The organism is Mycobacterium sp. (assembly GCF_019247635.1).
GTDB lineage: Bacteria > Actinomycetota > Actinomycetes > Mycobacteriales > Mycobacteriaceae > Mycobacterium.
The window spans coordinates 1-57671 of the sequence record NZ_JAFBAR010000108.1 but is presented as its reverse complement, the minus strand read 5'-3'; the positions used below and the strand labels follow the sequence as shown (position 1 = coordinate 57671).

General features: G+C 67.6%; 53 protein-coding genes, 2 tRNA genes and 3 pseudogenes (1 of these 58 running past the window's edge). 40 read left to right on the top strand and 18 right to left on the bottom strand.

All coding sequences use genetic code 11. From position 1 onward, the window contains the following. A protein-coding gene (locus tag JO236_RS18665) for an iron-siderophore ABC transporter substrate-binding protein (protein ID WP_416362286.1) crosses the window boundary here: on the bottom strand, positions 1–51 show its start. Its footprint begins 999 nt before the window's first position; 51 of the gene's 1050 nt are visible here — the first part of the coding sequence; the start codon lies at positions 49–51; its stop codon lies beyond the left edge, outside the window. A gap of 210 nt (positions 52–261) precedes the next feature. Here JO236_RS18665 and ctaD point away from each other — a divergent pair, with 210 nt between their 5' ends. The 8 genes and pseudogenes from ctaD to JO236_RS18625 all read left to right on the top strand — a co-directional run bounded on the left by ctaD (position 262) and on the right by JO236_RS18625 (position 8738). After that, positions 262–2007 carry a cytochrome c oxidase subunit I gene (gene ctaD, locus JO236_RS18660; RefSeq protein WP_293333750.1) on the top strand — a complete coding sequence of 582 codons (1746 nt, stop codon included), beginning with the start codon at positions 262–264 and terminating at the stop codon, positions 2005–2007. A gap of 6 nt (positions 2008–2013) precedes the next feature. Continuing rightward, positions 2014–3249 (top strand): phosphoserine phosphatase SerB, encoded by a 1236-nt coding sequence (serB, locus tag JO236_RS18655; protein WP_293333747.1) that lies wholly within the window; start codon positions 2014–2016, stop codon positions 3247–3249. Between the two features lie 99 nt (positions 3250–3348). Beyond that, positions 3349–4203, top strand: coding sequence for an ABC transporter ATP-binding protein (locus tag JO236_RS18650; protein WP_293333744.1), 855 nt, complete (start codon positions 3349–3351; stop codon positions 4201–4203). Next, positions 4200–5030, top strand: a complete 831-nt coding sequence (locus tag JO236_RS18645; protein ID WP_293333740.1) for an NUDIX hydrolase — start codon at positions 4200–4202, stop codon at positions 5028–5030. The genes JO236_RS18650 and JO236_RS18645 overlap by 4 nt, the downstream gene beginning before the upstream one ends. 7 nt (positions 5031–5037) lie before the next feature. Continuing rightward, a pseudogene (locus JO236_RS18640) lies at positions 5038–5700 on the top strand (enoyl-CoA hydratase); the annotation flags it as partial. A 78-nt stretch (positions 5701–5778) separates the two neighbouring features. Further along, positions 5779–6792 carry a class I SAM-dependent methyltransferase gene (locus JO236_RS18635; protein WP_293333737.1) on the top strand — a complete coding sequence of 338 codons (1014 nt, stop codon included), beginning with the start codon at positions 5779–5781 and terminating at the stop codon, positions 6790–6792. Beyond that, complete coding sequence (locus JO236_RS18630) at positions 6750–7976, top strand: THUMP-like domain-containing protein (protein WP_293333809.1); 1227 nt, start codon at positions 6750–6752, stop codon at positions 7974–7976. Before JO236_RS18635 ends, JO236_RS18630 begins: the two co-directional genes overlap by 43 nt. Before the next feature lie 63 nt (positions 7977–8039). After that, positions 8040–8738: an esterase gene (locus tag JO236_RS18625; protein ID WP_293333734.1), complete on the top strand. Its 699-nt coding sequence runs from the start codon at positions 8040–8042 to the stop codon at positions 8736–8738. On the opposite strand, the gene JO236_RS18620 is transcribed toward JO236_RS18625, so the two are convergent. Together JO236_RS18620 and JO236_RS18615 are read right to left on the bottom strand one after the other, a co-directional pair. Further along, on the bottom strand, positions 8735–9220 hold the full coding sequence (locus JO236_RS18620) for a DUF6264 family protein (protein WP_323802177.1): 486 nt from the start codon (positions 9218–9220) through the stop codon (positions 8735–8737). The genes JO236_RS18625 and JO236_RS18620 overlap by 4 nt on opposite strands. Continuing rightward, a complete protein-coding gene (locus tag JO236_RS18615; RefSeq protein ID WP_293333728.1) occupies positions 9178–10464 on the bottom strand; it encodes a PQQ-binding-like beta-propeller repeat protein in 1287 nt (428 codons plus the stop codon). The genes JO236_RS18620 and JO236_RS18615 overlap by 43 nt, the downstream gene beginning before the upstream one ends. A 255-nt stretch (positions 10465–10719) precedes the next feature. On the opposite strand from JO236_RS18615, the gene JO236_RS18610 reads away from it, so the two are divergent. Beyond that, entirely contained in the window at positions 10720–11457 is a 738-nt protein-coding gene (locus tag JO236_RS18610; protein ID WP_293333725.1) for an acyltransferase, read from the top strand. A 27-nt stretch (positions 11458–11484) separates the two neighbouring features. Here JO236_RS18610 and JO236_RS18605 read toward each other — a convergent pair whose 3' ends face one another. Then, entirely contained in the window at positions 11485–12816 is a 1332-nt protein-coding gene (locus tag JO236_RS18605; RefSeq protein ID WP_293333722.1) for a cryptochrome/photolyase family protein, read from the bottom strand. Between the two features lie 2 nt (positions 12817–12818). Then, complete coding sequence (locus JO236_RS18600; protein WP_293333719.1) at positions 12819–13298, bottom strand: TspO/MBR family protein; 480 nt, start codon at positions 13296–13298, stop codon at positions 12819–12821. Positions 13299–13403: 105 nt separating this feature from the next. Here JO236_RS18600 and JO236_RS18595 point away from each other — a divergent pair, with 105 nt between their 5' ends. Continuing rightward, the gene (locus tag JO236_RS18595; protein WP_293333716.1) at positions 13404–13898 is read left to right on the top strand and encodes a MarR family winged helix-turn-helix transcriptional regulator; all 495 of its coding nucleotides are present in this window, start codon (positions 13404–13406) and stop codon (positions 13896–13898) included. Between the two features lie 253 nt (positions 13899–14151). After that, on the top strand, positions 14152–14868 hold the full coding sequence (locus JO236_RS18590; RefSeq protein WP_293333714.1) for a hypothetical protein: 717 nt from the start codon (positions 14152–14154) through the stop codon (positions 14866–14868). Here the strand turns inward: JO236_RS18590 and JO236_RS18585 are convergent. The 4 genes from JO236_RS18585 to JO236_RS18570 form a co-directional block, all read right to left on the bottom strand. Then, positions 14865–16220 carry a TIGR01777 family oxidoreductase gene (locus JO236_RS18585; protein WP_293333712.1) on the bottom strand — a complete coding sequence of 452 codons (1356 nt, stop codon included), beginning with the start codon at positions 16218–16220 and terminating at the stop codon, positions 14865–14867. The genes JO236_RS18590 and JO236_RS18585 overlap by 4 nt on opposite strands. A gap of 133 nt (positions 16221–16353) precedes the next feature. Next, positions 16354–17592: a glycosyltransferase family 4 protein gene (locus JO236_RS18580; RefSeq protein ID WP_293333806.1), complete on the bottom strand. Its 1239-nt coding sequence runs from the start codon at positions 17590–17592 to the stop codon at positions 16354–16356. Between the two features lie 97 nt (positions 17593–17689). Then, complete coding sequence (locus JO236_RS18575; RefSeq protein ID WP_293333709.1) at positions 17690–19270, bottom strand: glycoside hydrolase family 57 protein; 1581 nt, start codon at positions 19268–19270, stop codon at positions 17690–17692. Next, on the bottom strand, positions 19267–20088 hold the full coding sequence (locus JO236_RS18570; RefSeq protein WP_293333707.1) for a class I SAM-dependent methyltransferase: 822 nt from the start codon (positions 20086–20088) through the stop codon (positions 19267–19269). The genes JO236_RS18575 and JO236_RS18570 overlap by 4 nt, the downstream gene beginning before the upstream one ends. A 207-nt stretch (positions 20089–20295) precedes the next feature. Between JO236_RS18570 and JO236_RS18565 the strand changes: the two genes are divergently transcribed. The 6 genes from JO236_RS18565 (at position 20296) to mnmA (ending at position 26534) form a co-directional block, all read left to right on the top strand. Beyond that, entirely contained in the window at positions 20296–21087 is a 792-nt protein-coding gene (locus JO236_RS18565) for an electron transfer flavoprotein subunit beta/FixA family protein (protein ID WP_293333705.1), read from the top strand. A gap of 20 nt (positions 21088–21107) precedes the next feature. Continuing rightward, the gene (locus JO236_RS18560) at positions 21108–22064 is read left to right on the top strand and encodes an electron transfer flavoprotein subunit alpha/FixB family protein (protein WP_293333702.1); all 957 of its coding nucleotides are present in this window, start codon (positions 21108–21110) and stop codon (positions 22062–22064) included. A 139-nt stretch (positions 22065–22203) separates the two neighbouring features. Further along, the gene (locus JO236_RS18555; protein WP_293333699.1) at positions 22204–23094 is read left to right on the top strand and encodes a GNAT family N-acetyltransferase; all 891 of its coding nucleotides are present in this window, start codon (positions 22204–22206) and stop codon (positions 23092–23094) included. After that, entirely contained in the window at positions 23091–23972 is an 882-nt protein-coding gene (locus JO236_RS18550; RefSeq protein WP_293333696.1) for a lysophospholipid acyltransferase family protein, read from the top strand. Before JO236_RS18555 ends, JO236_RS18550 begins: the two co-directional genes overlap by 4 nt. A gap of 310 nt (positions 23973–24282) precedes the next feature. Then, positions 24283–25461: a cysteine desulfurase family protein gene (locus JO236_RS18545; RefSeq protein ID WP_293333693.1), complete on the top strand. Its 1179-nt coding sequence runs from the start codon at positions 24283–24285 to the stop codon at positions 25459–25461. Continuing rightward, positions 25458–26534: a tRNA 2-thiouridine(34) synthase MnmA gene (mnmA, locus tag JO236_RS18540; RefSeq protein WP_293333690.1), complete on the top strand. Its 1077-nt coding sequence runs from the start codon at positions 25458–25460 to the stop codon at positions 26532–26534. The genes JO236_RS18545 and mnmA overlap by 4 nt, the downstream gene beginning before the upstream one ends. Here mnmA and JO236_RS18535 read toward each other — a convergent pair. Continuing rightward, complete coding sequence (locus JO236_RS18535) at positions 26531–27178, bottom strand: sensor domain-containing protein (protein WP_293333687.1); 648 nt, start codon at positions 27176–27178, stop codon at positions 26531–26533. The genes mnmA and JO236_RS18535 overlap by 4 nt on opposite strands. A 72-nt stretch (positions 27179–27250) precedes the next feature. Here JO236_RS18535 and JO236_RS18530 point away from each other — a divergent pair, with 72 nt between their 5' ends. After that, on the top strand, positions 27251–28276 hold the full coding sequence (locus tag JO236_RS18530) for a methionine synthase (protein ID WP_293333684.1): 1026 nt from the start codon (positions 27251–27253) through the stop codon (positions 28274–28276). Between the two features lie 42 nt (positions 28277–28318). Here the strand turns inward: JO236_RS18530 and JO236_RS18525 are convergent, their stop codons facing one another. After that, entirely contained in the window at positions 28319–28747 is a 429-nt protein-coding gene (locus JO236_RS18525) for a type II toxin-antitoxin system VapC family toxin (RefSeq protein ID WP_293333681.1), read from the bottom strand. Next, entirely contained in the window at positions 28734–28982 is a 249-nt protein-coding gene (locus JO236_RS18520) for a type II toxin-antitoxin system VapB family antitoxin (protein ID WP_293333679.1), read from the bottom strand. The genes JO236_RS18525 and JO236_RS18520 overlap by 14 nt, the downstream gene beginning before the upstream one ends. An 85-nt stretch (positions 28983–29067) precedes the next feature. Between JO236_RS18520 and ligA the strand changes: the two genes are divergently transcribed. The 5 genes from ligA (at position 29068) to JO236_RS18495 (ending at position 36108) form a co-directional block, all read left to right on the top strand. Continuing rightward, positions 29068–31140, top strand: a complete 2073-nt coding sequence (gene ligA, locus JO236_RS18515; RefSeq protein ID WP_293333677.1) for an NAD-dependent DNA ligase LigA — start codon at positions 29068–29070, stop codon at positions 31138–31140. Positions 31141–31151: 11 nt separating this feature from the next. Further along, on the top strand, positions 31152–31760 hold the full coding sequence (locus tag JO236_RS18510; protein WP_293333803.1) for a TetR/AcrR family transcriptional regulator: 609 nt from the start codon (positions 31152–31154) through the stop codon (positions 31758–31760). A 123-nt stretch (positions 31761–31883) separates the two neighbouring features. After that, positions 31884–32330, top strand: a complete 447-nt coding sequence (locus tag JO236_RS18505; protein ID WP_293333675.1) for an MmpS family transport accessory protein — start codon at positions 31884–31886, stop codon at positions 32328–32330. Continuing rightward, positions 32327–35230, top strand: coding sequence for an RND family transporter (locus JO236_RS18500; RefSeq protein ID WP_293333673.1), 2904 nt, complete (start codon positions 32327–32329; stop codon positions 35228–35230). Before JO236_RS18505 ends, JO236_RS18500 begins: the two co-directional genes overlap by 4 nt. A gap of 128 nt (positions 35231–35358) precedes the next feature. After that, a complete protein-coding gene (locus JO236_RS18495) occupies positions 35359–36108 on the top strand; it encodes a hypothetical protein (RefSeq protein WP_293333670.1) in 750 nt (249 codons plus the stop codon). 51 nt (positions 36109–36159) lie between these two features. Here JO236_RS18495 and JO236_RS18490 read toward each other — a convergent pair whose 3' ends face one another. Next, positions 36160–36819: an amino acid-binding protein gene (locus tag JO236_RS18490; RefSeq protein WP_293333667.1), complete on the bottom strand. Its 660-nt coding sequence runs from the start codon at positions 36817–36819 to the stop codon at positions 36160–36162. A 111-nt stretch (positions 36820–36930) separates the two neighbouring features. Between JO236_RS18490 and gatC the strand changes: the two genes are divergently transcribed. The 6 genes and pseudogenes from gatC (at position 36931) to JO236_RS18460 (ending at position 42510) form a co-directional block, all read left to right on the top strand. Next, a complete protein-coding gene (gene gatC / locus JO236_RS18485) occupies positions 36931–37230 on the top strand; it encodes an Asp-tRNA(Asn)/Glu-tRNA(Gln) amidotransferase subunit GatC (RefSeq protein WP_293333664.1) in 300 nt (99 codons plus the stop codon). Further along, positions 37227–38708 (top strand): Asp-tRNA(Asn)/Glu-tRNA(Gln) amidotransferase subunit GatA, encoded by a 1482-nt coding sequence (gene gatA / locus JO236_RS18480; protein ID WP_293333661.1) that lies wholly within the window; start codon positions 37227–37229, stop codon positions 38706–38708. The genes gatC and gatA overlap by 4 nt, the downstream gene beginning before the upstream one ends. Positions 38709–38819: 111 nt before the next feature. Continuing rightward, on the top strand, positions 38820–39851 hold the full coding sequence (locus JO236_RS18475) for an ATP-dependent 6-phosphofructokinase (protein WP_293333658.1): 1032 nt from the start codon (positions 38820–38822) through the stop codon (positions 39849–39851). Between the two features lie 57 nt (positions 39852–39908). After that, positions 39909–41414, top strand: a complete 1506-nt coding sequence (gatB, locus tag JO236_RS18470; RefSeq protein ID WP_293333655.1) for an Asp-tRNA(Asn)/Glu-tRNA(Gln) amidotransferase subunit GatB — start codon at positions 39909–39911, stop codon at positions 41412–41414. Between the two features lie 54 nt (positions 41415–41468). Continuing rightward, the gene (locus JO236_RS18465; protein WP_293333800.1) at positions 41469–41909 is read left to right on the top strand and encodes a flavin reductase family protein; all 441 of its coding nucleotides are present in this window, start codon (positions 41469–41471) and stop codon (positions 41907–41909) included. A 74-nt stretch (positions 41910–41983) separates the two neighbouring features. Then, positions 41984–42510, top strand: a pseudogene (locus JO236_RS18460) (flavin reductase family protein). 136 nt (positions 42511–42646) lie between these two features. Here the strand turns inward: JO236_RS18460 and JO236_RS18455 are convergent. After that, positions 42647–43768, bottom strand: coding sequence for a PQQ-dependent sugar dehydrogenase (locus JO236_RS18455; RefSeq protein WP_293333653.1), 1122 nt, complete (start codon positions 43766–43768; stop codon positions 42647–42649). A gap of 446 nt (positions 43769–44214) precedes the next feature. Here JO236_RS18455 and JO236_RS18450 point away from each other — a divergent pair, with 446 nt between their 5' ends. Beyond that, positions 44215–45069, top strand: a complete 855-nt coding sequence (locus JO236_RS18450) for a DoxX family protein (RefSeq protein WP_293333651.1) — start codon at positions 44215–44217, stop codon at positions 45067–45069. Positions 45070–45162: 93 nt separating this feature from the next. Here JO236_RS18450 and JO236_RS18445 read toward each other — a convergent pair whose 3' ends face one another. Beyond that, complete coding sequence (locus tag JO236_RS18445) at positions 45163–45501, bottom strand: PH domain-containing protein (protein WP_293333797.1); 339 nt, start codon at positions 45499–45501, stop codon at positions 45163–45165. A gap of 386 nt (positions 45502–45887) precedes the next feature. Between JO236_RS18445 and JO236_RS18440 the strand changes: the two genes are divergently transcribed. From JO236_RS18440 to ilvC, 3 genes are read left to right on the top strand one after another with little or no spacing between them, the layout of a single operon-like run. Then, on the top strand, positions 45888–47756 hold the full coding sequence (locus JO236_RS18440) for an acetolactate synthase large subunit (protein ID WP_293333648.1): 1869 nt from the start codon (positions 45888–45890) through the stop codon (positions 47754–47756). Next, positions 47756–48259, top strand: a complete 504-nt coding sequence (gene ilvN, locus JO236_RS18435; protein ID WP_293333645.1) for an acetolactate synthase small subunit — start codon at positions 47756–47758, stop codon at positions 48257–48259. Before JO236_RS18440 ends, ilvN begins: the two co-directional genes overlap by 1 nt. A gap of 51 nt (positions 48260–48310) precedes the next feature. Then, entirely contained in the window at positions 48311–49312 is a 1002-nt protein-coding gene (gene ilvC / locus JO236_RS18430) for a ketol-acid reductoisomerase (RefSeq protein WP_293333794.1), read from the top strand. A 49-nt stretch (positions 49313–49361) separates the two neighbouring features. On the opposite strand, the gene wrbA is transcribed toward ilvC, so the two are convergent. Together wrbA and JO236_RS18420 are read right to left on the bottom strand one after the other, a co-directional pair. Then, on the bottom strand, positions 49362–49976 hold the full coding sequence (gene wrbA, locus JO236_RS18425) for an NAD(P)H:quinone oxidoreductase (protein WP_293333791.1): 615 nt from the start codon (positions 49974–49976) through the stop codon (positions 49362–49364). Positions 49977–49994: 18 nt separating this feature from the next. Then, positions 49995–50173: pseudogene (locus JO236_RS18420) on the bottom strand (dehydrogenase); the annotation flags it as partial. Between the two features lie 30 nt (positions 50174–50203). Here JO236_RS18420 and serA point away from each other — a divergent pair. Together serA and JO236_RS18410 are read left to right on the top strand one after the other, a co-directional pair. Next, positions 50204–51790, top strand: coding sequence for a phosphoglycerate dehydrogenase (gene serA, locus JO236_RS18415; RefSeq protein ID WP_293333642.1), 1587 nt, complete (start codon positions 50204–50206; stop codon positions 51788–51790). Next, a complete protein-coding gene (locus JO236_RS18410) occupies positions 51787–52797 on the top strand; it encodes a 3-isopropylmalate dehydrogenase (protein WP_293333639.1) in 1011 nt (336 codons plus the stop codon). The genes serA and JO236_RS18410 overlap by 4 nt, the downstream gene beginning before the upstream one ends. 130 nt (positions 52798–52927) lie before the next feature. On the opposite strand, the gene JO236_RS18405 is transcribed toward JO236_RS18410, so the two are convergent. Continuing rightward, positions 52928–54130 carry an MFS transporter gene (locus JO236_RS18405; protein WP_293333636.1) on the bottom strand — a complete coding sequence of 401 codons (1203 nt, stop codon included), beginning with the start codon at positions 54128–54130 and terminating at the stop codon, positions 52928–52930. A 239-nt stretch (positions 54131–54369) separates the two neighbouring features. Between JO236_RS18405 and JO236_RS18400 the strand changes: the two genes are divergently transcribed. The 5 genes from JO236_RS18400 to JO236_RS18380 form a co-directional block, all read left to right on the top strand. Continuing rightward, positions 54370–55167, top strand: a complete 798-nt coding sequence (locus tag JO236_RS18400) for a fumarylacetoacetate hydrolase family protein (protein WP_293333633.1) — start codon at positions 54370–54372, stop codon at positions 55165–55167. Continuing rightward, positions 55164–56618, top strand: coding sequence for a glutamate--tRNA ligase (gltX, locus tag JO236_RS18395; RefSeq protein ID WP_293333631.1), 1455 nt, complete (start codon positions 55164–55166; stop codon positions 56616–56618). The genes JO236_RS18400 and gltX overlap by 4 nt, the downstream gene beginning before the upstream one ends. A 104-nt stretch (positions 56619–56722) precedes the next feature. Then, positions 56723–56794: transfer RNA gene (locus JO236_RS18390), tRNA-Gln, on the top strand. A gap of 72 nt (positions 56795–56866) precedes the next feature. After that, positions 56867–56939 (top strand) — tRNA-Glu (locus JO236_RS18385). Between the two features lie 307 nt (positions 56940–57246). Continuing rightward, the coding region (locus tag JO236_RS18380) for a PE family protein (RefSeq protein WP_293333628.1) at positions 57247–57671 on the top strand (425 nt) is incomplete at its 3' end.

Here is a 57671-nt window from a genome sequence, read left to right as displayed (position 1 = left end):
CTTGGACGGTTCCGATCCGCAAGCGCTGCAGGCGATCGCGAGTGCGGCCATTATCGATGCCGGGGCAACCCATCTGCGCACCCCGCCGTTCAGCACGCGTTCGACGTTAACATTTGGCCAGCTCGCAGAGGCTAACCCGACTTCGGCGCGGCAGTTACGACAGTTTGTAGGACCAGGCCCACCGCGAGCGTGATCGGCGGCTAAGATTCTGAAGAAGTCGGGTTTTTTGGGCCTGTCCGGGACGGATGTTTGGAGGAGCTGTTGACAGCCGAAGCGCCCCCGTTGGGAGAACTCGAGGCCTTCCGTCCCTACCCGGCCCGCACGGGCCCTAAAGGGAACCTTGTCTACAAGCTGATCACCACCACCGATCACAAGCTGATCGGCATCATGTACTGCGTCGCCTGCTTCATCTTCTTCTTTATCGGCGGGCTGCTCGCGCTGTTGATGCGCACCGAGTTGGCCGCCCCGGGTCTGCAGTTCCTGTCGAACGAGCAGTTCAACCAGCTGTTCACCATGCACGGCACGGTCATGCTGTTGTTCTACGCGACCCCGATCGTGTTCGGCTTCGCCAACCTGGTGCTGCCGCTGCAGATCGGCGCGCCTGACGTCGCCTTCCCACGGCTGAATGCGTTCTCGTTCTGGTTGTTTCTGTTCGGCGCCACGATCAGTATGGCCGGCTTCATCACGCCGGGCGGGGCCGCGGACTTCGGCTGGACGGCCTACACCCCGCTGACCGACGCCATCCACTCGCCGGGGCCCGGCGGCGACTTCTGGATCATGGGACTGGCCGTCGCGGGTCTGGGCACCATTCTGGGTGGGGTCAACATGATCACCACCGTGGTGTGCATGCGCGCACCCGGGATGACGATGTTTCGGATGCCGATCTTCACCTGGAACATCCTGGTGACGTCCATCCTGGTGCTGATCGCGTTCCCGCTGCTGACCGCCGCGCTGTTCGGTCTGGCCGCCGACCGCCACCTGGGGGCCCACGTCTACGACTCGGCCAACGGCGGAGTTCTGTTGTGGCAGCACCTGTTCTGGTTCTTCGGCCACCCCGAGGTGTACATCATCGCGTTGCCGTTCTTCGGCATCGTGTCGGAAATCTTCCCGGTGTTCTCGCGCAAGCCGATCTTCGGTTACACCACGCTGGTCTACGCGACGCTGTCGATCGCCGCGTTGTCGGTCGCGGTCTGGGCGCACCACATGTTCGCCACCGGAGCCGTTCTGCTGCCGTTCTTTTCGTTCATGACCTACTTGATCGCGGTACCGACCGGAATCAAGTTCTTCAACTGGATCGGCACGATGTGGAAGGGCCAGTTGACGTTTGAGACGCCGATGTTGTTCTCGATCGGCTTCATGGTCACGTTCCTACTGGGCGGTCTGACCGGCGTGCTGCTGGCCAGCCCGCCACTGGACTTCCACGTCACCGACAGCTACTTCGTGGTCGCGCACTTCCACTATGTGCTGTTCGGCACCATCGTGTTCTCCACCTTTGCCGGCATCTACTTCTGGTTCCCGAAGATGACCGGCCGGCTGCTGGACGAGCGGCTGGGCAAGCTGCATTTCTGGCTGACGTTCATCGGTTTTCACACCACGTTCCTGGTCCAGCACTGGCTGGGCGACCAGGGCATGCCGCGCCGCTACGCCGACTACCTGCCCACCGACGGCTTCCAGACCCTCAACGTCGTCTCCACGATCGGCGCTTTCATCCTGGGCGCGTCGATGTTCCCGTTCGTCTGGAACGTCTTCAAGAGCTGGCGCTTCGGCGAAGTGGTGACCGTCGACGACCCGTGGGGTTACGGCAACTCGCTGGAGTGGGCGACCAGTTGTCCGCCGCCACGGCACAACTTCACCGAACTGCCCCGCATCCGTTCGGAGCGTCCGGCGTTCGAGCTGCACTACCCGCACATGGTGGAGCGGATGCGCGCCGAATCTCACGTGGGCCGCGCGCACGGTGAAGAGGGCCACGACGTCACCAGGGTCGACGACGTAAACGTTCGTAGCTAGTCCCAGGTGAACACATCGCCGAAAGTGACGGTGTTGATCACCGTCACCGGCGTGGATCAGCCAGGCGTGACCTCGGCGCTGTTCGAGGTGCTCGCGCGCCACGGCGTCGAACTGCTCAACGTCGAACAGGTGGTGATCCGCCGCCGGCTGACGCTTGGGGTACTCGTGTCCGGGCCGCCGGAGGTCGCCGACGGCGCCGCATTGCGCGGCGACGTCGAGGCCGCCATTCGAGGTCTTGGTCTGGACGTGACGATCGTGCGCAGCGACGACGTGCCGATCATCCGGGAACCGTCCACCCACACGATCGTGGTGCTGGGTCGGCCGATCACCGCCGAGGCGTTCAGCGCGGTGGCCCGGGAGCTGGCCGCCCTGGGCGTCAACATCGACTTCATCCGCGGCGTCTCCGATTACCCGGTCACCGGCTTGGAGTTGCGGGTCTCGGCGCCGCCGGGCGTCGGGCGCCAGTTGAAGACCGCCCTGACCCAGGTTTCCACTGACGAGAGCGTCGACGTGGCCGTCGAGGACTACGGGCTGGCCTGGCGCACCAAGCGGCTCATCGTGTTCGACGTTGACTCGACGCTGGTGCAGGGCGAGGTGATCGAGATGCTGGCGGCCCGGGCCGGAGCCCAGGGCAAGGTCGCCGCGATCACCGAGGCCGCGATGCGCGGCGAGCTGGATTTCGCGGAGTCGCTGGAGCAGCGGGTGGCCACCCTGGCGGGTCTGCCCGCCAGCGTGATCGACGAGGTCGCCGATCAGCTGGAGCTGATGCCCGGTGCGCGAACCACGCTGCGGACGTTGCGGCGCTTGGGTTTTCGGTGCGGCGTGGTCTCGGGCGGCTTCCGCAAGATCATCGATCCGCTCGCGCACGAGCTGATGCTGGACTTCGTCGCCGCCAACGAGCTGGAAATCGTTCACGGAGTTCTCACCGGCCGCGTCGTCGGCCCGATCATCGACCGGCCCGGCAAGGCCAAGGCGCTGCGGGACTTCGCGCAGGAGGCCGGCGTGCCGATGGCGCAGACCGTGGCGGTCGGCGACGGCGCGAACGACATCGACATGCTGGCCGCCGCCGGACTGGGCATCGCGTTCAACGCCAAGCCGGCGTTGCGCGCGGTCGCCGACGCGTCGTTGAGCCATCCGTACCTGGATACCGTCCTGTTCCTGCTGGGTGTGACGCGAGGCGAGATCGAGGCCGCCGACGCCGTCGACGGCGTGGTGCGCCGCGTCGAGATTCCCCCCGAGTGAGTGGTCGCCCAGTGTGGCGAGCAGTCGCAAAAGCACCCGTTTCGCCCTGAAATTGGGGGCTTTTGCGTCTGCTCGCGGGCGGTACGGCACGATGGTCGAGTGCCCGAAACCGGCCTCGAAACCCACAGCCCCGCGGCCGATCCCGATCTACTGATCGACTTTCGAAATGTCGCGTTGCGCCGGCAGGGGCACACGTTGGTCGGGCCGCTCGACTGGGCCGTCGAGCTCGACGAACGGTGGGTGGTCATCGGCCCGAACGGGGCCGGGAAGACGTCCCTGCTGCGTATCGCCGCCGCCGCCGAGCACCCGTCGTCGGGCGTCGCCTATGTGCTCGGCGAGCGGCTGGGCCGGGTCGACGTCTCGGAGCTGCGGGCGCGGATCGGACTCAGTTCGTCGGTTCTGGCGCAGCGGATACCCACCGACGAAGTGGTGCGCGACCTCGTCGTCTCGGCCGGCTACGGGGTGCTAGGCCGATGGCGGGAACGCTACGAGGACGTGGACTATCGCCGCGCCGTCGACATGCTGGAAAGCCTGGGTGCCGAACACCTGGCCGATCGCACCTACGGGACGCTGTCCGAAGGTGAGCGCAAGCGGGTGCTGATCGCCCGTGCTCTGATGACCGACCCGGAACTGCTGCTGCTCGACGAACCCGCCGCCGGCCTGGACCTGGGCGGTCGCGAGGAGTTGGTGGCGCGCCTCGCGGACCTGGCCGCCGACCCCGAGGCGCCCGCCCTGGTCCTGGTCACACACCACGTCGAGGAGGTTCCGCCCGGCTTCACCCATTGCCTGCTGTTGTCGGAGGCTCAGGTGGTGGCCTCGGGCTTACTGCCCGATGTGCTGACCGCCGACAACCTGTCCGCCGCGTTCGGCCAGCGGATCGCGCTGGGCGTCGTCGACGGGCGCTACTTTGCGCGGCGGGTCCGCACCCGCGCCGCCCACCGGAGGCAGTTATGAGTTCGGCTGATGAGCCCTTGACACCGCGTCCGGCGGCGACCGTAATGCTGGTTCGCGATGCGCCCGGCGGGCTGAAGGTCTTCCTGATGCGACGGCACTCGAAGATGGAGTTCGCCCCCGGCGTGATCGTCTTTCCCGGAGGCGGCGTGGACGACCGCGACCGCAACGCAGACTTGGGCGAGCTGGGGGCGTGGGCCGGACCGCCGCCGGACTGGTGGGCGCAGCGATTCGGCACCCAACCCGGCCTGGCCGAGGCGCTGGTGTGCGCCGCTGCCCGCGAGACGTTTGAGGAATCCGGGGTGTTGTTCGCGGGGCCGGCCGACGATCCCGACGGCATCGTCCGCGACGCTTCGGTCTACGGCGATGCCCGCCGCGCCCTGGACGACCGGACGCTGTCCTTCGCCGACTTCCTGCGCCGGGAGAACCTGGTGCTGCGATCCGACCTGCTGCGGCCGTGGGCCAATTGGGTCACCCCGGAGGCCGAACGCACCCGCCGCTACGACACCTATTTCTTTGTGGCGGCGCTGCCGGAAGGTCAGCGCGCCGACGGCGACAACACCGAATCCGACCTGGCCGGCTGGACGTTGCCGCAGGACGCCATCCAGGACTTCGAAGCCGGTCGCAACATCCTGCTGCCGCCGACCTGGACGCAGCTGGATTCGCTGGGCGGGCGCACGGTTGCCGATGTGTTGGCCGTCGACCGTCAAATCGTGCCCGTGCAACCCATCCTGGAGATGCGGGGCGATAACTGGGTGTTCGAGTTCTTCGACTCCGACCGCTACCACCAGGCGCGCAAGGCGGGCGGAGCCATGACGTGGCCCCTATGAGCATCCCGTGAGCGAGTTCGTGACCGTCGTGGTCAGCGACGGCTCGCAGGACGCGGGACTGGCGATGCTGCTGCTGTCGCGGCCGCCGACCAACACGCTGACCCGACAGGTCTATCGCGAGATCGCGACGGCGGCCGCCGAGCTGGCCCGGCGCCACGACGTCGCGGCGGTGATCCTGTTCGGTGGCCACGAGATCTTCTCCGCGGGCGACGACACGGCCGAGCTGTCGACGCTGAACTCGGCCGAGGCACAGACCGCGGCTGGGGTGCGGCGCGAGGCCGTCGACGCCGTCGCGGCCATTCCGAAGCCGACCGTGGCCGCCATCACCGGCTACGCGCTGGGCGGCGGCCTCACCCTGGCCCTGGCCGCCGATTGGCGGGTCAGCGGCGACAACGTGAAGTTCGGCGCGACCGAGATCCTGGCCGGCCGGGTTCCCGCCGTCGACGGAATGGCTCGGCTAGCACGCACGGCGGGCGCCAGCAAGGCCAAGGAGCTGGTGTTCAGCGGGCGTTTCGTCGGCGCCGAGGAGGCCCTGGCGCTGGGGTTGATCGACGACATGGTGGCACCCGACGACGTGTATGACGCCGCGGCGGCGTGGGCGCGCCGATTCCTGGACAGTCCGCCGCATGCGCTGGCCGCCGCCAAGGCCGGCATCAATTCCGCCTTCAAAGCCGTGGACTAAGGCGTTTGCTAGGGCTTTTCTACAGCGCTTTTTAAGGCGTCGTCGCCGGCGATTAGGCTGCCCTGCATGACGAGGAGTACTGAGATCCCCGCTGATGCCACGCAGAAGAAGGATGTCGCCGCGGACGCCGCGCCCAACCCGCATGCCACCGCCGAACAGGTGGAGGCCGCCAGGCATGACAGCAAGCTCGCCCAGGTGCTCTATCACGATTGGGAAGCCGAGAACTACGACGAGAAGTGGTCGATCTCCTATGACCAGCGTTGCGTCGACTACGCGCGGGGCCGCTTCGACGCGATCGTGCCCGACGGGGTCATCCGCGAACTGCCGTATGGCCGCGCGTTAGAACTCGGCTGCGGCACCGGATTCTTCCTGCTCAACCTGATCCAGGCCGGAGTCGCCCGAAGCGGATCGGTGACCGACCTGTCGCCCGGTATGGTCAAGGTCGCGATCCGCAACGGGCGGGCGCTGGGGTTGGACATCGACGGCCGCGTCGCCGACGCGGAAGGCATCCCGTACGACGACGATACCTTCGACCTGGTCGTCGGGCATGCCGTGCTGCACCACATCCCCGACGTCGAGCTCTCGCTGCGTGAGGTGCTCCGGGTGCTCAAGCCCGGCGGCCGGTTCGTGTTCGCCGGCGAGCCCACCACGGTCGGCAACGTCTATGCCAGGGAGCTGTCCACCCTGACCTGGCGCGTGGCCACCAACGTCACCAGGTTGCCCGGCCTGGCCGGCTGGCGACGCCCGCAGGCCGAGCTCGACGAATCCTCACGCGCGGCCGCGCTGGAGGCCGTTGTCGACCTGCACACCTTCACCCCGGACGACCTGGAACGGATGGCCAGCAGCGCCGGCGCCGAACAGGTCCGCACGGCCAGCGAGGAGTTCACGGCCGCCATGTTCGGCTGGCCGGTCCGCACGTTCGAGGCCTCGGTGCCGCACGGCCGGCTGGGCTGGGGCTGGGCGAGATTCGCGTTCACCGGCTGGAAAGCGCTGAGCTGGGTGGACGCCAATGTGTGGCGATACCTGGCGCCGAAGGGTTGGTTCTACAACGTGATGGTCACCGGGGTCAAACCCTCCTGAGCTTCACCACCGATGACGTCAGCTACCTGCGCTCGGAGTCCGGCGCCGCGGCGCTTAGCCAGGTCGCGAAACTCGCGCTGACCGACGCCACCCAGATCGCCGACATTGCCGCGGTGCGTGCCCAATTCGGCGACCGGACGCCCGCCCTGGTGGGGACGACGCTGCTGCGCCGGCGCGCCGTGGGCAAGCTCGGGGAATTGGGGGACGTCTCGCGCTGGCTGTTCACCGACGAGGCGCTGCAGCAGGCCACCGCGGCGCCCGTCGCCCTGCATCGGGCCGAGCGGCTGGTGGGGTTGTTCGTGCACGACGCGACGTGTTCCATCGGCACCGAGACGGCCGCGCTGCGACGATCGGGTATCCGCGTCGTCGGCAGCGATATCGACCCGGTGCGGCTGGCGATGGCGCGCAACAACCTCGGCGCTGGCGCTGACCTGTGCCGCGCCGACGCACTGCGCCCGGTGACCCGCGGCACCGTCGTCGTCGTCGACCCGGCGCGCCGCAGCGGGGGGCGTCGACGCTTCAACCCGGCCGACTACCGGCCGGGCCTGGGTGAATTGCTAGCCACCTACCGCGGTCGGGGCCTGGTCGTAAAGTGCTCTCCCGGAATAGATTTCGACTATCTGGGCCGCGTCGGCTTCCGTGGCGAAATCGAAGTGACGTCGTCTCGCGGCTCGGTGCGGGAAGCGTGTCTGTGGTCGGCGGGGCTGGCCGAGCCGGGTGTGCGCCGCCGTGCAAGCGTGCTCGACAGCGCCGAACAGGTCACCGACCGCGAGCCGGACGACTGTCCGGTGCGGCCAGCGGGGCGATGGATCGTCGACCCCGACGGCGCGGTGGTCCGGGCCGGGCTGGTGCGCCACTACGCCGCTCGCCATGGGCTTTGGCAGCTCGACCCCGACATCGCATACCTCTCCGGCGACCGACTGCCGCCATCGGTACGCGGCTTCGAAATCCTCGAGGAGTTGGCATTCGATGAGCGCCTGCTACGGCACGCGCTGGCGGCGCTGGACTGCGGGACGCTCGAGGTCTTGGTTCGCGGTGTCCCGGTCGACCCCGACGCCCTGCGGCGGCGGCTGCGCCTGCGCGGCGGGCGGGCCCTCTCGGTGGTGATCACTCGCATCGGCTCCAGGGCCACCGGCCGTACGACGGCCTTCGTCTGCAGTTCGTCCCATGTAACGCCCGAGTAGGCTGGCGGCGATTACTTCTCAGGCGCCCCCGCCTCTTTTGGTCTGCGAGGACGATTCGAAACGATGCGTTGTCTCACTATCGGCACTGTGGCCGTGGCGCTGGCTGCTGGGGTCCTGGGGGGCTGGCCGCCTGCCAGCTCCAACGCGGCGCCGCCCACGTGCACGAGCCTGGGGGGCGCCGAGTCGGCTCAGATGTGCCATCTGCACGGGTCGGGCTCCACCTACACGCTCGACATGACGTTTCCCACCGACTATCCCGACGAACAGGCGCTGACCGACTACATCACGCAAAACCGCGACGGCTTCGTCACCGTCGCGCAGGGATCCCCCCGGCGCGACCAGCCCTACCAGATGGAAGCCACCACCGACCAGCACAGCGCCGGCCAGGCGCCGCACAACACCCGCAGCGTGGTGCTCAAGTTCTTCCAGGACCTCGGCGGATCACACCCGTCCACCTGGTACAAGGCCTTCAACTATAACCTGGGGACCAAGCAGCCGATCACCTTCGACAACTTGTTCGCCCCGGACGTCTCGCCGCTGGACAGCATCTTTCCCATCGTGCAGCGCGAGCTGACACACCAGACGGCGCTGGGCGCCGCGATCCTGCCGTCCACCGGATTGGACCCGACGCACTACCAGAACTTCGCCATCACCGACGACCAGCTGATCTTCTACTTCGCGCCGGGCGAGCTGATTCCGGCTGTCGCCGGCGCCACTCAGGTCCAGGTGCCGCGCAGCGCCATCCCGCCGTTGGCCCTCTAGACGGGGCCGGCCCACGACTCCATCACCGCGGCGCCGATGCCCAGCGCCACCTGCGCCGCGCAGCCGAGCAACGGGACGAAGAAGGCCACTCTTTGGCGCGCGAGGAGGGATATCGCGACGACAAGGTCCGCGATGAATACGGCGGCGCCCACCCCGAGCCCGAGGCCGATGGCCCGGTCGATCCAGGCGGGATCCCCGCACTTGCGGTAGCCGCAGGGGTCGGTGCCCATGACCAGCATGCTCAGCACGAATATGGTCGCGGCGAACACGAATCCGTGAGCCAACAGCAAGACGATGGTTACCGCGATGTCCGCCGCCCGGCCGCCGCTGCTGCGGGGGTCATGGCTGGGCTGGTAGCCGGCGGTAGCTTGGGGCTTTGCGGGGTCATCGACGGGCACCGGACTATTCCCCCCTTCACGGTCGCCGGACGCACGCCAGTCTAGGCCGGGGAGAAGCTGTAGACCTGACCGTCGCTGGTGCACACCACCACCCGGCGGTCGTTGCCTACCGCTATACCCAGCGGATATCCGGTGGCTGCGGGCAGTGGATAGCTGTTGATCGTGTGGCCGTTGGACGGATCAAAGGCCAGTAACGACATGCCCGGCGCGGCGCTGGCGACCGTGTAGCCGACGCTGCCGCCGGCCAGGCTCGACGTCGACAGCGGAGTGACGTCGTCGCGTCGCCACGCTTGGTCGGCGTGGTCGCCGGAATCGCGGAACGCCGCTAGCCGGGTATCCGGGCCACCCCCCGATACGATCAGCCCCTGGGGGGTGACGGCGGGTGGCGTCTGGGCCAGAAACCCCAGCGGCACAGACCATTTCGGCTTACCGTCGATGGCATGCAGTGCCCACAGGCGCTGGTCTCGGCCATTGACGTAGACGGTCATTCCGTCGGCGGATAGCACCGGGCTGGCCAGCACGCCCGCGCCGACGGCGTCGCTGACCCATTCGCGGGTGAGCAGCGGCGTCTGGCCCGCGTGGTACTTCAGGCCGACCAGAACCGCAGCGGGCGCGTTCGACTGCCAGACGCCGAGCACCACCATCCCGTTCGCCGTGGCGAAGGCCGGGGCCGCCGCGACCGGGCAGCCCGACCGGGCCGGCGCGCAATCCGCCAGCCCCCGCGTCGCGTCCGCGGGATCGACGCCGTCGACCAAGTCCAGTGGACTGCCGACCACGCTGCCGCGGTGCGCGTCGAACACCAGCACCTGCCCGAGGTGCGTGCTGACCAGGAGTTGGCCACCACCCAGGAACCGCGGGGTGGACGGCATCCCGATGACCGGCTGGCGCCAACGCGTCCACTGCGTGGGTGGGAAAGAATTGATCGCGCCGGGCTGACCCACGTAGAGGTTGTCGAAGCCGTCGAACAGCGGACCGCCGACGCCGCCGCCCTGGATCAGCCGGACGCACCAGCGCTGCCGCCCGTTTTCCGCGTTCTCCCACTCCATCAGCGAACATCCGGCGGGAGTCTGCGCGTTCAGTGCTAGGTAGCCGCGCGCGCTCAGCGCGGGGCCGGCCGCGAGGCTGCCCTTGACCGAACGCGTCCAGCGCAGCTCCAGCTTGGTGGCTCCGTTTACCGGGGTGTAGCTACTGTTGGCCGCGTCGCCATACTGCGCGGGCCAGCCCGCCGCCGGCGCCGCGTCGACCCACGAATCGGTGTTGCTGCAACCGCCGAGCCCGGCGGCCAACGCCACTGCGAAAGCAACCGCCAGGAGACGTCGGACGAGCACTCGGGTTTCCAGATCCTTCGGTTCGGGCGTGCAGCAATCGAATACACGTGAGGGTAACTCGTGGCCGCTCGCATCTTTCGGATTGCCCGCCTCCTCAGCCCGCCGTTCCGGGGCGCATCGTCGGCGGGCTCGGTTGGATTGCCGGCCTCCTCAGCCCGCCGTTCCGGCGCGCATCGTCGGCGGGCTCGGTTGGATTGCCCGCCTCCTCAGCCCGCCGTTCCGGCGCGCATCGTCGGCGGGCTAGGCTGTCGGCCCATGACGAGCATGTGGGGCGCGCCGCTGCATCGCCGCTGGCGCGGCGGCAGGCTCCGGGATCCGCGGCAGGCGAAATTCCTCACGCTGGCTTCGCTGAAGTGGGTGCTGCGCAACCGCGCGTACACGCCGTGGTACCTGGTCCGCTACTGGCGGTTGCTGAAGTTCAAGCTGGCCAACCCGCACATCATCACCCGGGGCATGGTGTTCCTCGGCAAGAGTGTGGAGATCCACGCCACGCCGGAACTGGCGCAGCTGGAGATCGGCCGCTGGGTGCACATCGGCGACAAGAACACCATCCGTGCCCACGAGGGCTCGCTGCGGTTCGGCGACAAGGTGGTACTCGGCCGCGACAACGTCATCAACTGTTATCTGGATATCGAGCTCGGCGACTCGGCGCTGATGGCCGACTGGTGCTACGTCTGCGATTTCGACCACCGGATGGACGACATCAATATGCCGATCAAGGACCAGGGCATCATCAAGTCGCCGGTGCGGATCGGCCCGGACACCTGGATCGGCGTCAAGGTGTCGGTGCTGCGTGGCACGTCCATCGGACGCGGCTGCGTACTCGGTTCGCATGCAGTGGTCCGCGGCGTGATTCCGGATTATTCGATCGCGGTCGGCGCCCCGGCCAAGGTGGTCAAGAACCGGCAGTTGTCCTGGGAGAGCTCGGCGGCGCAGCGCGCCGAACTGGCCGCTGCCCTGGCCGATATCGAACGCAAGAAGGCGGCGCACTGACCGTTCGCCGGCGCGCCTCGACGGGGCTCAGCCGATGGCGCGGTAGCGGCGCAGTGCCTCGGTGCGCTCGGCGCTGTGGTCGACGATCGGTTCCGGATATTCTTCCGGCCGTTGGCCATTCCGCAGATGGACGTCGTCGGCCGTGCCGAGTGCGGGAATCCAACGGCGAATGTAATCGCCTGCGGGATCGAACTTTTCGCCCTGGGTAAGGGGATTGAACACCCTAAAGTACGGCGCGGCGTCGGTGCCGCAACCCGCGCACCACTGCCACCCATGCTGGTTGTTGGCCATGTCGCCGTCCACGAGTTGATCCAGGAACCATTCGGCGCCCCATTGCCATGGCAGATGCAGATCCTTGACCAAAAACGATGCGACGATCATGCGCACCCGGTTGTGCAGAAATCCCGTCGCACGGAGTTGACGCATCCCGGCGTCGACGATCGGGAACCCGGTTTCGCCGGCTTTCCAGGCCTCGAAGCGGCGTTTGGCCTCCGCCCCGCCGTCGGTCTGGATGTCGTCGAAATCGCTGTTCCAGTTGCGCCAGGCGCTGGCCGGCCAGTGGTACAGCACGGCCGCGTAAAAGTCTCGGAATGCCAATTCCCGCAGGTACTTTCGTCCACCGGCGCTACACGGGTCCAGGTCGGCGACCATGCTGCGCGGGTGGATCGTTCCGAATTTCAAGTGCGCCGACATCCGGCTGGTGGCTTCGAGGTCCGGCCGGTCACGGTGCTCGCCGTAGCGGCTCAGCCCATCGTCGACGAACGCCGCCCATTGTGAAAGCGCCGCGGCTTCACCGCCGGTCAGCTCCAGATCTGCACCCGGGTCGGGAATTTCGCACGGGTCGAGTTTTGACTCCGACGGGTCGAGCCAGCGCCCCATGTCCGCGCCGGTCTGGGCCGGCTGTCGCCAGCGCGCGTCGGACCACCTGCGAAAGAACGGGGTGAATACCCGATACGGAGTTCCGTCGTCCTTCATGATGCGGCCTGGCGATAGCAGATACGGTGAGCCCGTCGCTATCAGCGGCACCGAACCCAGCGCCTCGCGCACCCGCGTGTCGCGGCGTCGCCCGAACGGTGCGAAATCCTCGGAGACGTGCACCGCTGTTGCGCCAATTACCTTGGCAATCAGCGGAATTCGCTGCTCGGGACGCCCGCGGACCACCAGCAGCCGACCGTCCAGGGCGTCGCGTAGCTGCCGCAGCGAGTCCCCGAGAAACTGCAACCGTCGCACCCCCGAAGACGCTTCCAGCCGCGGATCGAGGACGAAGCACGCGAGCATCTCCCCGTCGTCGGCCGCCGCGGCCAGCGCCGGGTGATCACCCAACCGGAGGTCACGCCGAAACCACAACACCGTGGGCATGATCAGCTGTTGAGTCGCCAGATGTGCGCGGACAACACCGTCGCGAAGGCGCACCACAACGGGTAGGGGGCCAGCGCAAGCCCCGCCCGGGCGTCGGCCTGTGCGGCCTGCTTGGCAAGGCCTGCACTGCTGGCCGCCAGGACCACCGCGCCAAGCGCGGAGGTGCCAAGCAGGTGGTACCGGAAGAACGACCAACTCCACCCGGCGTTGAGCAGCAGATTGATGCTCAGCGCGGCGATATAGCGGCGAGCCTCGTCGTGCTGCCCGGTCGCCCGAAACCGGTCGATGGCCACACTCGAAGTGGCGCCGATGTCGATGTACAGCGCGGTCCACATCAACGGGAATACGACGCTGGGCGGCTGGTAGCTAGGCTTGCGAATCCGTTTGTACCACACGGGGTTACGACCCGGGCCGGCGATGCTTCCGCCACCCGCCGCCGCGCCCACGGCGGCACCCGTTGCGGCCAGTGTCCTCTTATTCACTCCGATCCTCCGTTCGGGACGGGCTTGGCCCCGGTAATTCTTTCAGTTAATTAAACATTAATCAAATGAAATTATTTTCTGGTCGCGATATGATTGCCTGACGTCATGGACGCTGATGGGGTCCCCTTTAGCCGCGACGCGCTGGAATCGCTGATCTCGGCGGACCTGCGCGAGCTCTCGGCTGAGTCCGATGAGATCGGCCGGCGATTCGCCTTGTCACATGACGTGCGGCCCACCGATTTTCGGGCGTTGCTGCAGATCATGGTCGCCGAGACCGCCGGTCAGCCGCTGACATCCGGTGACCTCAGTGCGCGAATGGGCCTATCTGGTGCGGCAATCACTTACCTGGTGGACCGCCTAATCGAATCCGGTCACCTGAGGCGGGAGTCGCATCCCGGCGATCGCCGCAAAGTCATGCTGCGCTACTCCGAATCCGGCATGGACACCGCGCGGTCCTTTTTCAGCCCGCTTGGCCAGCGCACCCATGAGGCGCTCAGCGATGTGCCCGATGCCGACTTGGCGGCAGCGCATCGGGTCTTCGGGGCGCTGATCGCCGCGATGCGTCGGTTCCGGAGCGAATTCGGTGCTGCCGATGCTTGATCGGGCGCTGGCTGACTTCGGTGACCGCGGCGGAATCCGCGACGGTCACCGTCACCGTCGTGGGCTCCCGGAAGCCGAGAATGCGGGCCTCGCAAGGAGTTTGAGTGACGAATCGTTGGCTTCCCCACCGAGACGTGCTCGGTGGCGTTCGCCACGCTACTCACAGGTATGGGTCCGGGCAGATAACATGTTTGGCCAGGCTGGGACGGGGTACGCGAAGCTCAAGTTTCTATGTGACGGATGGTTTGGCCAGATGGAACCGGTGTGGCGGGGGAGTTGGCGGGTGGCGGCCGGATTCGCGCTCCTGCTGACGGGCGTCTGCGCGGCGGGGCACGCCGCGGCCGACCCAGGTCCTCGGGCGTATCCCGGCATGGAAATTCGACAGGGCACGACCACCTGCACCCTCGGTTTCGTCGAAACTCGCCTGCGGATGGCGATGACGACCGGTAACTGCGACGGCGATTCGACGGTGACCGACAGCCGTGGCGACGTGATCGGAACGGTGCAGCTCGTCCGTCGTAATACTGCCGACGACGGCGCGGCCTACGGCTCCATCGACGGCGTCGAGTACGAAGTCATCCGGCTGGCCCCCAACGTGTCCGCCTCGGATCTGCTACCCACCGGCCGCGAATTGCAGTCTGTGCCCGACGTGCAGGCGCAACTGGCGCTCCCTGTCTGTCATTTCGGCATTTCGACCGGCCAGAAGTGCGGTCGTGTCAGCTCCGTCGGCAACGGTCGATTGGTCATTCCGGACCTGGAATTGGGCGGCGGCGACGTCGGCGGTCCGGTGTACGCGCTCACCGACGACAACCGCGCGGTGATTGTGGGCCTGCTCGAGGACACGACGCGACCCGTGCCGGAGGCCGAGTCGTGGCAGGCGGTCATGCAGCAGCTTTACGTCGATCTGCGGACACCCAATTCGCAACCGCCCAGTGCGCAGCAGCCGGCGCCGGGCGGACAAATGATCTAGTTCAGGCGCCCGAACATGTGGCGCAGCGCGCCATCCAGGTCGGCATGGCGAAAGCGGTGTCCCGCCGATTCCAGCCGCTCGGGGGCCACCCGCTGACTGGCGAGCGCAAGTTCGCGGGCGCCCTGCGCGCCGAGGAGTAGCCGTGGACCCATCGGCGGCACCGGCAACACCGCGGGCCGTCGCAACACATGGGCCAGCGTGCGGGTGTAATCCACATTGCGGATCGGTTGCGGCACAACGGCATTCACCGCTCCCGACAGCGAAGTATCCCACAGCGCGCGGTGGTAGACGTCTACCAGATCGTCGATCCCGATCCAGGACAGCCACTGCCGCCCGTCGCCAACACGGCCGCCCAGCCCGGCGCTGAACAACGGCCGCAGCAGGCGAAGCGTGCCGCCGCGGGGTGATTGCACGATGCCGGTGCGGACCCGCACCACCCGGGCCCCGGCCTGCTCGGCCGGCGCGGTCGCATCCTCCCAGTCGGCAACGACGTCGGCGAGGAACCCGTCGCCGCGATCGCTGTCCTCGGTGAGGGTTTCGTCGCCGCGGTCGTAGCCGTAGTAACCGATGGCCGAAGCCGTAATGAGCACGGTCGGCCCGGCGGTGGTGCCGGCGATGAGTTCGGCGAGGCGCCGCGTCGGCCCGATTCTGCTGTCGCGGATCGCGTCTCGGTGGGCGCCGGTGAATCGGCCGGCTATCGAGGCGCCCGCCAGATGGATCACCGCGTCGACCCCGACGAGCAGCCCCGGGTCTGGGTCGTCGGGGCTCCACTGTCTTTCCTGGGACGAGTACGGGTCGCCGCGCACCAGCCGGATAACCCGATGGCCGCCCGTGCTCAAAAATGCCGCCAACGCCGAACCGACCAGGCCCGAGGCGCCGGTGAGGGCGACGGTGGTCGGGCCCAGCCCATGCGCGCGAGCCAATTTGTGCGCGGCCAGGTCGTCGGCCAACTGCCGGTGGCGGTAGGCGAACATCGCGCGCAGCGCCGACCCGGGCACCGGTGTGTCTACCCGGTCGATCATTCGGGTGCTGTTGCCGTCGATGTCTTCGAATTCGTGAGTATGCCGCCAGCGCACCGCAATCCGGGCGGGCAGTGAACTCAGGCCGTCGCTGCCGATGGTGTCGACGAAACGCTCTGGCGGATCGTAGGAATCTGGCTGGTGATCGGCGACCCAACGCAGTCCGCCGGGTAGGGCGAGCGTCGCACGCCCGTCTTTGAGGGAGTCGGCTTCGGATACCAGCCGCATCGGCGACCACGGCGGGGAGAGCCTGGTAAACGCGCCGGGTCTGGTGTGCCAGGCGAATACTTCCTCGCGCGGCGCGCCGATCACGCTTTCGTATGTCACGCCCATATCGCGCGTTTACCCGGAAAGTGTGGGCTTACGCCATCCGGTGTTGGGGCCGGGCGCAGCGGGTCGCCCCCATCGGGCCAGCGGCGATCGCAAGGGCGGCGGGGCCGGGCGCAGCGGGTCGCCGCCATCAGAGTTAGCGCTCCGGCAGTGCGTGTTCGACGATCGGCAGTCGCGGCTGGGGTTGCCGCTCCCTACGCTTGGACGCCAGGTATACCTGGGCGGTCTCCTTGGCGACGGTTTGCCAGTCGAAGTCGGCGGTGAGTCGCTCCCGCGCAGCGCGGGCGCGCCGTTGCGCGCCGGCCGGATCGTCGAGCACGGTGCGGACGGCCGCCGCCAGGCCCGCCACATCTCGGGGCGCGCACGACACTCCGGTTTCCCCGTCGATCACCGCTTCGCCCAGGCCGCCGATATTCGACGTCACCAGCGGGGTGCCGGCCGCCGCGGCTTCCAGGGCCGCCAGCCCGAACGGCTCGTAGTGGCTGGGCAGCACCGCGGCATCGGCACGATGCAACAGCGCCAGCAGCTCCGCGTGGTTCTGGTGTCCGACGAAACGGGTTGCCTTGAGCACCTTGTGTTTACGGGCCTGCTCGACGAGCCAGCCGGTCTGGGTGCCTGTCCCGGCGATGGTCAGCGTGGTGCCGGGATGCGTGCGCCTGATGCGGGGCAGCGCGGCGATCGCGTCGTGCACGCCCTTCTCGTACTCCAGTCGCCCGACGTAGAGCAATTCGGCCGGCCCGCTGTGCGGACGGCGGGCCGCGAACGGCCACCGCGCGGCGTCAATACCGTTGCGGATCACCGCGATCTCGGCCAGGCCCGGGCCGAACAGTTCGGTGATTTCGTCGCGCATCGACGCCGAACATGCGATCAGGGAATCGGATTCGCGTACCAGCCACGACTCGACCGCGTGCACCTGACGGCTGATCGCACCGGACACCCAACCGGAATGCCGGCCGGCCTCCGTCGCGTGAACCGTGGAAACCATTGGCACGTCATAGAACTGGGCGAGGGCAATCGAAGGATGGGCGACCAGCCAGTCGTGGGCGTGTATCACGTCGGGACACCAGGCGCGGCCGTGTTCCTTCAGCGACAGGCCGGCGCGGGTCATGGCGTGGCCCATCGCCAGCGTCCAGGCCATCATGTCTTTCCCGAAGGTGAACTCGTGCGGGTCCTGCGCGGCCGCGATCACCCGGACGCCGTCGCTGACCTCGTCCGACGACGGATGCGTGCTGGGGTCGGTGCCGGTGGGACGGCGGGACAGCACGACGACGTCGTGTCCGGCCGCCGCGAGGGCCGTCGACAGATGATGCACATGGCGGCCGAGGCCGCCGATCACCACCGGCGGATACTCCCACGACACCATGAGGATCTTCATGGGCACGGCCCGCGCGAGTGTGCACAGAATGCCGCCCGCAGCGGCGCGTCACTGCACAGACACGCACGCTCGCGGGGGAAGCGGGCAATGGCGACGGTCACCCGGGCAGCCTACGGGCATCCAGGGCGCCGAACAGGCCGTCAGCGCGGTTCCACCCCTCGGCCAGTCGCCGTGCGGTGTCGCGCCGTCCCGACGCCAGCGCCCCGGCGATCTCCCGGGTGGCATGGGCGTGCAGGTGCGCGCGATACCGGGCATAGTCGGCCGCTGAGTCTTTACTCACCATGAACGGCCAGTCGCTGGACACGGTGAGCAGCGTCTCGCGCAGGATCTGGTCGGCGACGTGATCGCGGGGGATGGGCCCGTCCAGTGACGCCGTCTGCGCCAGCGCCTTGTCGACGGTGGTCAGCGCGGTGTCGACCACTTCGGTGTTGAGCTGAACCAGATCGGCCACCTTCGCACCGGCCCACACTTGCCAGTCCTTGCCGGAACCCCAAGAGCTGGGCGGCAATTCGAACGCATCGCCGACGAAGCCGTCGGTGATCGCGTCGCGCAGCGTGCCCACCCGTACCCCGGCTTCGGGCAGCGCTCGCAGCATCCGCGCCAGCCAGGTGGGCCCCTCGTACCACCAGTGGCCGAACAACTCGGTGTCGAACGCGGCGACGACGTGCGCGGGCCGCCCGATGCGCTCCGACTCGGTCAGCAGCCGGTTGCGCACCACGTCGACGAAGTCGGCGACATGAGCGTCGACCGCGCGATCGGCGCGTGCGGGGTCATAGGGTGCCTTGCTTTCCGACGGCACATTGCGGCCGGTGACCCGGGCCGGCTTGAGGCCGGTGAGGTGGTCGTAGGTGTGAAAGTCGCGGTAGGCGGCGTGCCCGGGATATCCGGACTTCGGCGACCACACCCGGTAGCTGACCTGCAGGTCGCGCCCGAACGCGACCACGTCGGTGTCACCGACCGGCCGGCCCAGCGCCGTGTCGCCACGCAGCGACGGGCCGTCGACCATGAAGTGCGTGACTCCCGCGGCGGCGTAGTCGTGTTCCAGTCCCGGGCCGTAGGCGCATTCGGGCGCCCAGATCCCGGCCGGCTGATGCGCCAGCCGCAGCCGCGCGTCGGCCAGACCTTCACGCAGCGCGAACTCGCGCAGCCGGGAATTCAGCAGGGGCTGGAACGGGTGTGCCAGCGGGCCGCCGAGCAACTCCACCGCGTCCGCGTCGATCAGCGTGCGCAGCAACGGGCTGACACCGTGCCGCCATAGCGTCGCGAAGTCTTCCAGCTCGCGATCCGCCTCGACGGACTCGCGAATTCCGAAGGCCCGCAACGCTTCCGGTGTGCACGACGGATAGCCGGCTGATTTCGATCGGGGAGCCGTCCTTACGCTGGCCGCCTCGGCCGCGCGCAGCCGCCAGTTGGCCAGCCAGTGATGCATGCCGTCGAGGCAGTACGGATCGTCGAGTTGGGCGTTGACCACCGGGGTCATCCCGAGCGTGATCAGCCCGCGTCGACCCTCGTCGGCCAGGGCGCGCAGCACCCGGAACAGCGGCAGGTAGGCCGCCGCCCACGATTGGTAGAGCCATTCCTCGCCGACCGGCCAGCGGCCATGATGCGCCAGCCACGGCAGATGGGTGTGCAGCACCAGGGTGAACAAGCCGGGAACCCGGGCCGAACCTGAACTCACGGCGCTACCGCGATTGCGATCAGGTCGAGGCTCTCGTCTATGTTGCGGTCGCCGCTATCGGCCAGTTCGAAGTCGGCGCTCGTCACCGCGGCGACGTCGGCGGCCAGGTCGGGCGGCCATGGTGCGTCGGCCACCGCACGGGCGATCTGCGCATCGATGATGGATCCGCCGTGCCGGGCATCCATCTCGGCCAGCCGTGGCCCGTGGAACAACCCGCTCATGGCCACGTCGGCAAAACCGCCGTCGACCAGAAGTTCGGTCAGCTCGTCGGCGTTGAGTTCGCGGGTGTGAAACGGGTTGATCGGGGTGTCGCGCCCCGGGGAGAAGGTGATCCGGTTGGGTGTGGACACCATCAGCAACCCCGAGGGACGCAGCACCCGCGCGCACTCGGCCACGAATTGTGGCTGATCCCACAGGTGCTCGATCACCTGGAAGTTGACCACAACGTCTACCGAGGCGTCGGGCAGCGGCAGCTCGGCCAGGTTGGCCTGCATGACCTGCACCCGGGGATAGCGGCCGCGCACGTGGGCCACCGCGGATTCGTCGTAATCGACCGCCACCACCCGGCGGGCGACCCGGGCGATCAGGTCGGCACCGTAGCCCTCGCCACAGCCGGCCTCGAGCACCTCACGCCCCGCGCAGCGAGGCGCCAGCCGACGGTAGACCACCTCGTGGCGGCGAAACCAGTAGTTCTCGATCTCCAGATCGGGGATGGTGCGTTCCCCGGTCAGCGCCAACACCGTCGGGGCCGCCGGCTCGAGGCCGCGGTGGCCGTCGGCGGGGACGTGCTTTGGGACGTCGGGGACTAATGCGCTCATTGCATAGGGAGGCTAACGCGAAGTGTCGGATTCGCGAACCGTGCACCGGATCCGGGCGAAAGAATGTGCAGCACTACCCGCTATGGTGTGAGGGCAGACCGCACGAAGTTACCGTTCAGTAACACGGCTGCGGGCCTGCGCCACACGTGACTGAGGTCTCGGAGTCCAATGCTGCGAGACGCCCTTCGAGGAGGACGAACCACACCCATGACAAACATCGTGGTCCTGATCAAGCAGGTCCCAGACACCTGGTCGGAGCGCAAATTGTCTGACGGCGATTACACGCTGGACCGCGAAGCCGCCGACGCGGTGCTGGACGAGATCAACGAGCGCGCGGTGGAAGAGGCACTACAGATCCGGGAGCGCGAGGGCGGCGAAGGATCGGTCACCGTACTGACCGCCGGCCCCGAGCGCGCCACCGAGGCCATCCGCAAGGCCCTGTCGATGGGCGCCGATAAGGCCGTCCACATCAAAGACGACGGTCTGCACGGTTCCGACGTCATCCAGACCGGCTGGGCGCTGGCGCGTGCGCTGGGCACCATCGAGGGCACCGAGTTGGTGATCGCCGGCAACGAGGCAACCGACGGTACCGGCGGCGCGGTGCCCGCCATCATCGCCGAGTACCTGGGCCTGCCGCAGCTCACCCACCTGCGCAAGCTGTCGGTGGAAGGCGGCAAGGTGACCGGCGAGCGGGAGACCGACGACGGCGTTTTCACCCTCGAGGCCACACTGCCCGCGGTGGTCAGCGTGAACGAGAAAATCAACGAGCCCCGCTTCCCGTCCTTCAAAGGCATCATGGCCGCCAAGAAGAAGGAAGTCTCCGTCTTGACGCTGGGCGAGATCGGTGTCGAGGGCGACGAGGTCGGGTTGGCCAATGCGGGCTCGACGGTGTTGTCGTCGACGCCGAAGCCCCCCAAGACCGCGGGTGAGAAGGCCCCCGACGAGGGCGAGGGCGGCAATCAGATCGCCCAGTACCTGGTTAGCCAGAAGATCATCTAGAGACAAGGCGTATATACCCCATGGCTGAAGTACTTGTGTTGGTTGAGCACGCTGACGGCGCGCTGAAGAAGGTCAGCGCCGAACTGATCACCGCCGCCCGTGTGCTGGGCGAGCCGTCCGCCGTCGTGCTGGGTGCGCCGGGGACCGCGGCGGCACTGGTCGACGGGCTGAAGGAGGCCGGCGCGGCCAAGATCTACGTCGCCGAGTCCGAGGCGGTGGACCAGTACCTCATCACGCCGGTCGTGGATGTGCTGGCCGCGCTGACCGAATCGGCTTCTCCCGCCGCTGTGCTGGTGGCGGCCACCGCCGACGGCAAGGAGATCGCGGGCCGGCTGGCCGCGCGAATCGGTTCGGGCCTGCTGGTGGACGTGGTCGAGGTCAAAGAGGGCGCCAAGGGCGTGCACTCCATCTTCGGTGGCGCATTCACCGTGGAGGCGCAGGCCAACGGCGACACCCCGGTGATCTCCGTGCGTGCCGGTGCTGTCGACGCCGAGCCGGCCGCCGGCGCGGGTGAGCAGGTCAGTGTGGAGGTGCCGGCTGTGGCTGAGAACGCGACCAAGGTCACCGCGCGCGAGCCCGCGGTCGCGGGCGACCGCCCCGAGCTGACGGAGGCCAGCATCGTGGTCTCCGGTGGTCGGGGCGTCGGCAGCGCCGAGAACTTCAACGTGGTCGAGGCGCTCGCGGACTCGCTCGGTGCGGCCGTCGGTGCGTCGCGCGCCGCCGTCGACTCCGGCTACTACCCGGGCCAGTTCCAGGTGGGGCAGACAGGCAAGACGGTGTCGCCGCAGCTCTACATCGCGCTGGGCATTTCCGGTGCGATCCAGCACCGCGCGGGCATGCAGACGTCCAAGACAATCGTCGCGGTCAACAAGGATGAAGAGGCACCCATCTTCGAGATCGCCGACTACGGCATCGTGGGCGACCTGTTCAAGGTCGCCCCACAGCTGACCGAGGCGGTCAAGGCCCGCAAGGGTTAACTGCCGCTGACCAACAGTTAACGGCCCCGCGGCCCGCTGCGGGGCCGTTATGCTTTCGCGACATTTCGTCACCTGGCGTGCACCGACATGTCAGCACACCGATGCCGATTAGCTGACCGACTGCGCGACGTTGTTTCCCATGAGCATCGCTTCTGTCCTGATAGCCAGCGAGAAGCCGCAGGCCTCGGTGTCTTCCTCGGCTTCGGGGTCGACCACCGGGCCCCACTACTCCTTGTTGCTCTCCACTGACCCCACGCTCGTCGAGGCCGCACAGCGGCTGCGCTACGACGTCTTCAGCAGCACGCCCGGGTTCGCGGTGTCGGCGATGGGTCCGCAACAAGGTCAAGCCCACCGGGATTTCGACCGCTTCGATGAGTACTGCGACCACCTGCTGGTCCGGGATGACGACTCCGGCGAGCTGGTCGGTTGTTACCGGATGCTGTCGCCGGCCGGGGCGATCGCGGCCGGGGGGCTCTACACGGCAACGGAATTCGACACCGGTGCCTTTGACCCGCTGCGGCCGTCGCTGGTGGAGATGGGCCGGGCCGTGGTTCGCGACGGTCACCGCAACGGCGGCGTGGTGCTGCTGATGTGGGCCGGCATCCTGGCGTACCTGGACCGGTACGACTACGACTACGTGACCGGCTGCGTATCGGTACCGATCGAGGCGGATTCCGATGGGGCGGACGGCCTCATGCCGGGCAGCCAGCTGCGCGGCGTCCGCGACTTCGTGCTGAGCCGGCACGCCGCCCCGCCGCAACTGCGGGTGACCCCGTATCGGCCGGTGCTCGTCGGTGGCAGGACCATCGATGAGATCCCTCCACCGCGACGACCGGAGGTTCCGGCCTTGCTGCGCGGCTACCTGCGGCTGGGCGCGCAGGCCTGCGGTGAGCCCGCCCACGATCCCGACTTCGGGGTGGGCGACTTCTGCGTGCTGCTGGACAAACGCCGCGCCGATACCCGCTATCTGAAGCGACTGCGGTCGGTATCGGCGGCTTCCCAACTGGCCCCCGGGGTGGCAGCCCAGTGAACACCCCGCCGGTCACCGGCCACCCTTGGTTGCCCCGGACGACGTGCGGTGACGGCTGTCTGGGGAGCGGCAGCGTCGCGCAGTCGCGGCGGTGGCTGGTGGCGCTGCGGGTGACGCTGCGGCTGATGCTGGCGCTGTTATTGGCGCCGGGCGTGCCGCTGGTGGCGGTACCCCTGCCCGGCCGGACGCGGGTGCAACGCCTCTACTGCCGGTTGGTGCTGCGCTGCTTCGGTGTCCGAATCACGGTGTCGGGCAACCCGATTCGCAACCTGCGCGGGGTCCTGGTGGTCAGCAGCCACGTCTCCTGGCTGGATGTGTTCGCGATCGGATCGGTGTTGCCCGGATCGTTCGTCGCCCGCGCGGACATGTTCACCGGCGGGGCGGTCGGCATCCTGGCCCGCGTCCTGAAGGTCATCCCGATCGAGCGGGCGAGTCTGCGGCGGCTGCCCGGCGTGGTCGACGACGTCGCCCGCCGGTTGCGCGCCGGGCACACCGTGGTCGTCTTCCCCGAGGGCACCACGTGGTGCGGCATGCCCGGGCCATCACACGTCGGGTCGTTTTACCCGGCAATGTTCCAGGCCGCCATCGACGCCGCGCGGCCGGTCCAGCCGCTTCGGCTGACCTACCACCACGTCGATGGCAGCGTGTCCACCACTCCGGCCTACGTCGGCAACGACAAGTTGGTGCGGTCGGTCGGCCGCATGCTCGCCGCGCGCCGCACGGTGGCATGGGTTCGCGTCGAGTCGCTGCAGCTGCCCGGGGCCGATCGGCGCGCGCTCGCCAACCGCTGCCAGTCCGCGGTGCGGCTGGGGGATCAGCCGCAGTCGGTTGGGCTGCCGGTGCCGGCTTCCGGTTGCGGCGAGGCGCTGCCGGCCTGAGCGTGCGTTTTGCCGGCCATGCCGGGTGCGCCGTCTTCGACGACGGGAATGCTCGGTTGGTCGTTGGCCCCACGCCACCCGAGAAGCCGCGTGGGGCGGATGTCTCTGTTGGCCCGGCTCTGCGCGACAAATACGGTGACGCCGCCCGGACCGCCCACGTTGTCGCGCTCAGGCGGGCAAAGCAGCCCGGCAGGTGCCGATGTGACGTCGGGGGTCGGCGACGGGGTCCCGCGACGGTCCGCGTCGTGCGCATTGCGGCTTGCTCGTGGCTTCTGGGTCGCCGAGCATAGCCGGTATCGTGGGGCGAGTCATGGTCTACCTGGATCACGCTGCCACCACCCCGATGCACCCCGCGGCCGTCGAGGCGATGACCGCTGTGCTGGGCACCGTCGGCAACGCGTCGTCGCTGCACACCGCCGGGCGCGCGGCGCGCCGGCGCATCGAGGAATCTCGTGAGCTGATCGCGGACAAGCTCGGGGCCCGCCCGTCGGAGGTGGTCTTCACCGCAGGCGGTACCGAGAGCGACAACCTGGCCGTCAAGGGAATCTATTGGGACCGCCGCGACGCGGAGCCCAACCGCCGGCGCATTGTCACCACGCAAGTGGAACACCATGCGGTGCTGGACTCGGTCAACTGGCTCGTCGAACACGAAGGCGCCCAAGTCACCTGGCTGCCCACCGACGCCGACGGGTCGGTGTCGGTGGCCGCGCTGCGCGAGACCCTGCAGAACCACGACGACGTCGCACTGGTGTCGGTGATGTGGGCCAACAACGAAGTCGGCACCGTCCTGCCCATTACCGAATTATCTTCCGTTGCAGCAGAATTCGGTATCCCGATGCACAGTGACGCGGTCCAGGCGGTGGGCCAGCTGCCGGTCGACTTCACGGCCAGCAACCTATCGGCGATGAGCGTGGCCGCGCACAAGTTCGGCGGCCCGCCCGGCGTGGGGGCGTTGGTGCTGCGCCGGAACGTCGGCTGTGAGCCGCTGCTGCACGGCGGGGGCCAGGAGCGCGACATCCGGTCCGGCACACCCTATGTCGCCGGTGTCGTCGGCATGGCGACGGCCGCACAGATCGCGGTGGACGGGCTGGATGTCAACGGCGCACGGCTACGGGCGTTGCGGGACCGCATGGTCAAGGGTGTGCTGACCGAGATCGACGACGTCCGTCTCAACGGCGCGGCCGACCCGCTGCGGCTTCCGGGCAACGCGCACTTCACCTTCCGCGGCTGCGAAGGCGACGCGTTACTGATGCTGTTGGACGCCAACGGAATCGAGTGCTCGACAGGTTCGGCCTGCACGGCCGGCGTGGCACAGCCGTCGCACGTGCTGGTGGCGATGGGCGCCGATCCGGCGAGTGCCCGTGGTTCACTGCGACTTTCCTTGGGGCACAATAGTGTTGACGGCGACGTCGATGAGGTGCTGGAGGTGCTTCCGGCTGCGGTGGCCCGCGCACGGCGTGCCGCCCTGGCGGCTGCGGGGGTGCCGTGAAAGTTCTCGCTGCGATGAGCGGCGGCGTTGACTCGTCGGTTGCCGCCGCCCGCATGGTCGATGCCGGGCACGACGTGGTCGGCGTGCACCTCGCGCTGTCGAGCGCACCCGGCACGCTGCGTACCGGCTCGCGGGGGTGCTGCTCCAAGGAAGACGCCTCGGACGCGCGCCGCGTCGCCGACGTGCTCGGAATACCGTTCTATATATGGGATTTCGCGGAGAAGTTCCAAGAAGATGTGATCGACGACTTTGTCGCCTCCTACGCCCGCGGGGAGACTCCCAACCCGTGTGTGCGGTGCAATCAGCGGATCAAGTTCTCGGCGCTATCGGCCAGGGCCGTTGCGCTGGGCTTCGACACGGTGGCCACCGGCCACTATGCCCGGCTCTCGGCCGGCAGACTGCGTCGCGCCGTGGACCGGGACAAGGACCAGTCCTACGTGCTGGCCGTGCTGACCGCCCAGCAGCTCCGGCACGCCGCGTTCCCGATCGGGGACACCCCCAAGCCGCAGATTCGCGCGGAGGCGGCCCGTCGCGGCCTGGCGGTTGCCGACAAGCCCGACAGTCATGACATCTGCTTCATTCCCTCGGGAAACACCCGGGCTTTCCTCGGTGCGCGCATCGGGGTCCGGCGCGGCAGCGTCGTCGGCTCCGGCGGTGCGGTATTGGCCACCCATGACGGCGTGCACGGTTTCACCATCGGCCAGCGCAAGGGCCTGGGCATCGCCGGGCCAGCGCCCGACGGTCGGCCCCGCTACGTGACGGCCATCGATGCCGAGACCGCGACCGTTCACGTCGGCGCCGCCACCGACCTCGACGTGCACGAGATAACCGGCAGGGCACCGATTTTCCCGGCGGGCACCACGCCATCGGGACCGCTGGAGTGCGCGGTCCAGGTGCGGGCTCACGGTGAAATAGCCAGCGCGGTAGCCGAATTGGTCGGCAACGAGCTGAACGTGCGGCTGCGTGTCCCGTTGCGAGGGGTAGCGCGGGGGCAGATGCTGGTGCTCTACCGTCCCGACCCCGAGGGCGACGAGGTGCTGGCCAGCGCGACCATCGCCGGCACTGGGCACTAGCCGGGCATATTGGCGACGATGTTCGTCAGCACGATCTCGGACACCGATTGCGGAAAGCCGCAGAAGGTGACTTCCAGCAACGCCACGGACGCGACCCGATAGTCGCGGCCGCAGCGGCCGGGCCGCGTCCGCAGGGAGCCGTCCTCGGCTTTCCATTCGCCGACCAGCAGGTCGCCGGCCGGGCTGGCCGCGCAGTCCCCGACCGTGGCCACCAGCGCGTCGAAGGCGCGCCGCGCGGTGCCGGTGTCGCGATAGGCCGCGGCACCCTCGGAGATCAGGGCGCTGTCGGGCGGGTCCTGAAAGGTCGTCTTGTGGAACTCCTCGATGTCGGGCCCGAAGGTTGCCGTCTCGGCGAAGATGAATCGGCATGGGCGCGGCGCATCCCGGGCGAGGCTGTCGATGTCCACCGGCGACGTGCCGTCCATGGTGGGGATGATCGTCAGGTGTTCACCGGCACCGGTGATCGCCCCCATCCGCGACTGGTCCAGCAGGATGTTGTCGACATTGACACCCGTGGCGCCCCGAGCACGGCCGCCGGGCGCCTGCACCGCGACGCCGTCCACCACCCGCGCGCAGGCCTCGGTGCACAAGACCGTCAGCAACACCGCGGAACACAACAGCAGCGGTCGCGTAATTCTTGCCATGGGCACCCCTTTGGCATCGAGAGTAAGGCCCTGGCCGCTGCCGTGCCGGGGGAGGTCGAATACGGTTGCCGGGTGAGTGTTTTCGCCAATGCTTTCGCGAAGGCCAGTGGCGTCGGCTCGTGGCCGGGCAGCGCGCCCCGAGAGGCGGCCGCGGTGGTCGTCGGCGAGTTGGCGGATGCCCTGGCGCATCTGGTCGAGCTGCCGGCCAGGGGAGTGGGCGCCGACATGCTGGGGCGGGCGGGCGCGCTGCTGGTCGACGTGGCCATCGACACTGTGCCCCGCGGTTACCGCATCGCGGTGCGTCCCGGCGCGGTGACCCGGCGGGCACGCAGCCTGCTCGATGAGGACATGGACGCGATCGACGAGGCGTGGGAGACGGCCGGTCTGCGTGGCGGCGGCCGCGTGGTCAAGGTGCAGGCGCCCGGACCGATCACGCTGGCCGCCGGCTTGGAACTGAGCAACGGCCACCGGGCGATCACCGACCCCGGAGCGGTGCGCGACCTGGCCGCGTCCCTCGCCGAAGGCGTTGGGGCACACCGCGCGACGCTGGCCCGCCGCCTCGACACCGCGGTGGTGGTGCAGTTCGACGAGCCGTCGCTGCCGGCGGCGCTACGCGGAAGGCTGACCGGGGTCACCGCCCTGAGTCCGGTCGCCGCGCTGGACGAGCAGGTGGCGGGGGCTCTGCTGGACACCTGTGTCGCGGGCGCGGGCACCGACGTGCTGGTGCATAGCTGCGCCTCCGAGTTGCCATGGGACCTGTTGCAGCGCAGCGGCATTGGCGGGATTTCGGTGGACCCCAACACCCTGCGGGCCGAAGACCTGGACGGAATCGCGGCATTCGTGGAATCGGGCCGCACCGTCGTGCTGGGGGTGGTCCCGACCGCTCAACCAGAGCGGCGCCCCTCGGCGGAAGAGGTCGCCCGTGCGGTCGTCGGCGTGACGGACCGGCTGCCGTTCGACCGATCGGCGCTGCGCGACCGCGTCGGCGTCACCCCGGCCTGTGGTCTGGCGGGTGCGACGGCGCGGTGGGCCCGCACCGCCATCGAGCTCGCCCGCAAGGCCGCCCAAGCCTTCGCCGAAGACCCGGACGCCATCTGAAACGCAACCCATGGTTGCGTTTCTGGCCGCGCGACATTGCGGTCAGGCGACCGGAAGACGCCAGCGCAGACCCGGGAAACGCGCGAAACCGCGGTCGGTGGTGATCCAGGTCGCACCGTTCTCGATCGCGAGTGCCGCGTGATACGCGTCCGCGACCGCGTTGCCCTTCGCGCCGGTGTCGGCGCACAGAGACTCGAAGATGTCCCAGTGGCGTGGTCCCGGCCGCAACGCAACGGCGGCGGGCGCCGACCGAAGTGCGCGGCTCGCATCGAGTGCCTGAGCCGTCGAACTCGGCTGCCGAAAGATTCGATGGTTGGTGATCAACCGAATCACGCCCGAGAGCGCCAACTCGCTTATCCCTACCGGCTCGTCCCCGGTGAGCACGCCCTCGACCCACCCTCGGTATGCGGAGTGGTCGGTGCTGTCCTGACGGATCGCATACACGCAGACGTTGACGTCAAGGAGCAGCATTGTCGCCCAGCAATTCGGCGAGCGCGTCCTTGTCCTCCAGGTCGATGCCGGCGTGCAGGCCTCCGCCACCGTGCGCGGGTAACCGAAAATCTTTGCGGCCGCCTCCGTCAGCGTCGCGGCGGAGCATCGCCCGCAACGCGTCATCCACGATGGCGCCGAGCGGCCGCGATGTCCTGGCGGCCAAAACCTTCGCTTCTGCGAGCAGGTTGTCGTCGATGTTGACCGTCGTCCGCACTGCGGCATCATAGCATCGCGCTGTCGCATCATGATGCGGCCGCCAGGCCGGCAGCGTTGTCAGCCGGCTTCGATAGCCTGCCAGGGTGACCTCGCCCGACGTGTTGCGCCAGTGGCAGGAGCTGGCTGAGGAGGTGCGCGCACACCAGTTCCGCTACTACGTCCGCGACGCGCCGATCATCACCGATGCCGAGTTCGACAAGTTGCTACGCAAGCTCGAGGCGCTCGAGCACGAACATCCCGAGCTGCGCACCCCCGACTCACCCACGCAGCTGGTCGGCGGCGCCGGCTTCGCCACCGACTTCGCCTCGGCCGAGCATCTGGAACGGATGCTCAGCCTGGACAACGCGTTCAGCGCCGAGGAACTCGCCGCCTGGGGCGCCCGAATCCATGCAGAGGTCGGCGACTCGTATTTCGCGCAGACGCACTTCCTGTGCGAACTCAAGATCGACGGCGTCGCGCTGTCGTTGGTCTACCGGGAGGGACGGCTGACCCGGGCGGCCACCCGGGGCGACGGCCGCACGGGCGAGGACGTCACGCTCAACGCGCGCACCATCGACGACGTCCCTGAGCGCCTCACGCCCAGCGACGAGTACCCGGTGCCCGGCGTCCTCGAAGTCCGCGGCGAGGTGTTCTTCCGGGTGGACGACTTCCAGGCGCTCAACGCCAGCCTCGTCGAGGCGGGTAAGGCGCCGTTCGCCAATCCGCGCAACAGCGCGGCGGGGTCCCTGCGCCAGAAGGACCCGGCGGTCACGGCTCGGCGCAAGCTGCGGATGATCTGCCACGGACTCGGTCACACCGAGGGCTTTGCACCGGTCACCCAGCACGACGCGTACCTGGCACTGAAGGCATGGGGGTTGCCGGTGTCCGAGCACACCACGCTGGTCGACGCCATGACCGGCGTGCAGACGCGCGTCGAGTACTGGGGTGAGCATCGCCACGAGCTGAACCACGAGATCGACGGCGTGGTAGTCAAAATCGACGAGGTCGCGTTGCAACGCAGGCTGGGCTCCACGTCCCGGGCCCCGCGCTGGGCCATCGCCTACAAGTACCCGCCCGAAGAAGCGCAGACGACGTTGCTCGACATCCGCGTGAATGTTGGTCGCACGGGCCGGATTACGCCGTTCGCGTTCATGACACCGGTGAAGGTCGCGGGATCGACGGTGGGGCAGGCCACCCTGCACAACGCCTCGGAGGTCAAGCGCAAGGGCGTGCTGATCGGCGACACGGTGGTGATCCGCAAGGCCGGCGACGTGATTCCCGAGGTGTTGGGGCCGGTGGTCGACCTGCGCGACGGTTCGGAACGCGAATTCGTCATGCCCACAACGTGTCCCGAGTGTGGCACCGCCTTAGCGCCGGAGAAGGAGGGCGACGCCGACATCCGTTGCCCGAACGCGCGCGGTTGCCCGGGCCAGTTGCGGGAGAGGGTGTTTCACGTCGCCAGCCGCAACGCCCTGGACATCGAGGGCCTGGGATACGAGGCCGGTGTCGCACTGCTGGCTGCGCAGGTGATCGCCAGCGAGGGCGATCTGTTCACCCTCACCGAAGACGACTTGTTGCGCACCGAGCTGTTCCGGACCAAGGCCGGCGTGTTGTCGGCCAATGGAAAACGGCTGTTGGCCAACCTCGACAATGCCAAGTCCGCGCCGCTGTGGCGGGTGCTGGTGGCGCTGTCGATCCGCCACGTCGGGCCGACGGCCGCACGCGCGCTGGCCGCCGAGTTCGGCACCATCGACGCGATCGAAGGCGCGTCCACCGAGCAGTTGGCCGCCGTCGAGGGCGTAGGGGCGACCATCGCCGCCGCGGTCACCGAGTGGTTCACCGTCGACTGGCACCGCGAGATCGTCGACAAGTGGCGCAGAGCCGGCATGCGGATGGCCGACGAACGCGACGACAGCGTCGTGCGCACTCTCGCGGGTTTGACCATCGTGGTCACCGGCTCGCTGACCGGTTTCTCCCGAGACGACGCCAAGGAGGCAATCGTGGCGCGCGGTGGCAAGGCCGCCGGTTCGGTGTCGAAGAAGACGGACTATGTGGTCGCGGGGGACTCGCCAGGATCCAAGTACGACAAGGCCGTTGAACTTGATGTGCCCATTCTTGACGAGGACGGGTTCCGCCGGCTCCTCGAGGAGGGACCGCCCGCCCCCGCCGACGACTGAGGGTGGGTTCTATCGTGGGCGCTATGACCCGGACGGTCGATCGGTGCGCGGACCCATCACCGTGGTCGCCACGCGAGGCGGAGTTGCTTGCGGTGACGTTGCAGCTCCTGCAGGAACACGGCTATGAGCGGCTGACGATCGACGCCGTGGCGAACACGGCGCGCGCCAGCAAGGCCACGGTCTACCGCCGCTGGCCGTCGAAAGCCGAATTGGTCCTGGCCGCGTTCACCGAGGGCATCCGTCAGGTCGCGGTTTCGCCGGACACCGGCACGCTGCGGGGTGACTTGCTAAAGATCGGGGAGATCTGCTGCCAGCAGGCCGTACTGCATGCCAGCACCATCCGCGCGGTCCTCGTCGAGGTCTCCCGACACCCTGCGCTCAAGCACGCCCTACAACATCAATTCCTCGATCAGCGCGAAGCCCTGATCCGGCATGTGCTGCAGCAGGCCGTCGACCGGGGGGAGATCGCGCAATCCGCCATCTCCGCCGAACTCTGGGATCTGTTGCCGGGGTACCTCATCTTCCGCTCCATCATCCCCGGCCGGCCGCCGACCCGTCGTACCGTGCAAGCGCTCGTCGACAACGTCCTCATCCCCGGCCTGAGTCGATCCAATGGGTGAGAACGGGGTGCGCGAAAGTGTACGCCCGCGTCTCTTGTTCAGTACGCATCAGTACCGTACTGTCGTAGTCAACGGTCGTTCGAACCGGGCGATCGTGCCGCCTGATCAGTGAAAGGCCAACGGGTGAAGCGGATTTCGCTTGCGCCCCTCCTCAAGCGGGGGTGGATGGCGCTGGTCGCGTTGCTCGTCGTCGCGATAACGGGATTTGCCATCTACCGCCTGCACGGAATCTTCGGCTCGCATACCAACACTTCGGCCAACAGCGGCCTGTCCAACGAGATCGTCCCGTTCAACCCCAAGCAGGTGGTCCTCCAGGTCTTCGGCGCGCCCGGCGCGGTGGCGACCATCAACTACCTTGATGTCAACGCCCAGCCGCAGCAAGTCAAAGACGCCCCGCTGCCGTGGTCGTTCACCATCACCAGCACCGAGCCCGCGGTCGTCGGCAACGTCGTGGCGCAGGGCAACGGTGACACCATCGGCTGCCGCATCATCGTCAACGGTGAAGTCAAGGACGAACGCACCGTCAACAAGGCCGACGCCTACACCTTCTGCCTGGACAAATCCGGATGAGTAACGGTCAACGGCCCCGCGTGCCGCACCTCATTCGCCGGCTTGCGCTGCCGATCCTGCTGTTCTGGATTGCGCTTGCCGCGATAACGAACATCGCGGTGCCGAAATTGGAAGACGTCGGCAAGGTACACAATGTCGCGCTGAATTCGCCGGATGCGCCCGCGCTCAAGGCAATCAAACGCATCGGTCAGGCATTCCACGAGTTCGACACCGACAGCTCGGCCATGGTCGTCCTCGAAGGCGACAAGCCCCTCGGCGCGGACGCCCACCAGTTTTACGACACGATGATCCGCAAGCTCGAGGCGGACAAGAAGCACGTCGAGCACGTCCAGGATTTCTGGGGGGACACCCTGACCGCGGCGGGATCGCAGAGCACCGACGGCAAGGCCGCCTACGTTCAGGTGTTTCTCGCGGGCAATCAAGGCTCGGCGCTGGCCAACGAGTCCGTCGGCGCCGTCCGCGGAATCGTTGAGCACACGCCCGCCCCGCCTGGCGTCACGGCCTACGTCACCGGCGCGGCGCCGCTCATCTCGGATCAGTTCGACGTCGGCAGCAAGGGAACCCTGAAGGTCACCGCGATAACCGTCGGCGTCATCGCGATCATGCTGTTCTTCGTATACCGTTCCGTCCTCACGATGTTGCTGGTGCTCATCACGGTCCTCATCGAAATGTCCGCCGCCCGTGGAATCGTCGCCTTCCTCGGAAACGCCGGAGTCATCGGTTTGTCGACCTACGCGACGAACCTGCTCACCTTGCTGGTCATCGCCGCCGGAACGGACTATGCGATATTCGTCGTCGGCCGCTACCAAGAGGCGCGTGGCGCCGGAGAAGATCGGGAATCGGCCTTCTACACCATGTTTCGCGGGACGGCCCACATCGTCTTGGGGTCCGGCCTGACCGTTGCCGGTGCGGTGGCCTGTCTGGGCTTTACCCGGTTGCCGTATTTCCAGAGCCTCGGAGTTCCCGCCGCGATAGGCATCCTCGTGGCGCTCTTCGCCGCACTCACCCTGAGTCCGGCCGTCCTCACCTTGGGCGCCCTGGTCGGGATCTTCGACCCCAAACGCGCGATGCGAACCCGTGGTTGGCGGCGGATCGGCACCGCCATCGTCCGCTGGCCCGGCCCGGTTCTGGTCGCGGCGTGTGCGTTGGCACTCGTGGGTCTGCTCGCCCTGCCCGGCTACAAGACCAGTTATGACACGCGCCCCTACATGCCCGCCAGCGCGCCGGCCAACGTCGGTTATGCGGCTGCCGAGCGGCACTTTTCGCGCGCCCGCCTGGAACCCGAATTGCTCATGGTCGAAACGGACCACGACATGCGCAACCCGGCCGACATGCTCATCCTGGACCGGGTCGCCAAGGCGGTGTTTCACGTGCCGGGCATCGCTCAGGTGCAGTCGATCACCAGGCCGCTGGGCACCCCGCTGGTGCACAGCTCGCTGGCGTTCCAGATCAGCGCGCAAAGCGCCAACCAGCAGGAAAACCTTACGTACCAACGAGATCGCGCGGACGACTTATTGAGACAGGCCGGTGAGCTGTCCAACACAATCGACATCCTGAGGAAGCAATACCTGCTGCAGCAGCAGCTCGCCGACACCACCCACAGCGAGGCCCAGAGCTTTCACGACACGATCGCCACGATCAAAGACCTGCGCGACAAGATCGCCAACTTCGACGACTTCTTCAGGCCGATTCGTAGCTATTTCTATTGGGAGAAGCATTGCTACGACATCCCGGCCTGCTGGGCGATCCGCTCGGTCCTCGACGCGCTGGACGGCGTCGACCAGCTCAGCGAAAGATTCGAGGACCTCACAGCCACGTTGGACAAGCTCGACGCGCTGCAGCCGAAACTGGTGGGATTGATACCGGCCCAGATCGCTAGCCAGGAGCACAATCACGAATTGACGCTGGCCAACTACGCCACGCTGTCCGGGATCTACGCCCAGACGGCCGCGGCTATCGAAAATTCGACGGCGCTGGGGCGAGCGTTTGACACCGCGAAGAATGACGACACCTTCTATCTGCCTCCCGAGGTTTTCGACAACCCCGACTTCAAACGCGGGCTCAAGTTGTTCCTCTCGCCCGACGGCAAGGCGGCCCGCATGCTCGTCACTCACGAGGGTGATCCGGCGACGCCCGAAGGCATCTCGCACATCGAACCGATCGCGAAGGCGGCTCACGAGGCGTTGAAGGGCACGCCCATGGCCGACGCGAAGATATATCTGGGGGGCACCGCGGCGACGTACAAGGACATCCAGGACGGCGCCAAGTACGACCTGCTGATCGTGGGATTGGCCGCGCTCAGCCTGATCTTGCTGATCATGATGATCATCACGCGCAGCCTGATCGCCGCGCTCGTGATCGTCGGAACGGTAGCCCTGTCGCTGGGCGCCTCGTTCGGGCTGTCGGTGCTGGTGTGGCAGTACATGTTCGGCATCAAGCTCTACTGGGTGGTGCTGGCGCTGGCCGTGATCCTGCTGCTGGCCGTGGGATCCGACTACAACCTGCTGTTGATCTCCCGGTTCAAGGAAGAAATCCACGCCGGACTCAAGACCGGCGTCATCCGGGCGATGGCCGGCTCCGGTTCCGTGGTCACCTCCGCCGGCCTCGTTTTCGCGATCACCATGTGCGCGTTCGTGTTCAGCGGTTTTCAAGTTCTCGGCCAGATCGGGACCACGATCGGACTGGGACTGTTGTTCGACACCCTCATCGTGCGTTCCTTCATGACGCCGTCCGTGGCGACTCTGCTCGGGCGTTGGTTCTGGTGGCCGCAACGGGTGCGCCCCCGGCCGGCGAGTTCGATGCTGCGCCCGTACGGCCCGCGTCCCGCGGTTCGCCAATTGCTGCTGTGGGAGGACGGCGACGCCGTGGACCCGGTGGTGACGTCTTCGAAGGCGCGTTGATTCGCGTCGAAAGTTGACGGCCGCGGCCGCCGAATTCCATTGAGAATTTGTGAAGAATCCTCCAAGGTCACGCCGGCACGGTGGACGAGGTCTGAAAACAGGCCGGCCCTCGAGAGCAAGGAGAAATTATGGCCACCACCGACACCGCATTTACCGTTCCACGGCATGAATTCGTGCCCCCCGCGTCGAGCGATGAGATCGTGCTGGCCCCGCCCCTGGCTACCTTGCAAACACATCAGGAAGCGACCGTGCTTGTGACCGCAGCGGGCTTGGCGTACCTACCCGGCGGCATAGGTGCGGCATTCGCCAAAGGCGCTCGCCAAGGTGGCGGCTTGATTGGCGGCCTGGTTGCCGCCGGGGTGTCAAGTGCTGCGAAGGCAGCGTCGGATCGGCGCGAGGCGAATGCGGCACAGCCCGCCGCTGTGCCAGCGGCGGTGCAAAAGGCCTTACAGCGTCGGAATGCCTTCGCCGCGGGCTACGCGGACGTGGTGTCGGTTCGGTGTAAGTCCACGCTGTTGAGCCAATTCATGTGGATCGACGCGGGTGGCGGGTCGGACAAGGTGAAGATTGACTTACGCGGAATCAAGGCCGAACAGCTGGCTGCGACCATCGCGGTTCGGCGCCTGTTGATCGAGGGCAGCTGGATCTTGCAGGAGGCGCTGGCGAGTCTGCGGTCCCAGCCCATAGCGGGACGGCCGCTCGCGGAACAGATAAGCGACACCGACGCAGTGTTGGACGAGTTGCGTGACCTGATCGAGGGCGCCGACTTGACCCGCGAAGAGGTCGCCGAGTGCGCGCTGAAACGTCATCCGGAGTTCGCCGAATTCGAATCAGTTCCCGCGATGGCCGAGCTGTACTCCAAGCTCATCAACGGCTGACCCGATGGCGACCTTGCCCCCGGCAGCACCGCGGTGCAAGGTCGCCCCCAGTCAGCGCAGCATCGTCGCCACGATGCCGGCCAGATAGCCCAGCCGGGCCACCTCCGACGGCCGGAACTCCGGGCCGCCCGGCCGACCCAGCACCACGGCGGTGTGGTGATCGCCCAACGGGGCGGCCACCATCGTGGTGTCCATGTCGCGCCAGCTCTGCGGCACCCATTCGGCGTCGCCGTCGAGCACCGTGGCCCGTTCGATCGGCAGCCAGGGCGCCGAATCCGCGAGGGTCTCCGGCGCGCCCGGGCTGCCCGCGACCCGTCGCAGGCCCGCCTCGGTCCAGCGCGAGACCGTGCACCAGCTCACCCGCAGCACCTTGGGCGCTTCGTCGGCCAGTACCTGCAGCTTGGCCTCGTTGCCGGCGGCCGCGGCGATGTGGTCGAGCAGCTCCAGCTCGCGGTGGGCTTCCAGCAGCCCGGTATGTGGGCGCACGCTGTCCACCCGCACACCGTTGAGCGATTCGGCGGCCGTGATCAGCGTGTCGGGCATCGCGCCCGGGGGAAGTTCGATGACCAGGTCGTCGATCGCGTGCCCCGAGCTGCGCTCGACCACGTCCAGCGACAGGATGTCCGCACCCACCGACCCGAGCGCCACTGCCAGCGAGCCCAGGCTGCCCGGGCGGTCGAGCAGCCGGATGCGCAACAGATACGAGGGCACGGCCAACACTGTCGCACAGGGATGTATCCACGGCATTTCGGCGGATTGCCGCCCAGCATGCACCGAGCGCCACGCCATCGTGACGTTCGCGCATGGGTAGGCTCTTCGCTCGTGTCCCAGATCTCCCGCGACGAGGTGGCGCACCTGGCCCGGTTGGCCCGGCTGGCGTTGACCGATGCCGAGCTGGACAGCTTCGCCGGTCAACTCGACGCCATCCTGACCCACGTCAGCCAGATTCAGGCCGTCGACGTCACCGGCGTCGAGGCCACCGATAACCCGCTGAAGGACGTCAACGTCACGCGCCCGGACGAGACGGCGCCGTGCCTGACCCAGCAGGAAGCGCTGGCCCAGGCGCCCGAAGCCGTCGACGGACGCTTCGCCGTCCCGCAGATCCTGGGGGAGAGCCAGTGAGCGACATCATCCGATTGGATGCCGCGACGCTGGCCGCCCAGATCGCCGCCCGCGAGCTGTCCTCGGTCGAGGTGACCCAGGCCTGCCTGGACCAGATCGCGGCGACCGATGACCGCTATCACGCCTTCCTGCACGTGGCGGCCGGTGAAGCCTTGTCGGCCGCGGCCACCGTCGACAAGGCTTTGGCCGCCGGGGAGCCCCCGCCGTCGGCGCTGGCTGGCGTGCCGCTGGCGCTCAAGGACGTGTTCACCACCATCGACATGCCGACCACCTGCGGGTCCAGGATCCTCGAGGGCTGGCGTTCGCCCTACGACGCCACGCTGACCGCGCGGCTGCGCGCGGCCGGCATCCCGATCCTGGGCAAGACGAACATGGACGAGTTCGCGATGGGATCCTCGACGGAGAACTCCGCCTACGGCCCAACCCGCAACCCCTGGAACGTGGACCGGGTTCCCGGCGGCTCCGGCGGTGGCAGCGCGGCGGCGCTGGCGGCGTTCCAGGCGCCGCTGGCCATCGGGTCCGACACCGGGGGTTCCATCCGCCAGCCCGCGGCGCTGACCGCGACCGTCGGCGTCAAACCCACCTACGGCACGGTGTCCCGGTACGGGCTGGTGGCCTGCGCGTCGTCGCTGGACCAGGGTGGGCCGTGTGCGCGAACCGTGCTGGACACCGCGCTGCTGCATCAGGTGATCGCCGGGCATGACGCGCGCGACTCGACGTCGATCGACGCCGAGGTGCCCGATGTCGTCGGCGCCGCGCGGGCCGGCGCGGCCGGCGACCTGAGTGGCGTGCGCGTCGGGGTGGTCAAGCAGCTGCGCGGTGACGGGTACCAGCCCGGGGTACTGGCGTCGTTCGAGGCGGCCGTCGAGCAGTTGGGAGCTCTGGGCGCCGAGGTCAGCGAGGTGGATTGCCCGCACTTCGAATACGCGCTGCCGGCCTATTACCTGATCCTGCCCTCGGAGGTCTCCAGCAACCTGGCGCGCTTCGACGCGATGCGCTACGGGCTGCGGGTCGGCGACGACGGCAGCCACAGCGCCGAGGAGGTGATGGCGATGACGCGGGCCGCCGGTTTCGGGCCAGAGGTCAAGCGCCGCATCATGATTGGCGCCTACGCATTATCGGCGGGCTACTACGACGCCTACTACAACCAGGCGCAGAAGGTGCGCACGCTGATCGCCCGCGACCTGGACGAGGCCTATCGGTCTGTGGATGTGCTGGTGTCGCCGGCGACTCCGACCACCGCGTTTGCGCTGGGCGAGAAGGTCGACGACCCGCTGGCGATGTATCTGTTCGACCTGTGCACGCTGCCGCTGAACCTGGCCGGCCACTGCGGCATGTCGGTGCCGTCGGGGCTGTCGCCGGACGACGGGCTGCCGGTCGGACTGCAGATCATGGCGCCCGCACTGGCCGACGACCGGCTCTACCGGGTGGGCGCGGCCTACGAGGCCGCACGCGGGGCGCTCCCCTCGGCCGTGTAGCGCGAGCAGCCGTGTAGCGCGAGCAGTCGCAAAAGCACCCCAAATGGGCCCGTTTTGGGGGATTTTGCGTCTGCTCGCGCCAGCAAGCGGGCTTCGGGGCAAGATGAACCAATGCGGATCGGAGTTCTCACGGGAGGCGGCGACTGCCCCGGGCTCAACGCCGTCATCCGGGCCGTGGTGCGTACCTGCGACGCCCGGTACGGCTCGTCGGTGGTCGGTTTCCAGGACGGGTGGCGCGGGTTGCTGGAAAACCGGCGCATGCAACTGCGCAACGACGACCGTAACGACCGCCTGCTGGCCAAGGGCGGCACGATGCTGGGCACCGCCCGCGTCCACCCCGACAAGCTGCGCGCGGGCCTGGACCAGATCAAGCAGACCCTGGACGACAACGGCATCGACGTGCTCATCCCGATCGGCGGCGAGGGGACGCTGACCGCCGGGCACTGGCTGTCGGAGGAGAACGTCCCTGTGGTCGGCGTGCCGAAGACCATCGACAACGACATCGACTGCACGGACGTGACTTTCGGGCACGACACCGCCCTGACGGTGGCCACCGATGCCATCGACCGGTTGCACAGCACCGCCGAATCCCACCAGCGTGTGATGCTGGTGGAGGTGATGGGCCGGCACGCCGGCTGGATCGCGCTGAACAGCGGGTTGGCCTCCGGCGCACACATGACGTTGATCCCCGAACAGCCCTTCGATATCGAAGAGGTCTGCCGGCTCGTCAAAAGGCGCTTCCAGCGCGGAGATTCACACTTTATCTGCGTGGTCGCCGAGGGGGCCAAGCCGGTGGCGGGTTCGATCACGTTGCGCGAAGGCGGGATTGACGAGTTCGGGCACGAACGATTCACCGGGGTGGCGGCCCAGCTCGGGTACGAGGTGGAGAAACGGATCAACAAGGAGGTGCGGGTGACCGTGCTGGGCCATGTGCAGCGGGGCGGCATTCCCACCGCCTACGACCGCGTGCTGGCCACCCGGTTCGGGGTCAACGCCGCCGACGCCGCGCACGCCGGCGAGTACGGCCAAATGGTGTCGCTGCGCGGGCAGGACATCGGTCGGGTCGCGCTGGCCGACGCGGTGCGCCAGCTCAAGCTGGTGCCGCAAAGCCGCTACGACGACGCCGCCGCGTTCTTCGGCTGACCGGTCGCCCACGCCCGCGAGCGCGGGGTGTCCCACCGCGTCATTAGGATCGATCCCATGACTGTGGTTGCCGACCTGCTGGATTACGACGAGGTCATCGAGCGCTTCGATCCGGTGCTCGGGCTTGAAGTGCACGTCGAACTGTCCACCGCGACCAAAATGTTCTGCGGTTGCGCCACCGCGTTCGGCGGGGAGCCCAACACCCAGGTGTGTCCGGTCTGTCTGGGCCTGCCCGGTTCACTGCCGGTGGTCAACCAGGCCGCCGTGGAGTCCGCGATCCGGATCGGGCTGGCGTTGAACTGCGAGATCGTGCCGTGGTGTCGCTTCGCGCGGAAGAACTACTTCTATCCGGACATGCCGAAGAACTATCAGATCTCGCAGTACGACGAGCCGATTGCGATCAACGGCTACCTCGAGGCGCCGCTGGAGGACGGCACCACCTGGCGGGTGGAGATCGAACGCGCACACATGGAGGAAGACACCGGCAAGCTGACCCACATCGGCAGCGAGACCGGCCGCATTCACGGGGCGACCACCTCGCTGATCGACTACAACCGGGCCGGTGTGCCGCTGATCGAAATCGTCACCAAGCCCATTGAGGGGGCTGGCGAACGGGCACCGCAGATCGCCCGGGCCTATGTGACGGCATTGCGAGATCTGTTGCGCGCGTTGGGCGTATCCGACGTCCGGATGGACCAGGGTTCGATGCGTTGCGACGCCAACGTGTCGCTCAAGCCGGCCGGGGCCGGTCAGTTCGGAACCCGGACCGAGACCAAGAACGTCAACTCGCTCAAGAGCGTCGAGGTCGCGGTTCGCTACGAAATGCAGCGCCAGGCCGCAGTTTTGCTTGCCGGCGGTCAAATCATCCAGGAGACCAGGCACTTTCATGAGTCCGGCTACACGAGTCCGGGCCGTGCCAAAGAGACCGCCCAGGATTACCGATATTTTCCCGAGCCCGATCTGGAACCCGTCGCGCCCAGCCGCGAACTCGTCGAGCGGTTACGCCGGACCATTCCCGAGCTACCGTGGTTGAGCCGCAAGCGAATTCAACAGGAATGGGCTATCTCCGACGAGGTCATGCGTGATCTTGTCAACGCCGGAGCCATCGAATTGGTCACCGCCACGATCGCACACGGCGCCTCCAGCGCCCAGGCCCGGTCCTGGTGGGGAAACTTCCTGGTACAGAAGGCCAACGAGGCCGGGGTGCAACTCGACGAGCTGGCGATCACGCCCGCCCAGGTCGCCGCCGTGATCGCCCTCGTCGACGAGGGCAAGTTGTCGAACAAACTGGCCCGCCAGGTGGTGGAGGGCGTGCTGGCCGGGGAAGGCGAGCCCGAGCAGGTGATGACCGCTCGCGGGTTGGCGCTGGTGCGCGACGAATCTTTGACCCAGGCGGCCGTCGACGAGGCCTTGGCGGCCAATCCCGATGTGGCGGAAAAGATTCGCGGCGGCAAGGTGGCTGCCGCCGGCGCGATCGTCGGCGCCGTCATGAAGGCCACTCGCGGTCAGGCGGACGCGGCCCGGGTGCGCGAACTGGTCCTGGCGGCCTGCGGGCAGGGGTGACGGGCGGTGAGTCACGATTGGTTGGATCGGGTCACCGGGCTGATTGACACCGCCATGCTGGTGGTGACCACCCGGGCCGAGGGCCATAACTCGGGCTGCCTCGTCGGCTTCGCAACCCAGGCCAGCATCGATCCTGCGCGGTTTCTGGTGGGCCTGTCCCGCACCAACCACACCTTCGGGGTAGCGAGCCGGTCGAATCACCTTGCCGTGCATGTGTTGTCGCGGCGCGACACGTCCTTGGCCGAACTGTTCGGCGGCCAAACCGACGACGAGGTCGACAAGTTCGAGCACTGCGCGTGGCACAGCGGTCCCGAAGGCATGCCGATTCTGGACGACGCGCTCGCTTGGCTGGTCGGCAGAACGGTGGATCGAATAGATCTCGGCGACCATCTCGGTTACTTGCTCGAACCGGTCGAAGCGTGGTTCGCCGACGGTCCGGCCGATGTGATCCGCTTCTCCGACGTCCGCGACCTGCAACCGGGCCACGACCCGTAAACGCGGAAAGACTGTCGCAAGATCTCATCGACATCCATCATGTTGGTGTGACCGATGAATCGTTCGAAGATTTGATGGCGATGCTGGACGGCCCGGTGTTCGTTGTGACGACCCAGGCCGACGGCCAGCCCTCGGGCTGTCTGATCAGCTTCGCCACTCAAACGAGCGTGCGGCCCCCGAGCTTTATGGTCGGTCTGCCCGTTACCAGCCAGACCTGCGAGGTGGCGAGCCGAGCGGGGCACCTGGCAGTGCACGCGCTGCCGCAGGACCGGCAGGTCCTGGCCGAACTATTCGGCGGCCAAACGCGCGATCATTCGCGCGCTGCTCGTGGCGGGCCGGCCCCAAAGGGATGCCGATTCTCGACGATGCCGTCGCCTGGTTCGTCGGGCGGACGGTGAGTCGCAGCGATGTCGGCGACCACGTGGCGTACCTGTTGGAACCCGTCGCCGTCTGGGTTCCGGAGGACGACGAGGAAATGCTTTACCTGTCCGACCTGGATGACCTCGAGCCCGGGCAGGAGACGCCGTACCGGCTCTACGACCGTGAACGGGGCGAATCGGCACGCCGATACGGTCTGCGCTTCACCCTCGACGTGCCTTAGTTTGCGCCGGGGGTCGGCCCGGTCGGCCGGTCGGGCCGGCCATCCGGGACCGCGAGCGTAACCGCACTGCGAAAAATCGGCTCCAGAATCGCCGTGCCGTTACGCTGGCGAACCGGATGGCGCTCCGTCAGCGGAGTCAGGTCTTGTCGTCGTTGTTGCGCGGGAATCCGCCGCCCGACGGGAACAGCGGGAACACCACGTCGTCGAGCTTCTCGGCATCCCCGGCGGTCTTGTTGACGGTTGCGCCCCACACGTTGCCGTCCGGCGACATCCGCAGCGCCCACGCGTGCGCGTGGGTGTCCTTACGGACCACGTCGGGTTCGCCGGTGACCGCCCCGGTCGACGGCGCCAGCCGCACCGCCACCGTCAGTTTCGTGGTGATCAGGTTGACCAGCACGGTCCCGTCCATGGCCGCGCACCCGGCCACGCCGGGCTTGTCCGGCCAGGTCCACACCGTCGACACTTCCGATTTCTTGGTGATCCTTTGCAGCCGATCCGCGGTGGGAGTGCGGTCGGCGACATACAGCGAACCATCAACGGGATCGATGCACATGCCTCCGCCCGCGCCGACGCCGGTCAGCGCGGTCGTCGGTGGGGCCTGGCCGACGGTGGTGGGTTGCTCGATCCGCAGCACCTTGCCGGCGAGGGATTTGGGATCGGCGGCCAGCGCCGGGTTGCCCGCGTCCCCGGTCATGACGAGCAGCGTGGTGGGGCTGGTGAAGATCAGGGCGCCGGTATTCCCGGTGGCGCCCTTGGGAATTCCGGTCAGGATGTCCTTGGGGACGTCGCCGTCGGCGATGCGGATGACCCGGTTGTCGGTGGGCGTGCTGATGTAGGCGTACATCAGGCGGTCCTGCGAGTAGGTGGGCGACAGCACGATGTCCATCAGGCCGCCATCACCGGACGGGTCGACGGGGATGACCATCTTGATTTTCGGCTCGGCGTTGACCGCTATCTCCTTGACGGCGCCGGTGGTGCGCTCGGCAACCAACGCGGTCTTGCTGTCGCCGCCCATGATCAGCCCGCTGGTGCTCTCCAGGCAGCCCTGCATGACCCCCGGCGCCGGGCACGCCTTGGGGAACGGAGTCGCGGGCAGCGGCGGCGGCGGGGGAGGCGTCTCGCTGGGCTGGGGTTTGAGTTCGGGGGCGGTGGTGAACGGCTGCGACTGGGCGTCGTTGAACCGTGCGCAGCCGCTCGACAGCAGCACCGCCGCGCATAGCGCCGCGAGCCCGCATCGGGCCAACCGCCGTCTCCGCATGACCGACAGGCTACCTGTCGGTACCGCCGCGACATGGCGCCAGCGCTCCACCGTAAGCGTGCCGTCGGTTGCAGCAATGAACAGGTCACGGTGCACGCGAATGTCCGGGAGGAACTCAGCTGCTTCTCGACCGATGATCGGCCGAGATCAGGGGGTCGGCGCTATGGCCGAGCAGACGCAAAAGCACCCAAACGGGGCGTTATCGGGTGCTTTTGCGTCTGCTCGGCGAAAAACGCGCTCGATCGCCGACGCGGTGCGCGGGGTGGCGCTGGCGGGCAAGGCTGCAATCGGCGACCGCCCGCGAGTGCACCGGTACCTTGTCCGAGATCCGCGCGCGACCGGTCTGTGGCCGTTTGGTGATCCAACTTCGACCAACCTGCGGATTTGTCAGTAGAAGCGCCGCTCAAATCCCCAATTCAGGCCAAAATGCCCTTACCCTTGCACGCGTGACCAGTCAACCGAATGACACGCACTGGCGACGTCCGGGTGATCCCCCGGAGCCAATCCCGGGACGTCCCGCCTCGGCAAGGCTGGTGGATCCCGAAGATGACCTGACGCCGGTCGGGTATCCCGGCGACTTCAACCCGTCTACCGGGACCACCACGGTGATCCCACCCTACGAACCCGACCGGCTCGGGGTCGCGGGCCCGGGATACGGCCTGATCGAAGCGCAGGAGCCGCTGCCGTACATCGAGCCGCAGTCCGCGGGCCGACCCGCGCCCGCGGGGCCCGCCGAGATCGAATCCGACGACGACGATCGGCTGCGCGCCGCCGGCCGGCGGGGCACCCAGCATCTGGGCTTGTTGGTATTGCGGCTCGGGCTCGGAGCGGTGCTGATCGCCCACAGCCTGCAAAAGCTGTTCGGCTGGTGGGGCGGCTCCGGGGTGATCGGCTTCAAGAACTCGCTGTCCGACGTCGGCTACCACCACGCCGACGTCCTCGCCTACGTCAGTGCCGGCGGCGAGCTGGTTGCGGGGGTGCTGCTGGTGCTGGGGCTGTTCACCCCGATCGCCGCGGCGGGGGCGCTGGCCTTCCTGATCAACGGCCTGCTGGCCACGATTCCTATGCGCCCGCACACGCACAACCTCGCCTACTTCCTGCCCGACGGGCACGAATACCAGATCAGCCTGATCGTCATGGCCGTGGCCGTTATCCTGGCCGGCCCCGGCCGCTACGGCCTGGATGCCGGCCGCGGCTGGTCCCACCGGCCGTTCATTGGGTCGTTCGTTGCGCTGGTCGTGGGCATCGCGGCCGGCATCGGTGTCTGGGTGCTGCTCACCGGCGTCAATCCGCTGACCTGAGTGGCCCTGAGCGCCTGAGCCCCCGGGCGGCCTGGCGAGCAGACGCGAAAGCACCCAAATTCGGCACGAATTGGGTGCTTTCGCGTCTGCTCGTCACTCGTAAGGGTTGGGAACCCGCCCGGAACTGACCTCGGTCAGCTGCGGCAGCGTCGCGAACGTGACGGCGGGCAGGCGCAGCTCGGTGCCGTCCGTGAGGTGCGCCCGCGCCCAGGAACCCCGGTGGAACCGCAGCCCGTCGATCTCCTCCCAGCGCACCGCGCGGCTACCCAGCAGCGTCCGGACCGTCACCCCCTCGTCGTCGGCGACCGTGCGCAGCCGGACTATCAACGCCGACAACAGCACCGGGATGAGCAGCAGCGGGACGCTCGCCGGCCACGCCAGCACCGGCACCAGCAAGCCGAGCGTCGCGAATGCGACCGCGAGGTGTGCCATCGGCGACACTTTGATCACCACCGGCGAGCCTGTCGGGGAGCTTGCAGTAGCCACCCGAGCATCATTTCACTGGCCCAATTCTCCGGCCTCGGCGTGTTGACTCTGCGCACAGGGTGAGCCCAAGCGGCGTGTCGCCGCCCAGGGCGCAGAATCAACGCCCAGCGGCGGCCGCACAGCAACGGATTTGACTGCTGAGCTGTGCGAAGGTTACCGTCGGACATCATGGACACCGCTGGAATGCTCGTAGTACTTAGTCGGCGCGTTGGTGCCTGACTAGCCCAATCGAGCACCAACGCGACCCTCGTGCAGCAGCTGAGCTGGCGGGGGTTTTTTGTTGCTCCGAGACGCGAAGACCACACAAGACCCATCAGGATCAAGAGGACACAGTGAGCGCACCCACCAAGCATGCGTCGCAGGAAGCGGCCAAGATCGCCTCCGACGCGGTCAAACCCGCCGCCAAGCCGCCCACGATTCGACCGAAACATGTTGCGCCGGAACAACTTACCGGCGCTCAGTCGGTGATCCGGGCACTGGAGGAACTTGACGTAGAGATCATCTTCGGCATTCCCGGCGGGGCCGTACTGCCGGTTTACGACCCGCTGTTCGACTCGGTCAAGCTGCGGCACGTGCTGGTCCGCCACGAGCAGGGCGCCGGGCATGCCGCCAGCGGTTACGCGCACGCCACCGGCAAGGTCGGGGTGTGCATGGCGACCTCGGGTCCCGGCGCCACCAACCTGGTGACGCCGCTGGCCGACGCGCAGATGGACTCGATACCGGTGGTTGCGATCACGGGACAGGTCGGGCGCTCGCTGATCGGGACCGACGCGTTCCAGGAGGCCGACATCTCGGGCATCACGATGCCGATCACCAAACACAACTTCCTGGTCCGCTCCGGTGACGAGATTCCCCGGGTGATGGCAGAGGCCTTCCACATCGCGGCCTCGGGACGCCCGGGTGCGGTGCTCGTCGACATCCCCAAGGACGTGCTGCAGGGCCAGTGCAGGTTCAGTTGGCCGCCGCGCATGGAGCTGCCCGGCTACAAACCGAACACCAAGCCGCACAACCGCCAGATCCGCGAGGCGGCCCGGCTCATCGCCTCCGCCCGCAAACCGGTGCTGTATGTCGGCGGCGGCGTGATCCGCGGCGAGGCGACCCAGCAGCTGCGGGATCTGGCCGAACTGACCGGCATCCCGGTGGTTACCACGCTGATGGCGCGCGGCGCGTTCCCGGACAGCCATCCGCAGAACCTGGGTATGCCCGGCATGCACGGCACAGTCGCCGCGGTGGCCGCGCTGCAGCGCAGCGACCTGCTGATCGCGCTGGGCACCCGCTTCGACGACCGGGTGACCGGAAAGCTCGACTCGTTCGCGCCGGACGCCAAGGTCATCCACGCCGACATCGACCCGGCCGAGATCGGCAAGAATCGCCACGCCGACGTGCCGATCGTGGGCGACGTCAAAGCCGTCATTACCGATCTCATCGCGATGGTGCGGCACGACGGCGGCGCCGACACCGCCACAACCCCGGACATGACCGACTGGTGGGCGTATCTGAACGGCGTTCAAAAGACCTATCCGTTGAGCTACGGTCCGCAGAGCGATGGCAGCCTGAGCCCGGAGTACGTGATCGAGAAGCTCGGCGAGATCGCCGGTCCGGACGCCGTTTACGTAGCCGGCGTCGGCCAGCACCAGATGTGGGCGGCGCAGTTCATCCGGTACGAAAAGCCGCGCACCTGGCTGAATTCCGGCGGTCTGGGCACCATGGGGTTCGCCGTCCCGGCGGCCATGGGCGCCAAGATCGCCCGCCCGGACGCCGAGGTCTGGGCGATCGACGGCGACGGTTGTTTTCAGATGACCAACCAGGAGCTGGCGACCTGCGCCATTGAGGGTGCGCCGATCAAGGTGGCGTTGATCAACAACGGCAACCTCGGCATGGTGCGGCAGTGGCAGACGCTGTTCTACGAGGAGCGCTACTCGCAGACCGACCTCGCCACGCACTCCCATCGCATCCCCGACTTCGTGAAGCTCGCCGAGGCGTTGGGCTGCGTCGGATTGCGTTGCGAGCGCGCAGAAGACGTGGCAGACGTGATCAACCAGGCCCGGGCGATCAACGATCGCCCGGTGGTCATCGACTTCATCGTCGGCGCCGACGCGCAGGTGTGGCCGATGGTCGCCGCCGGGACCAGCAACGACGAAATTCAGGCCGCCCGCGGTATCCGCCCGCTGTTCGACGACGAAATCGAAGGGCACGCCTGATGAACACCAAGACACACACGCTGTCGGTATTGGTCGAAGACAAGCCCGGTGTGCTCGCCCGCGTTGCGGCGCTGTTCTCGCGGCGTGGCTTCAACATCGAGTCGTTGGCGGTGGGTGCCACCGAGCAGAAGGACATGTCGCGCATGACCATTGTGGTGTCCGCCGAGGAGACCCCGCTCGAGCAGATCACCAAGCAGCTCAACAAACTGATCAACGTCATCAAGATTATCGAGCAAGACGATGGCAACTCGGTGGCTCGGGAGCTGTCGTTGATCAAGGTCCGGGCCGACGCGGGTACTCGCAGCCAGGTCATCGAAGCGGTAAATCTGTTTCGCGCCAAGGTGATTGACGTGTCTTCGGAATCGTTGACCATCGAAGCAACCGGCGACCGCGGCAAGCTCGAGGCGTTTCTGCGCGTCCTGGAACCCTTCGGGATCCGCGAAATTGCCCAATCCGGAATGGTGTCGTTGTCGCGTGGTCCGCGCGGCTTGGGCGCCAAATAGCAGGCACCACACCGAAATAGTAAAAAAGGAGATAGTCACGTGCCGTTAGAGATGTTCTACGACGACGACGCAGACCTGTCGATCATCCAGGGCCGCAAAGTCGGCGTGATCGGATACGGCAGCCAAGGTCATGCGCACTCGCTCAGCGTGCGCGACTCCGGCGTGCAGGTGCGGGTCGGGCTGAAGGAAGGCTCGAGGTCGCGGGGCAAGGTCTCCGAGCAGGGCCTGGATGTCGACACCCCGGCCGAGGTCGCGAAGTGGGCTGACGTCATCATGCTGCTGGCCCCCGACACCGCGCAGGCCGACATCTTCAAGAACGAGATCGAGCCCAACCTAAAGCCGGGCGACGCACTGTTTTTCGGCCACGGGCTGAACATCCACTTCGACCTGATCAAGCCGCCCGCCGACGTGACCGTGGCGATGGTCGCACCGAAGGGGCCGGGGCACTTGGTGCGTCGCCAGTTTGTCGACGGCAAGGGCGTGCCGTGCCTGATCGCCGTCGACCAGGACCCGACGGGCGAGGGCGAGGCGCTGGCGTTGTCCTACGCCAAGGCGATCGGCGGCACCCGTGCCGGTGTCATCAAGACCACGTTCAAGGACGAGACGGAGACCGATCTGTTCGGCGAGCAGGCCGTGTTGTGCGGGGGCACAGAGGAATTGGTGAAGACCGGCTTCGACGTGATGGTCGAGGCGGGCTACCCGCCGGAGATGGCGTACTTCGAGGTGCTGCACGAACTCAAGCTGATCGTCGACCTGATGTATGAGGGTGGCATCGCGCGGATGAACTATTCGGTGTCCGACACCGCGGAGTTCGGCGGCTACCTGTCGGGTCCGCGCGTCATCGACGCCGACACCAAGGAGCGGATGCGGGACATCCTGCGCGAGATCCAGGACGGCACCTTCGTCAAGAAGTTGGTCGCCAACATCGAGGGTGGCAACAAACAGCTGGAGGATCTGCGCAAGGAGAACGCCGAGCATCCCATCGAGGTCACCGGCAAGAAGCTGCGCGACCTGATGAGCTGGGTCGACCGCCCGATCACCGAGACGGCCTGAGTCGGGGCGCCGAAACCCGAACTCCCGCCCGGCGTGTCGTGTCCGTGGGTTAAGTGTCGCCAAGCCGATCGGCGGTCGCCACCACTCGGCGCGCCAGGTGGTCAAGGGCGTTGCCGACGGCTCGGTCGGGTTCGGCGTCGAACTGGTGGATGTTGTCGTGGGTGCTCACCAGGCTCACCCCGTACGGATTGCCGTCGACGAACTTCACCGGGTCGGTGTATCCGGGCGCCACGATGATGCCGCCGAAATGCATCAACGTGACATACAGCGTGACCAGGGTGGTCTCTTGGCCCCCGTGCAGCGTGTTGGATGACGTGAACGCCGCATACACCTTGTCCGCGAGTTTGCCTTCGGCCCACAGCCCGCCCAGCGAGTCGAGGAATCCGCGCAGCTGCGCGGCCACGCAGCCGAAGCGGGTGGGCGAGCCGAAGATGACCGCGTCCGCCCAGACGATGTCGTCGGCGGTGGCGGCCGGAAGGTCTTTGGTCGCTTCGTAATTCGCGGTCCACGCCGGGTTGCCGGCGAAGGACTCCGGGTCGCGCGTCTCGGCGACATGGCGTAACCGGACCTCGGCGCCCACGGCCTCGGCGGCCGCGGCGACGCGCTGAGCCATCGCGGTGTTATGGCCGGTGGCCGAATAGTAGATGATCGCGAGCTTCGTCATGGCGGTCAGCTTAGGCTCGGGTGAAACCGCCGGGCGCCCGTCGTGCAAGACTCCGGCAAATTCCAAATCGGGCCAGGGGCCGCCGCCGCCGCAAATCCCGATGGGGCCTCGACGACCTGCGCTTTCAGACCCGCCCGCGCGCAAATCACGGCGGGGTGAAGCGCATTGGGTCCGCTGCCGGCCACGGTGACGGCCAGGGTTTGATTGCAGCCGACTACGCTGGCCGCGTGAACCTGCCTGTTGTACTGATCGCCGACAAACTCGCCCAATCGACCGTCGCCGCCCTGGGGGACCAGGTCGAGGTGCGCTGGGTCGACGGCCCTGACCGGCCGAAGCTGCTAGCCGCGGTCGCCGACGCCGACGCCCTGCTGGTCCGGTCGGCCACCACCGTCGACGCCGAGGTGCTGGCCGCGGCCCCCAAGCTGAAGATCGTCGCCCGCGCTGGCGTCGGGCTGGACAACGTCGACGTGGACGCCGCCACCGCGCGTGGTGTGCTGGTGGTCAACGCGCCGACGTCGAACATCCACAGCGCCGCCGAGCATGCGCTGGCGCTGCTGCTGGCCGCGTCTCGTCAGATCGCGGCCGCCGATGCGACACTGCGGGACCACACCTGGAAGCGGTCGTCGTTCTCCGGAACCGAAATCTTCGGCAAGACCGTCGGTGTGGTGGGACTGGGGCGCATCGGCCAGCTGGTGGCCCAGCGCATCGCGGCCTTCGGCACCCACGTCGTCGCCTACGACCCGTACGTGTCGCCCGCTCGCGCCGCCCAGCTCGGCATCGAGCTGCTCTCCCTCGACGAACTGCTGGCCCGCGCCGACTTCATCTCGGTGCACCTGCCCAAGACGCCCGAGACGGCTGGCCTGATCGACAAGGAGGCGCTGGCCAAGACCAAGCCCGGCGTCATCATCGTCAACGCCGCGCGCGGCGGCCTGGTGGACGAGGCGGCGCTGGCCGACGCGATCAGCAACGGCCACGTGCGCGCTGCCGGTCTCGATGTGTTCGCCACCGAACCGTGCACCGACAGTCCGCTGTTCGAGCTGCCGCAGGTGGTGGTCACGCCGCATCTGGGGGCATCCACCGCCGAGGCTCAGGACCGGGCCGGCACCGACGTCGCGGAAAGCGTGCGGCTGGCGCTGGCCGGCGAGTTCGTTCCCGACGCGGTCAACGTCGGTGGCGGCGTGGTCAACGAAGAGGTGGCGCCCTGGCTGGATCTGGCGCGCAAGCTCGGGGTGTTGGCGGCCGCGCTGTCCGACGGTCTGCCGGCCTCGCTGTCGGTACAGGTGCGCGGCGAGCTGGCCGCCGAAGACGTTGAGGTGCTGAAGCTTTCGGCGCTGCGCGGCTTGTTCTCGGGGGTTATCGAGGACGCGGTGACTTTCGTGAACGCCCCGGCGCTGGCTGCCGAACGAGGCGTTTCCGCCGACATCACCAAGGCTTCGGAGAGCCCGAACCATCGCAGCGTCGTGGACGTGCGCGCGGTGGGCGCCGACGGCTCGGTGGTCAACGTCGCGGGCACGCTGTCCGGGCCGCAGCAGGTGGAGAAGATCGTGCAGATCAACGGCCGCAACTTCGACCTGCGCGCCCAGGGCACCAACCTGGTGATCAACTACGCCGACCAGCCCGGGGCACTGGGCAAGATCGGCACCCTGCTGGGCAAGGCCGGGGTCAACATCCAAGCCGCCCAGCTGTCCGAGGACGCCGAGGGCCCGAGCGCGACGATCCTGCTGCGTCTGGACCAGGATGTGCCCGACGATGTGCGCTCGGCGATCCGCGAGTCGGTGGGCGCCAACAAGCTGGAAGTGGTTGACCTGCAATGAAACTGGCGATTGTCGCTGGTGACGGCATTGGCCCGGAGGTGGTGGCCGAGGCGGTCAAGGTCCTCGACATCGTCCTGCCCGGGGTCGAGAAGACCGACTACGACCTGGGTGCGCGCCGGTTTCACGCCACCGGTGAGGTGTTGCCGGAGTCGGTGGTCCCCGAACTGCGCGGGCACGACGCGATCCTGCTCGGCGCGATCGGGGACCCGTCGGTGCCGAGCGGCGTGCTGGAGCGAGGTCTATTGCTGCGGCTGCGTTTTGAGCTCGACCATCATGTCAACCTGCGGCCGGCCCGGCTGTATCCGGGCGTGGGCAGCCCCCTGAGCGGCGACCCCGAGATCGACTTCGTGGTGGTGCGGGAGGGCACCGAGGGGCCCTATACGGGCAATGGCGGCGCGATCCGCGTCGGCACGCCCAACGAGGTGGCCACCGAGGTCAGCGTGAACACCGCGTTCGGCGTGCGCCGCGTGGTCGAGTACGCATTCGAGCGGGCCCGGCAGCGGCGCAAGCACCTCACCCTGGTCCACAAGACGAACGTGCTGACGTTCGCGGGCAAGCTGTGGGCGCGGGTGGTGGCCGAGGTCGGCGAGAAGTACCCCGACGTCGAGGTCGGCTATCAACACGTCGACGCCGCTACCATCCACCTGGTCACCGACCCCGGCCGCTTCGACGTGATCGTCACCGACAACCTGTTCGGCGACATCATCACCGACTTGGCCGCGGCGGTGTGCGGCGGAATCGGGTTGGCGGCCAGCGGAAATATCGACGCCACCCGCACCAACCCGTCGATGTTCGAGCCCGTGCACGGCAGCGCGCCGGATATCGCCGGTCAGGGCATCGCCGACCCGACCGCCGCGATCATGTCGGTGGCGCTGTTGCTTGCGCATCTGGGTGAGGACGAGGCGGCGGCTCGGGTGGATCGCGCCGTCGAAACCTATTTGGCGACGCGGGCGAACGAACGGCTTGGCACACGCGATGTCGGCGAACGGATTTCCGCCGGGCTCTAGTCTCCAATCCCGGCGGCAGCAAGCGCGTGCGGCGGTGCTCAGTGGGTCCCCGTCGGCCGAATCCTTCGGCATCCGCTGATGCTCGCACAGGCACGCGAGCACGGGTGACACCGCGCGACGGCACTGGGAACTACCGCGCCACCGCCGCGCGCGGCTGGTTGCCCACTGGCACGAAAGGCAGCGCGGCCACGGGGAACAACCCGCACACGGCGAACGCCAGCGGGAAACCGGCAGCGGTGATCAACACGCCGAAAGCCGGGGGCCCGACGGCGACTACCAGGCGTTCGAGGGCATTTTGGGCACTGAGTGCCCGACCGCTCCAGAAGGGTCCTGCCAGCTCCGGGATTGTTGTGAACGGCAGACCGCTGTCGCCGGTAATCGCCGACGCGAGCACCATGATCGGCACGGCAACCGGCCACTCCAGGTGATCGGTCAGCGCTAAGGCCAGCATCACCACGGTGGTGGCGACGGCCAGTATCCGCAGAGGTCGCATCCGCGAGCCGATGTGATCCGCCCATCGCCCGGCGCCGATCCGGCCGAGCGCTCCCAGTAACTGCGAGACGCCTACCAGTGCACCGGCGCCGGCGGCTGAGAATCCGTGGTCGTTCATGAACCACACGAGCATGAAGGTCAGCACCACGGGTTGCGGCACCATCAGCAGCACGGAAGCGGCGTGGATTCGCCAGAGGGCCGCCGTATCCCGGTAGGGGTTGGCCAGCTCTTCGGCACTGGCGTCGGACGCCGCCGGGCGGGGCGGGTCACGGACACCCGGGACGCTGGCAACGGCCGCGACCACGCACAATGCCGCGGGAAACAGCAGCGCCCAGGAGAAGTTGCGGCTGGCAAGCCCGGGTATGACCAATGCGGCCAGCGCGATTCCCAGCGGTTGTGCGGTCTGTCGGATACCCATCGCCAGGGCGCGACGGTGTGGGGCAAACCAGCCGGTCACCAGGCGGCCGCAGGCGGTGACGCTACTGGCCGCCGCCATGCCGCCAAGCACCAGAAATGTCCCCATCACGGCTACCGAATGCACTGAGGCCGCTGCGAACCCCGCAGCCGCGGTGAGCGTCAAGCCCACGGCGAGCACGATCCGCTCCCCGAAGCGGTCCAAGGCATAGCCCCAGACCAGCAAGGTCACGACCATGCCCAAGCTCGGCAGCGACGCAAGCAGACCGGACTCGGCCAGTCCGGTCCCGCGGCGGGCATGCAGTGCCGGGATCAAGAAGGCCACGCCGTTGATGAAGACATTCGCGCACAGGGTCGCGATCAGCGACACGATGAGCATGGTCCATCGCCGGACGCCGCTGGTCGATTGGGTCGGCACGTGATTCATCCCCCGAGAGATTTGTGCTGATTGCGGCCCCTCCGGCTTGCTGGCGCACGAGCGGGCACACGATCACCGATGCGAATCACCCCTGGCTACTCAAGGGGTCTTGGCATCCGTTCCTGAAGTAGTTCGGAACCAAAGGGTCTTCGGACGTGATGTGGCGACGAATATCTTTGAGGTCCAGGCGATCGCCGGGGTATGGGATGGCGACGTCGCCTTGATCGGTGCCCATTAGGCTCGGTCAAATGCGTCTTGGTCGAATCGCCAGCCCCGACGGCGTCGCCTTCGTCAGCATCGACGGCGAGTCCGACGATCCGGGCGGGCTGAGCGCCCGCGAGATCGCGGAGCACCCGTTCGGATCGCCGACGTTCACCGGTCGCTCCTGGCCGCTTGCCGATGTGCGGCTGCTGGCACCGATATTGGCGAGCAAGGTCGTCTGTGTCGGTAAGAACTATGCCGATCACATCGCCGAAATGGGCGGTGCAACCGGCCCGGTGCCGGCCGACCCGGTGATCTTCCTCAAGCCCAACACCGCGATCATCGGACCGAACGTGCCGATTCGATTGCCCGCCAATGCGTCACCGGTTCACTTCGAGGGCGAACTGGCGATCGTGGTGGGCCGGGCGTGTAAGGATGTCCCGGCCGGCCAGGCCGCCGAGAACATCCTCGGCTACACGATCGGTAACGACGTGTCCGCCCGCGATCAACAGAAGTCCGACGGCCAGTGGACGAGGGCCAAGGGACACGACACCTTCTGCCCGGTCGGCCCGTGGATCGTCACCGACCTGGATCCGGCCGATCTCGAGCTGCGCACGCAGGTCAACGGCGACGTCAAACAGCGCGCCCGCACCTCGCTGATGATCCACGACGTCGGCGCCATCTTCGAATGGATCTCGGCGGTGATGACGTTGCTGCCCGGTGATCTCATCTTGACCGGGACGCCCGCCGGGGTCGGTCCCCTCGAAGGAGGCGACACCGTCAGCGTCACCATCGAGGGAATCGGCACCCTCATCAATCCGGTGGTCCGCAAAGGAAAGTCGTGACGGTCCGCGTCCGGTTCTGCCCATCGCCCACCGGGACCCCGCACGTCGGGATGGTCCGCACCGCCCTGTTCAACTGGGCGTACGCCCGGCACACCGGGGGGACCTTTGTCTTTCGTGTCGAGGACACCGACGCCCAGCGCGACACCGAGGAAAGCTACCTGGCGCTGCTCGACGCGCTGCGCTGGCTCGGCCTGGACTGGGACGAGGGACCCGAGGTCGGCGGCCCCTACGCGCCATACCGGCAGTCGCAGCGCAGCGAAATCTACCGCGACGTGGTGGCTCGGCTCCTCGAGGCGGGCGAGGCCTACTACGCCTTTTCGACGCCGGAAGAAGTCGAGGCCCGCCACGCCGCCGCAGGACGTAATCCCAAATTGGGCTACGACAACTTCGACCGGCAGCTGACCGACTCGCAGCGCGCGGCATATCTGACGGAGGGCCGTAAACCGGTGGTACGGCTGCGAATGCCCGACGAGGAGCTCAGCTGGACTGACCTGGTCCGTGGAACCACGACGTTCGCTGCGGGCACGGTGCCCGACTTCGCGCTGACGCGCGCCAATGGAGATCCGTTGTACACGTTGGTCAACCCGTGCGACGACGCGCTGATGAAGATCACTCACGTGCTGCGCGGCGAGGACCTGCTGCCGTCCACGCCGCGCCAGCTCGCGTTGTATCGAGCGCTTATCCGGATCGGCGTGGCGGAGCTTGTCCCGCAATTCGCCCATCTGCCAACGGTATTGGGAGAGGGCACCAAGAAACTGTCGAAGCGCGACCCGCAGTCGAACCTGTTTGCCCATCGCGATCGCGGCTTCATCCCGGAAGGGTTGTTGAATTATCTTGCGCTGCTTGGCTGGTCGATCGCCGACGATCACGACCTGTTCAGCCTCGATGAGATGGTGGCCGCGTTCGACGTCGTCGACGTCAACTCCAACCCGGCCCGGTTCGACCAGAAAAAGGCCGACGCTTTGAACGCCGAGCACATCCGGATGCTGGACGCCGACGACTTCACCGGCCGGCTGCGCGATTACTTGGACGCGCACGGCCAGAGCACCGGGTTGGGCGACGCGGAGTTCGCGACGGCGGCCGGCCTGGTGCAGACGCGCATCGTCGTGCTCAGCGACGGGTGGGAGCTGCTGAAGTTCCTCAACGACGACGAGTACGCGATCGACCCGAAGGCCGCCGCCAAGGAACTGGGGCCGGACGGCGTTCAGGTGCTCGCGGCCGCCCTGGACGCGTTGGACACAGTGGCCGACTGGAACACGACGAACATCGAGGAGGCCCTCAAGGCCGCCCTGATCGACGATCTCGGGCTCAAGCCGCGCAAGGCATTCGGCCCGATCCGGGTGGCCGCCACGGGGACATCGATCAGCCCGCCGTTGTTCGAGTCGCTGGAACTGCTCGGCCGTGACCGCAGCCTGCGGCGGTTACGGGCCGCGCGCGACGCCGCGGCCTAAACCTTTGGTAGTGTGCACGTCGGTCGACAACGGCTGGCAGCGGCGGGCCCGCAGGGCGCTAATAACCCGCGAGTGCTCTCTGGCCAGCGGTTTTAGGCCCCCGATGGGGTATGGTGTAATTGGCAACACAGCTGATTCTGGTTCAGCCATTCTAGGTTCGAGTCCTGGTACCCCAGCAAAGTCTGCTTGGCCCAAACGATTAGGTGGCCCCACCGGGGTGGGCTATGCTGACAGCTCGGATCGGTTCTGGCCCCGTCGTCTAGCGGCCTAGGACGCCGCCCTCTCACGGCGGTAGCGTGGGTTCGAATCCCATCGGGGCTACAAATCTCAACCGGCCGAGCAGACGCGAAAGCACCCGATTTCGGGGCGAAACGGGTGCGTTTGCGTCTGCTCGCCGTGACCAAAGGTGTTCGTGCGCAAGGGCATTGCTGCACCGGCCGATCACCCGCGCCAGGCTCCCGCAAATGACGCGCTGTGCCCATCTTCAGGCCGGGCGGCCCCGCTTATCGGCTAAAACGCAAATTCGGCGTGCCATTGGTCGAACGCCCATATAATTTGCGCTTCGACGTTCAGCTGCTCCCGGCCGGGATCGAGACGATTCGTCGAGCGCTGATCGGAGTGTGGCCACATGTCACTTCTCGTTGCGACCCCCGAGACGATGTCGGCAGCTGCCACGGATTTGGCGGGTATCGGCTCGGCACTTACCGAGGCCAACACGGCGGCGGCGGCCGCGACGGGGCCGTTGCCGGCGGCCGCCGACGAGGTGTCGGCGGCCATCGCCGCGCTGTTCGGTGACTATGCCAACGCCTATCAGGCGTTCAACGCGCGGGCGGCCGCGTTTCATCAGCAGTTTGTTCAGACCCTCAATGCGGGTGTGGGCGCCTATACCGCCGCCGAGTCGACCAACGCAGAACAAGTTCTGCTCGATGCGGTCAACGCCCCTACCCAGGCCTTGTTTGGGCGACCGCTGATCGGTGATGGCGCCAATGCCGCGGCGGGCAGCGGCGCAAACGGCGGCGCCGGCGGGTTGCTGTGGGGCAACGGTGGCAGTGG

Coding starts and splice junctions, on each gene's coding strand:
- JO236_RS18645 (WP_293333740.1), top strand. CDS start 4,200: ATGAGTTCGGCTGATGAGCCCTTGACACCGCGTCCGGCGGCGACCGTA.
- JO236_RS18535 (WP_293333687.1), bottom strand. CDS start 27,178: ATGGCAAGAATTACGCGACCGCTGCTGTTGTGTTCCGCGGTGTTGCTG.
- ilvN (WP_293333645.1), top strand. CDS start 47,756: ATGAACACCAAGACACACACGCTGTCGGTATTGGTCGAAGACAAGCCC.
- JO236_RS18495 (WP_293333670.1), top strand. CDS start 35,359: ATGGCCACCACCGACACCGCATTTACCGTTCCACGGCATGAATTCGTG.
- JO236_RS18410 (WP_293333639.1), top strand. CDS start 51,787: ATGAAACTGGCGATTGTCGCTGGTGACGGCATTGGCCCGGAGGTGGTG.
- JO236_RS18445 (WP_293333797.1), bottom strand. CDS start 45,501: ATGGCACACCTCGCGGTCGCATTCGCGACGCTCGGCTTGCTGGTGCCG.
- JO236_RS18635 (WP_293333737.1), top strand. CDS start 5,779: ATGACGAGGAGTACTGAGATCCCCGCTGATGCCACGCAGAAGAAGGAT.
- JO236_RS18580 (WP_293333806.1), bottom strand. CDS start 17,592: ATGAAGATCCTCATGGTGTCGTGGGAGTATCCGCCGGTGGTGATCGGC.
- JO236_RS18545 (WP_293333693.1), top strand. CDS start 24,283: ATGGTCTACCTGGATCACGCTGCCACCACCCCGATGCACCCCGCGGCC.
- JO236_RS18455 (WP_293333653.1), bottom strand. CDS start 43,768: ATGCGGAGACGGCGGTTGGCCCGATGCGGGCTCGCGGCGCTATGCGCG.
- JO236_RS18475 (WP_293333658.1), top strand. CDS start 38,820: ATGCGGATCGGAGTTCTCACGGGAGGCGGCGACTGCCCCGGGCTCAAC.
- JO236_RS18565 (WP_293333705.1), top strand. CDS start 20,296: ATGACAAACATCGTGGTCCTGATCAAGCAGGTCCCAGACACCTGGTCG.
- JO236_RS18555 (WP_293333699.1), top strand. CDS start 22,204: ATGAGCATCGCTTCTGTCCTGATAGCCAGCGAGAAGCCGCAGGCCTCG.
- JO236_RS18405 (WP_293333636.1), bottom strand. CDS start 54,130: ATGAATCACGTGCCGACCCAATCGACCAGCGGCGTCCGGCGATGGACC.
- ilvC (WP_293333794.1), top strand. CDS start 48,311: ATGTTCTACGACGACGACGCAGACCTGTCGATCATCCAGGGCCGCAAA.
- JO236_RS18605 (WP_293333722.1), bottom strand. CDS start 12,816: ATGCCCACGGTGTTGTGGTTTCGGCGTGACCTCCGGTTGGGTGATCAC.
- JO236_RS18570 (WP_293333707.1), bottom strand. CDS start 20,088: ATGAGCGCATTAGTCCCCGACGTCCCAAAGCACGTCCCCGCCGACGGC.
- JO236_RS18465 (WP_293333800.1), top strand. CDS start 41,469: ATGCTGGTGGTGACCACCCGGGCCGAGGGCCATAACTCGGGCTGCCTC.
- JO236_RS18585 (WP_293333712.1), bottom strand. CDS start 16,220: ATGGGCGTGACATACGAAAGCGTGATCGGCGCGCCGCGCGAGGAAGTA.
- JO236_RS18400 (WP_293333633.1), top strand. CDS start 54,370: ATGCGTCTTGGTCGAATCGCCAGCCCCGACGGCGTCGCCTTCGTCAGC.
- wrbA (WP_293333791.1), bottom strand. CDS start 49,976: ATGACGAAGCTCGCGATCATCTACTATTCGGCCACCGGCCATAACACC.
- JO236_RS18500 (WP_293333673.1), top strand. CDS start 32,327: ATGAGTAACGGTCAACGGCCCCGCGTGCCGCACCTCATTCGCCGGCTT.
- JO236_RS18560 (WP_293333702.1), top strand. CDS start 21,108: ATGGCTGAAGTACTTGTGTTGGTTGAGCACGCTGACGGCGCGCTGAAG.
- JO236_RS18595 (WP_293333716.1), top strand. CDS start 13,404: ATGGACGCTGATGGGGTCCCCTTTAGCCGCGACGCGCTGGAATCGCTG.
- JO236_RS18525 (WP_293333681.1), bottom strand. CDS start 28,747: ATGCTGCTCCTTGACGTCAACGTCTGCGTGTATGCGATCCGTCAGGAC.
- JO236_RS18625 (WP_293333734.1), top strand. CDS start 8,040: ATGCGTTGTCTCACTATCGGCACTGTGGCCGTGGCGCTGGCTGCTGGG.
- JO236_RS18610 (WP_293333725.1), top strand. CDS start 10,720: ATGACGAGCATGTGGGGCGCGCCGCTGCATCGCCGCTGGCGCGGCGGC.
- JO236_RS18590 (WP_293333714.1), top strand. CDS start 14,152: ATGGAACCGGTGTGGCGGGGGAGTTGGCGGGTGGCGGCCGGATTCGCG.
- gatB (WP_293333655.1), top strand. CDS start 39,909: ATGACTGTGGTTGCCGACCTGCTGGATTACGACGAGGTCATCGAGCGC.